We start from the raw sequence: 53,757 nt of genomic DNA on the forward strand, positions 1-53,757 counted from the left end.
AGCGCGACGCCGCACAGCAGGGCGCGCGCGCCGAAGCGCGTGTTTGAAAGAACCATGATGACATCCCCTGATCTTGGACGGCGCCAAGCCGTCTCAGTGGATGATCTACGCCATCCCTGTGACACGGATGTGAACTATTGTGGCATTTTGTGTTTTTATGTGGTTTTTGACGGCGAAGGGCGTCACATGCCACATAGTATGCATTGCAGGGGGACGCCTTGAACCAGACGGCCAGGCTCGACGCCATTCTTTCAGCCCTGTCGGATCAGGGATCGTGCACGATCGCCGACCTCGCGGCGGCCTTCGCCGTCTCGGAAGAAACCGTGCGTCGCGACATTCGGCGCCTGGAGCAGAACGGTGCGGTGCGAAAGGTGCATGGCGGCGTCCGCCTGCGCGACCGGCGGGCCGAGGCGCCCTGGCGTCAGCGGCTCAATGTCAATGCGGAGGCCAAGAAGCGGATCGCCGCCTGCGCGGCGGACTTGATCGAGCCCGGCATGATCCTGTTGCTGGATTCCAGCACGACGGCCTTCTGGATGGCGCGCGAGATCGCGTCGGTGACAAACCTGACCGTGATCACCAACAGTCTGGAAACCGCCGGCGAATTGTCAGCGACGTCGGATGCACGACTGTTCCTGGCGGGCGGCGCCGTCAATACGACCTATCGCGCGGCCTTTGGCGCCGAGGCGGCGGCCTACGCCAACCGGTTCGTGCCCGATCTCGCCGTCTTCTCCATTGTCGCCATAGACGCCGCGCGGGGTTTTCTGGACCACGAGCCGGAAGAGGCCGAATATGCCAGGGCGGTCCTGCCGAACGCCCGCAAGACGATCTGCCTGGCCGATGCTTCCAAGTTCGAAGCGCCCGGCCGGATCATTGCGGCGGAATGGTCGCAGGTCGATCTGATCGTCACCGACCGCACGCCCTCTCCCGACATCGCAACCGCCGCGCGGGAAAGCCGCACCGACATCCTGGTCGCGGACTGACCCGACGCGCGCTGGGTCAGGATTTCAGCGCTTCGCCGGACTAAGGCTCGGTCGCCGGACGCCTAGCCCACCCCCGATCGCAAGATCGGGGGCGGGCCGGCGCTTCGTCTTCAGATCAGTAGGAGTAGGCCAGGCGGACCAGGAAGTTCCGACCGGGCTCCATATAGTCCTTCTGGTACGAGGGGCTCTCGCCCTTGGTGGTGTAGTAGCGATGGCCGTCCAGGATGTTCTGGACGTCGAAGTCCATCGTCAGACCGGGGCGGAAGTTGTAGCGCGAGTGGAAGTCCAGGCTCTTGTTCGGCTGGACCCATTTATCCACGGCGTTATCGCGCAGGTCTTCGATATAGGCGCCCTGGTACTGGTATGACAGGCGGGCTTCGAAGCCGTATTTCTGATAGGTCAGAGAGGCGTTGTAGATCAGATCCGGCGCCTGGATGAAGGAGATCGACCGACCCTTGCGATAGTCTAGGCCGGTCTCCGCCTCGCTGACCTGACGGGTCAGGTTGGCCTCGACGCCGAAGCCGTCGAAGGGCGCGCCCATGCCCTCGAACGACTTGATCAGGTTCAGTTCGACGCCGGTGATCTTGGCCGTCTCGCCGTTCTTGGGTTGGCTAATGGTGATTGTGCCTTCCTGGGTGTCGGCGTCGACCGCGCTGCCGTTGGTGAAGATGAAATGGTCGATCTTCTTGTGGAAGAGGCCGATGGAGACCAAGCTGGAACGGTCCGGGTAATATTCAGCCGAAACGTCCAGGTTTAGGGCCTCGGCCGGTTTCAGATCGGGATTGCCGCGGCTGATCGAGACGATGTCGCCCAGGGTTTGGCCCGGACGGGGCTGAGCCCGGCCGACGCTGACGCCCCGCGAGATATTGCTGAACTCGGGCCGGGAGAAGCTGGTCCAGATCGCGCCGCGATAGACGAAGTTGTCCGACGGGCGATAGACCGCCGTCACGCTGGGCAGGACGTTCGTGTAGTTGCTGTCGGTGTCGCCGAAGCCGGTCTGGGCCTCGTCCTCGATCCAGTTGGTGTTGCTGACCTCGGTGTGCTCGACCCGCACCCCGGCGACCACGTCCAGATCGTTGAACTGGAAGCTGGCCAGGCCGTAGCCGGCGTAGATGGTCTCTTCGCCGCGCTTGTCGCTCGAATTCAGATCGGCGTAGGAATAGTCGACCGGATTGGCCTTCTGGGCGGCTTCGATGGCGGCGATCACCTTGTCCCGGTTCAGGATGGCGCCGTAGTAGTAGCGACCGTTCAGAACGGAGCCGACCTCGCGGTCGATCAGGCCCGACTGACCCAGGCTCTTGCCCTCCAGGGGCGTGTTGTCGAACGAACCGCCCCAGATCGGGGTGGCGTCGTATTCGCGCTCGGACCGCAGGACCTTCACGCCCGCCTTCAGATGACGAACCACGCCTTCCATCTCATAGACGGCGTCGAACTTGAACGCCGTGCGCGCGTCGGTCTGCTTGTCGCGGCTGCGCCCGCCCCCGTCATAGGGCAGCAGATTGGGATCGTTCTGCGCGTTCTGGGCGAAGGCCGGCAGCTGCGGCATGGGGAAGCGGGGGTCGTAGGACGACCACAGCAGACCCGTCTGATTGAACGGCGCCGAACAGGCGTCGCAGTTGTAGCCGATCGAGAAGCTGTCCGGTCCCCCCTTCTCACCCGCGCTGTAGCTGAGGTCGTAATCAAGGGTCAGGCGGTTCAGACGGCTCTGGCCGCCCAGGTTGATCGTGCCCAGGGTCGAGACCTGGTCCAGGGTCTGGAAGGTGCGGGCGAACTGGAAGGTCTCGGGGCTCCACACGCCCGAGCGTCCGAACAGCGACCAGTAGGACGAACTGCTCTTGCGGTCAGCGTCGGTGATCACGCCGTCGGCGTCGAAGTCCTTCATCTGGGCGACGGTGTAACTGTAGATACGGCCTTTGGCGCCGAAGCCGACGACGGCGTTGTCGGGCTGGATCAGGCTCGAGTTTTCCAGATCAACCTGCTGCAGGCGCTTGGTCTTACGGCTGCGGAAGTCGGTGTAGTCGTTGGTGCCGGTTCGTTCCAGGCGGCTGTACTGGCCGCGCAGATAGAAGTCGTTCGCCTGACCTTGATAATCCAGCGAGAAGTTGCCGCCGAAACGCTCCTGTTCGATACGACGGTAGTCGAGGTCGATGCCCGGCAGATACATCGAGCGTTCGTCGATCGCCTCTTCGCTGTCCTTGCGCCAGCGATAGGGCTCCCACTCGCCGTCGTTTTCGGTTTCTTCGTTCAGGCTGTTGCTCTTGCCGTAGTTGAACGAGACGAAGGCGCCGAAACGGCTGTCGGACGACAGGCGGCTGGCGAAGTCCATTTGGATCTGGCCAGAACCGTCTTCTTCGCCCTGTTCCTGGGCGCGGTCATTGACGCCGTAGCTGAGGAAGGCGCGCGCAACCGGCTTGGTGAAGTCGAAGGCCGTCGGGGTCTGGAAGTTGACCGAGCCGCCGATGGCGTCCCCGTCCATGTCCGGCGTCAGGGTCTTGGAGACGGTGATGCTCTTCAGGCCGTTGGGCGGCAGGACCGTCATCGACATCTTGCGGCTGTCGGGGTCGGTCAGGGCGACGCGGACGCCGTTGATCGAATAGGCGTTGAAGGTGCCGGCCAGCCCCCGGACCGAGACATATTCGCCCTCGCCCGTTTCCTGGTTCACCACCACATTGATGCCGGGCGCGCGCGCCAGGGCGTCGGCGACGTTGGCGTCGGGCAGTTTGCCCAGGTCGTCAGACGAGATCACGCTCGAGACCACGCCCGACCGGCGTTGGGCCTCGATGGCGTTGGCGGTGCTGAGACGCTGACCCGTGACGACGACCTCGTCCACCTCGGCCGCTGCCGGGGCCTGAACTGTCTGAGCGTGGGCGGACGAGGCCGCCAGAGCGGCGGAACCCGCCAGAAGGACCGTGCGCAGATCGGCGCCGGCGAAGATTTGACGATGAACGGCCCGCGCACGGGCGATGACATGACGCGACATGACTGTCTCCATTGATCCTGATGTGATTTCGGTTCGACCGATCAGGGTCGGCGCAAGGCAGCCGTCAGCGATCAGCGACGCGCGTGCGCGCCCTGTCGGTGTCGATCACCCTGTTGGCCCCCCGGCCGATCGGTTCGGCTGTAGCGACGCCGCTTCAGGCGACGTCGGTCATTCTCTCGCTGGCCCGGCTATCCGGACCGGCGACGATGGAAACGCTCACTCATTCAACAACCCCCATAGTTGAAATGAAAACTAGGCTTCCGCCCTGCGGTTGATCAGGTCGCAGAGAAGCTCGCGATAGGCCTCGAAGCCGTCGACCTCGACGCCCTGGGCCTTGCCCAGTTCGTCGTAGCGCCGCAGCCGCAGCGCGGCCTCGGCCGCCGGCAGGGCCATGAATTCCTCGGCCTCGGCCGGGCTCATCGGCCCGCCCTGCAGGGCCAGGCTCTGAAGCGAGGCCGCGCTGAGCCGATCCACATAGCCGGGCGCGGTGGCGGCCAGACAGCGTTTGGCTGCGACGTGCAGCCGGACCGGCTCGGTCACCTCCGGGCCAAAGGCGCGCGACAGGTAGCCGGCGCTGATATGTTCGTGGCGGGTGTCGATGCCGCGGTCGGCGGCGTCCTCGCCCGCCTTCTGCATCATATGGCCGACGTCGTGCAGCAGGGCCGCCGCCACCAGGGCCGGCGGCGCCCCATCGACGCGCGCGTGATGCGCGGTCTGCAGCGCATGCTCCAGTTGGCTGACGTCTTCGCCGTAATGCAGTGCACCCAGTCGGCTGAACAGGTCCGACAGTTCGGTGAAGAAGGCGTCGGCATCCACGGGAGAAGTCATCGAAAGTCCGTCTGTAAGCTGGGTCGAAATCGGGTGGGCGGGCGTGGCGTCGGTCACAGGCGCATGCGTCCGATGGCCGGGTCGGTGCGGCTGGGACGACCGGTCTCCACATGGCCGGCCAGGCGCTGGATGAAGGTCGGATCGCCCGCCAAGGTCACGGTCAGATCGTACCAATGGTCGCTGCCGCGCAGATCCCAGACCGAATGCGCCGCCGTTCCGGGACGAAGGGTCAAGCGGCGGCGCGCCTCCCCTTCGGACAGGGGATAGGCGGCGTCCATGTCCAGCACCGCCTGCGCCGTCCCCTCCTGCGCACCGGTCAACTCGACGGTCAGAAGACCCTTGGCGTCGGTGGAGATCGTCACCTGGGGTTGGGGCCGCGTGGCGTCGCCGGCGAACCGACGATAGAAGCCGTTGGGACCGTGAACCGTCAGATCATAGACGCCGGGCCGGCCGTCGTTCCAATGTCCGGCCGCATAGGTCTCCCCGGATCCCAGGGTGAAGCGCCACGGTCCCGCGCGGTCGGTGTTGTCGAACACCTGGAAGACCGCGCCCGTCCGCCCGCTGTTGACCAGATCGATCAGGACCGCCCCATCCGCGACGCGGGCCGCGGCGGCCAGGTCATAGGGCAAGGGACGTGCGCCGCGCTGGGGGCCGTCCTGGAAGGCCGGCGTCTGGCGCTCCGGAATCCGCAGACTGGGCGCGGCCTTGGAACGGGCGACACGCTGCATGTAGTCGACCGTGGCCGGCAGGGACAGGGCCGACCAGTCCTGGTTCGGGCGCGCGAAGTCGAAGGCCGAGGTCAAGTCGCCGCAGACGGTCCGACGCCAGTCGCTGATGTTCTCTTCCCTGACGCCGAAGCGTTTTTCCAGGAACTGAAGCGTGGAGGTGTGATCGAACACCTCCGAACAGACAAAGCCGCCGCGGCTCCAGGGCGAAACCACGATGGCCGGCACCCGGATGCCGAGGCCCAGCGGATGGGCGCCGTGGTGGGGCCGTTCCGCATCCTGCCCATAGTCCTTGGCCTCGCCGGCGACGGACACGGTGCTGTACCCCTGGTCGGGCGTCAGCGGCGGCATGGGCGGCTGGACATGGTCGTAGAAGCCGCCGGCCTCGTCGTAGTTGACGATGAAGACCGTCTTGGAAAACACCTCGGGATGATCGACCAGGGCCTCGATCAACTTGGCGCAGACATGCTCGCCCTTCGACGGCTCGGCCGATGGATGTTCGGACAGATCCGCCGCCGTGACGATCCACGACACCTGGGGCAACCGCCCGCCGGCGATGTCCGCGCGGAAGGCCTCCACCAGCTGTTCGCCGTCCGAGCGGGTGCGATCCGCGCCGGTCTTGTCTTCCGACACCCAGGCGCGGCCGCGCTGATACAGGGGCGAGTCCTTCGGGCAGGGTCGGAACGGCTTGAACACCGACAGGATGTTGTCGCCGAAATTGTCGTATTCCTGATAGACCTTCCAACTGACGCCCGCCGCCTGGAGCCGTTCGGCGTAGGTGGTCCATTCGTGCGGACCGCGGGCCATCGGCCTGTCCTCGGCCATGTCGGCGCTGGGCGTCTCGTCCTCGCCGTAGTTGCTCATCTCGGGATCGCCGCCGACCTTTCCGCCGCCGTTGCAGCCGGTCCAGAGGTGCAGGCGGTTCGGATAGGTCTGGGTCAGGGTCGAGCAGTGGTAGGCGTCGCAGACGGTGAAGGCGCCGGCCAGGGCGTAGTAGAAGGGCAGGTCGGAGGCCTTGTAATAGGCCATCCGCTTGTGCAGCTCGCGCGAATGGCCCCACTGGTCATAGCGGCCGCCGTTGACGATGGTGATCGCCGCCGTATGGCCCTGATCCGCGCCATCGACCGTATAGGCGTTGGTGGTGCGGGAATCGCCGTGGAAGGGGGCGACGAAGCCGTCCGGATGCTCGGCGCTGGGCTGGCGCCAGACAGAGGCTCCGCCCGGCAGGCGCTGCGGCCGGGGATCGCCGAAGCCGCGCACCCCGTTCAGGGCCCCGAGATAATGATCGAAGGCGCGGTTCTCCTGCATGAAGATGACCACATGCTCGACATCCATGATCGTGCCCGTGGCGTTGTTGGCGGGAATGGCCATCGCCTTGCGCACCGTCGCCGGCAAAAGGTTCAACGCCGCTCCAGCCGCCACGCCGCCCAGAGCGCCCCGCAGGAAAGACCGCCGATCATTTGACATGGATCAAATCCCCCTCTTCAATTTTGGTATAGACCAGATGGAGGGAGATTTTCGGCGAAGTTTTCGTGAAGCTTGAGCGGCGAATGTCTGAACCGTCAGGGGGCTGATCCGGTTCACTTGACCCCACAGACACGACTTCTCATCCTCCGGTGGGGCGGGAATCGACCGTCGATCGAGCGATCCCATGACTCAGCCGGACAGCCTTCACTATCTCGGGGTGCGCGACGCCATCGCCACACGGATCGCGGGAGGAGAGTTGAAGCCCGGCGAACGCCTGCCCTCCGAACGTCAGTTGCAAGTGGGCGGCGGGGTGGCGCGCGGCACGATCCGGGAGGCCCTGTTCCAGCTGGAGGCCGAGGGGATCATCTATCGCAAGGACCGCAGCGGCTGGTACGTCTCGCCCCCGCCGGTGGTCTATGATCCGACCCGGTGGGAAGGCTTCATGTCCTATGTCGAGGCCCAGGGCCGCCGCCCGGAGACCGAGACCCTCAGCAAGACGGAAATCGCCTGCACCCCCGCCCTGGCCCCCATCTTCGGCCGCCCGGTCGGCGCGCCGATGTATCGCATTCGCCGACGGCGTTCAGTCGATGGCCGCGCCGTACTGGTGGAGACCATCGTCGTCGACGCGGCCCTGGCCCCGGACCTGCTCAGCCACCCGCTGGACGGTTCGCTGACCAGCGTCCTGAAGTCCGCCTATAATATCGCCGTGGCCCGCAACCGGGTGGACATGCAGCCGTGCGCCCTGACCCGCGGCGAGGCCGAGGCGCTTCAGGTCAAGTCGGGACTGCCGGGGCTGAATGTGGTCCGCACCAGTTATGACGCCCAGGGTCGCGTGGTCGAGTTCGACCGCGAATACTGGCGCCACGACGCCCTGAAGATCAGCGTCGATATCCGGGTGCGTTAGGAAAGGCCGGCGCGTCGGGCCGCCTCGGCCTCCAGGGCGGGGATCAGGTCGGCAACAGTGCCGATGACCAGATCGGCGCCGGCGTCACGCAGCCGGTCGGCGGCGGCCTTCAACAGAACGGCGCGTTCATCGCCGTCCAGATCGGCCAGGGCCTGGGCGGTCAGACCGACCATATTGCCTGAGGCGGCCACGCCGATGGTGAAACAGCCGGCATTGCGCCCCTCGGCGACGCCCACCTCCGCATCGTCCACCTTGACCACGCGCGACAGGGGCCAGACGCCCAGATCGGCGCAGGCCTTGTAGATCATCAGCGGCGAGGGTCGCCCCTCCGGGGTCTCGTGGGCGCAGACCACCAGGTCGGGCGCATAGGCCTGGGCGGCGGCGCGCGGCAGGATCGCCTGCATCATCTCGCGCGTATAACCGGTGCAGGAGGCGATCTTCAGACCCTGGCCGCGCAGATGCGCCACGGCGTCCGCGGCGCCCGGGATCAGATCCGCCGTCTCCTCGGCCAGACGGATCATCGGGGCCTGGAGTTCGGCCATGACCTGATCGACAGCCTGCTGGTCCGGCGCCGCGGCGTGGACCGCCTGCCAGGCCTGGTTGATCCGGGGCTGTTCGAACAGGGCGCGGACGTGGTCGGCCTTGGCCCGGCCCATGTCGCGGCGGGCCTCCTCTTCACTGACGGGCGCGCCGAGGACGGCGAAGGCCTCCATCAGGGCCAGCACCGGGGCGCGGCTGCCGAAATCGACCATGGTGCCGGCCCAGTCGAAAACGACCATGTCGAAGCTGTCGCGGATGGAGGTCATGGTTCGAACGTCTCCTGAAACAGGTCTGCGATCACCTCTTCGCCAAAGGCGAAGGCGGTGGAGGCGCCGTTGCCGGCGGTGATGAGGGCGAGGCGAACGCAGGGGTGCGGCGCGGCGACCAGGTCGGCGTGCGGACCGCGGGCATAGGTCCCCGTCCAGCGTTGCAGGACGGGCGGCGCGGGCCGGCCGGTGGCGGCGCGCCATTCATCCAGGATCAGTTGATCGACCGTCTCGTCGGCGAACGGATCGGGCGTGGCGGCGTCGTGATGGCTGTCGCCCACGACCAGGGCGCCGTCGGCGTCCTGCACCGCGATCAGGTGGACCCCCTCGGCCAGGGCCCGGCCCTGCTCCGCCTCCAGCCGCGTGCGCAGGGCGGCGGCCTCCGGCAAGTCGGCGTAGCCGCCGTAGCGAACCAGACCCAGGTCGGACATGACCGGCGCCGGCAAGTCGAAGCCGGGCGACGCCAGCCGCATCATCTGCAACTTGCAGCGCGCCAGGCCGGCGTCAGCCAGGCAATCCGGGAACAGGCTGACCAGATCGTCTCCGGGACAGACCACCACCCGCGCGGCCTCCACGACGCCCCGGCCCGTGACGACGCGCGGCGGCTCGACCGCCTGGACGACGGTCTGACGCAGAAACTCGACCCCGAAACGCCCCTCCAGCCACGCCGCCAGTCGCGGGATGGCCGTGCGGGAGTCCACACGCAATTCATGAGGGCTCCAGAGGGCGGCGACCGTGTCAGGTCCGGTCGTTTCCGGCGATCGGGCCCGCGCCTCGTCCGGCGTCATCAGCCGACAGCCTTCGCCCATCTCGGTGGCCATGAAGGCTTCCAGCACGGCTGCGGCCTCGGGCCTGCGCACGGGCAGCCAGAGGCCGTGTTGCAGGATCGGCACGCCCGCCTCGCCCGCGACCTCGTCCCAGACGGCGCGGCTGCGATGCGCGCGGCGCCACACCCGGCCGCGCGGCTGGCCGGTGACGGTGACGAACCCGAAGTTCCGGATCGAGGCGCCGTTCGCCTGGGCGTCACGGTCGATCACCACCACCGAAAGGCCGCGCCGTGCAGCGGCCAGGGCGCAGGCCAGGCCGACGATTCCCGCCCCCACCACGGCGACGTCGTACCGTCCCATCATCCCATCATCCTCGTCATTCAAGCGTCGCAGCAGTGGTCTAGACCACGCGGGTGCAACAGGATGATGTCAAACGATGAACCGGATGCGGCTCTGGCTGGCGAAGGCCAACCCCGTTGTCTTTGTGGCGTTCGCGGGCCTGGCGGGATTTTGCGCCTATTTCTCCATGTACGCCTTCCGCAAACCCTTCACGGCCGCGACCTTCGATGTCGTGGCCGGTTGGGACTTCGCCCTGGACTACAAGATCGCCCTCGTGATCGCGCAGGTGGCCGGCTACGCCCTGTCCAAGCTGATCGGGATCAAGGTGATCGCGGAGATGCGGCCCGAACGCCGAGCGGCCGCGATCATCCTGCTGATCGGCGTCTCCTGGATCGCTTTGGTCCTGTTCGCGGTCGTGCCTGCGCCATGGAATGTCGCGGCCCTGTTCCTCAACGGCCTGCCGCTCGGTCTGATCTGGGGCCTCGTGTTCGGTTTCATGGAGGGGCGACGCACCAGCGAGGTGCTGGGGGCGATCCTGTGCGCCAGCTTCATTCTGTCTTCCGGCGTCGTGAAATCGGTCGGCAAGGCCTTGATGGAGAACTGGCAGGTCAGCGAGTTCTGGATGCCGGCGGCCGTCGGGGTGGTCTTCATGCCTCTGCTGGCCATTTCGGTGCTGGCCCTCGCCACCCTGCCCGCGCCCAGTCCCGCTGACGAAGCCGAGCGCGTGGCGCGTCGGCCGATGATGGCCAGAGAGCGCGCCGCCTTCCTGGCCGCGCACTGGCCGGTGCTGCTTCTGCTGGTCGCCGCCTATGTGATGCTGACGGCCTTCCGCGACCTGCGTGACAACTTCGCCGCCGAAATCTGGCAGGCGCTGGGCTACGGCGACGCCGCCTCGGTCTTCACCGCCAGCGAAGGGCCGGTGGCGGCCCTGTCGCTGGTGGCGATGGGCGTGTTGATCGCGGTGAAGAACAACGGCCGGGCCCTGCTGTTCATGCACGGCGTCATTCTGGCCGGGTTCGCCATCCTGGGCGCCTCGACCCTCGCCTTTCAGCAGGGCCTGCTGTCGCCGATCGTCTGGATGATCGCCGGCGGCGCGGGCCTGTACCTCGCCTATACCCCCTTCAACGCCATGCTGTTCGACCGGATGATCGCCTATTCGGGCACGGTCGCGACTGCCGGTTTCCTGATCTATGTGGCCGACTCCACCGGCTATCTGGGCAGCGTGGCGCTGCTGCTGTTCAAGAATTTCGGCGCTGTGGACCTGCCTTGGCTGCCCTTTTTCGTGGGCGCCGCCTACGCCACCAGCCTGGCCGGCCTCATATTGGTCGGAGGCGCCGCAATCCTGTTCCTGCGAGGACGTGGAGATGGATCTCCCTCTCCCAAGGGCTCGGAGGGCCAAGAGCGCCCCTGAGGGCGACGGCGGTTAGACTAGTCGTGGTCTTCATCCACCGGCTGGTGGGTGAAGCCTTTGACGCCGCTCAGCGGTTTGGCGTCGCGGCCGATCTCGACGTCGCTTTCGGCATAGGCGACCAGAAGGCGCGCCAGGTCCGTTAATGCGCTTTCGTGGATGCGTTCATAACCGTGGCTGGCGTCGATGCCGAAGGTGACCAGGGCCGTCCGGATGTCGGCGCCCGATTCCAGCGCCGAGGCCGAGTCCGAGCGGTAGTATCGAAAGACGTCCTTCTGGTGCGGGATGTCATGCTCGCGCGCCAGCTGAACCAGTTTGCGCGACAGGTGCCAGTCGAACGGGCCCGTCTGGTCGGCCATGGCGATGGTGACGCCGAACTCGGACGAGTTCTGGCCCGGCGCGGTCGTGCCGTTGTCGACGGTGACCATGGCCGCCACGTCCGGGATCAGCACGGACGAAGCGCCCAGCCCCACCTCCTCCGCGATGGTGAACAGCCACCAGGTGTCGACCGTCGGGGTGCGCTCCTCGCGGATCATGCATTCCAGGGCGGCCAGCAGGGTGGCGACCCCCGCCTTGTCGTCCAGATGGCGCGAGACGATGAAGCCGGTGTCCATGAACTCGGGCTGGGGGTCGATGGCGACGATGTCGCCGACGTCGATACCCAGGGCCAGGGTGTCGTCGCGCCCGTGGGTCACGGCGTCGATGCGCAGCTCGATCTGGCGCCAGCTGACCGGCTGGGTGTCCACCTCCTCGTTGAAGGTGTGGCCCGAGGCCTTCAGCGGCAGGATGGTGCCGCGCCAGGTGCCGCCCTCGGAGAAGATCGTGGCCCGCGCGCCCTCGGCGAAACGGGACGACCAGTGACCGATGGCCACCAGCTCAAGCCGGCCGTTGTCCTTCACCTGTTTGACCTGGGCGCCCAGGGTGTCGACGTGGGCGACGATGGCGCGGGCGGGCTTGGCGGTTCGGCCCGGCAGCCGGGCCCGGATGGCGCCGCGCCGGGTCAGCTCATAGTCGAGCCCGAGCCGCTCCAGCTCGCGGCACAACTGCCACACCGCCTCGTCCGTATAGCCGGTGGGGCTGGGCGTGTTCAGCAGGTCGGCGAGGCGGGACTTGAGATAATCGAGATCGATCGCAGGACGGGCCAAGGGGCCTCCTTCAGACGTCGGCCCGGACCACGGCGCGCGCCGAGGTCGGGGCGGACAGGGGAAACAGCAGGTCGATGAAACGCTCGGCCGTCGGCTGGGGTTCGTGATTGGCCAGGCCGGGGCGTTCGTTGGCCTCGATGAAGGCGTAGTCGGCCTCGCGCGGCGACTTCACCATCAGATCGACGCCGGTGACGGGGATGTCGATGGCGCGGGCGGCGGCGACGGCGGCGCGGATCAGGGTCGGGTGCACCTCCTCCGTCACATCATGGATGGTGCCGCCCAGATGCAGATTGGCCGCCTTGCGCACCAGCACCTCCGCCCCCTCCGGCGCGACGTCGTCCAGCCGATAGCCGGCCTCGGCCAGCGTCCGCTCGGTCTCGCCGTCGATGGGAATGGTCGATTCCCCGCCTGTGGCGGCGGCGCGGCGACGGCTCTGGTGCTCAATCAGGGCGCGCAGGGTTGAGCGACCGTCGCCGATGACGCGCGGCGGGCGACGCAGGGCGCAGGCCACGACCTTGTAGTCGATCACCACCAGGCGCAGGTCCTCGCCCTGGACCTGTTCCTCGATCAGCACCTCCGAACAGATGCGACGCGCGCGGACCAGGGCCGTCTGGACCTCGTTCATCGTCGTCAGGCCGACGGCGACCCCCTGGCCCTGCTCGCCCCGCGCGGGCTTGACCACCAGGGCGCCGAACCTGGCCAGGGCGGTGTCGATGGCGGACGGGTCGCCGGGGTCGATCCGCTCGGGCACGCGCACCCCGGCCGCCTCGACTATGCGCCGCGTCATCCGCTTGTCGTCGCAGATGCTGAGCGCCACGGCCGAGGTCAGCTCCGACAGGCTCTCGCGGCACCGCACCGACCGGCCGCCCCAGTTCAGGCGGAACAGCCCGCCCTCGGCGTCGATGATCTCGGTATGGATGCCGCGCCGCCGCGCCTCGTTGACGATGATCCGGGCATAGGGGTTCAGGTCGTGATCGTCGGTCGGTCCGACGAACAGGGCCTCGTTGATCGGGTTCTTGCGCTTGACCCCGAAGAAGGACACGCGGCGAAACCCCAGCTTCTCGTACAGGGCGATGGCCTGATCATTGTCGTGCATGACCGACAGGTCCATGTGGGCCAGGCCCTGGGTCTTGAAATGCTCGGCCAGACGCCGGACCAGGGCCTCCCCGACACCCGGCTGGGTCGCCTGGGGATCGACGGCGAGACACCACAGGGACGAACCGCATTCGGGATCGTCGAAGGCGCGGACATGATTGACGCCTGTCACGGTGCCGATCACCGCTCCGGTGGTCGTATCCTCGGCGACGAAATAGGTCAGGGTCCGGTCGTCGCGATGCGACCAGAAGAAGTCGGGCGGCACCGGCACCATCTTGCGCTTGGCGTAGATGTCGTTGACCGCCTGGGCGTCCATCTCGGACGTCAGGCGCCGGACGGTGAACCCCCTCGGCTGGCGACGGCTGGCGCGATAGGTGGCCAGGTCCAGCCGATAGGTGTGCGACGGATCCAGAAACAGCTCCTGCGGCGCCTGGGCCAGCAAGACATGCGGATTGCGGACATAGAAGGCGATGTCGCGGCGATCCGGCCCCTCGGCGCGCAGGGCGTCGACCAGCGGCTCGGCCGTGTCAAAGGTCTGGGCGAACAGCAGCCGGCCCCAGCCGCAGTCCAGCACGGCGTTGGGGCTGGGCCCCTCCCCCGTCCGCACCGGCGGCTTCAGCCCCTCATGACGCAGCCGCTTGAGCCGGTGCGCCTTGGACCGTTCAGGTCGGACGTCAGACGCCATGCTGTTGCATCCACATCTCGAGCACGGCGACCTGCCACAGCTCCGACCCGCGCAGCGGCGTGATATGTTCGGTCGGATTGGCGAACAGGGTGTCCAGATAGGCCTTGTCGAACAGGCCCCGGTCTCGCGCCGCCGAATTGGTCAGGGCTTCGCGCACCATCTCCAGATAGGGGCCCTGGATGTATTTCAGCGCGGGGACGGGGAAATAGCCCTTCTTGCGGTCGATCACCTCGGACGGGATCACCAGACGCGCCGCCTCCTTCAGCACCCCCTTGCCGCCCTGGGCCAGCTTGTGTTCGGGCGGGATCCGGCCGGCCAGCTCGACCAGCTCGTGGTCGAGGAAGGGCACCCGCGCCTCCAGACCCCAGGCCATGGTCATATTGTCGACCCGCTTCACCGGGTCGTCGACCAGCATCACCTGGCTGTCCAGACGCAGGGCCTGGTCCACCGGCGTCGCCGCCCGCCCTTGCGCGAAATGGGCCTCGACCAGGGCGCGGCTGACGTCGGTGTCGGCCATGTATGCGCCGTTCAGCTGGGTCTTCAGCGTCGCATGGCTGCGGTCGAAGAAGGCCTTGGCGTAGGTCTCGACCGGGTCGGTCGTCTCCAGCATCGGCGGGTACCAGTGATAGCCGGCGAACACCTCGTCTGCCCCCTGCCCCGACTGCACCACCTTGATATGTTTGGAGACTTCCTGGCTCAACAGGTAGAAGCCGACATTGTCGTAGGAGACCATCGGCTCCGACATGGCCCCGATGGTGCCCGGCAGGGCCTCCATCAGCCGCCGGTGCGGCACGAAGATCTGGTGGTGTTTGGTGCCATAGTGTTTGGCGATCAGGTCGGAATAGACGAACTCGTCGCCCTTCTCGCCATTGGCCTCTTCGAAGCCGACCGAGAAGGTCATCAGGTCCTTCTGACCCAGTTCGGCCAGCAGGCCGACGATCAGGCTGGAGTCGACCCCGCCCGACAGCAGCACCCCGACCGGCACATCCGCGACCATGCGGCGCTTCACCGCCTCGCGCAGACTGTCCAGCACCCGGTCGCGCCAGTCCTCGGCCGTCAGGGCCGCGTCCTCGGCATGGCGGGTCATGTCGGGCTGCCAATACAGCCGGTCCTTGGCCGTCCCGTCCGCCTCGATCACCCGGATCGTCGCCGGCGGAAACTTCTTCACGCCCTTCAGGATGGTGTGCGGCGGCGGCACCACGGCGTGGAAGGTCATGTAGTGGTGCAGACCGACCGGATCGATGGTCTTGTCCACGTCCCCCGCCGCCAGCAGGGCCGGCAGGGTCGAGGCGAACCGCAGCCGCTGGCCGCTCTCGGCCAGATACAGCGGCTTGATGCCGAACCGGTCGCGGGCGATCACGGTGCGGCCGGTATCCCGCTCATGCAGGACGAAGGCGAACATGCCCTTGAATCGCTCGACGCAGGCCTCGCCCCAGGCCTTCCAGGCCTTGATGATGACCTCGGTGTCGCCGTGCGAGAAGAAGCGGAACCCCATCCCCTGCAACTCTTCGCGCAGTTCGGGATAATTGTAGATGCAGCCGTTGAACGCCAGGGTCACGCCCAGGTCGGCGTCGACCATCGGCTGCTGCGCCGCCTCGGACAGGTCGATGATCTTCAGCCGGCGGTGCCCCAGCCCCACCGGGCCGCGCATCACTATGCCGGACCCGTCCGGTCCACGGGGCGAGAGCGCATCGGTCATGCGTTGGACAGCGCCGGCGTCGGCCGGCCGTCCATCGAAATTGATCTCGCCGCTAAGACCGCACATGGGTCCTCCTTGAATTGTGGAAGCAGCGTGTACAAATGGTTCGTGCACGAAAGAGTTCAACCGGATGAGCGATATTTCTCCCGACGCGGCCGAAGACCTGTCCACGTCCCTGCTCCGCTCGGTGCGGCGGATCGCCCAAGCGATCGACGTCCGGTCGCGCGAGATCGCCCGGCTGACAGGCCTGACCCTGCCGCAACTTCTTGTGCTGCAATCGATCCGCGCGATGGGCGAGGTGAGCACCAGCGCCATTTCACGCGACGTCTCCATGTCGGCGCCCACCGTGGTGGCCGTTCTCGACAAGCTGGAGGCCAAGGGGATGGTCATCCGCTATCGGTCCAGCATCGACCGACGTGTGGTTCACGCGCGCCTGACCGAGTCCGGCCGCCAGGCTTTGGCGGCGTCGCCGGGCCTGATGGGCCAGGACTTCACGACCCGGTTTGACGGCCTTTCGCGAGCGGATCGAGAGACCATGACCGCCGCAGCGGATCGCCTCGCCACGATGATGTCCGTCCGTAGCGCCGCCGCCGAGGATTAATTCCCGCCCTGCCCTATGGCCGGACAATTGCGGGCCCGGCCTTAGCCAGGCCGCCACTCGCTGAGCCCCTGGCCTTCGGCGTCCTCAAAGGCGACCCGGTCAAGCTGAACCGCGCCGATACAGACCGGGCGCTGATCAGGGCCATCGGCGCGACAACGAATGGCGCGACCGTCGGCGAATGCCGCCATACGCCCCTCCAGCACCAGCCGATACCCGTTCGTCGGCGCGACCGGGGCCTGATCGCCTTCGGCGCGGACGGTGAACTCATAGGCCCGACCGTTGCGGCGGCCGAGGCGCGAGCCGTCTTCCTCGAATACGGCCGCCAGACCGACGGTCTGGGGCGAGGCCGCCGTCGCGCCGTCCGTCTCCGGATTGCTCAGAACCCCCGGACAGCCGTCGGCGCGCAACCACGGGCGAGGCAGCCAGAACCCCTCGGCCGCTTCCCAGCTGTCGGCGCCGCCCGCGAGCATAGGCGACCCCGTCCAATCGGCCGGCGCCAATGTCAGTCTCAGGCTCTTGCCCTTGTCGATCCGGGACCAGGCGGCCAGCCCGTCGCCAGCCGGCGCTCCGACCGACGACTGAACCGCCGGCGACGCCCCAGCGCAGCCGAAGGCCTGACGGATGACGAAGCGGCGACCGGCCAGGGTGGCCCCGCCCGGATCTTTCCCGGCGGCGTAGGCCGAGGCCGCGACATCCATGGCCTGCAAGAGCCCGGTCCGGTCCAGCACCGGCGCGGGACCGATGGCGACGACCGGCGGCGCGCTGACGGCCGGGACCGGCGGCGGAGCGGGGGCGGCCTCCTCGCGCTGGCAGGCGGCGAGGAAAACAAGGGACGCCGCAAGCGCGACGACCGACGGGCGAGGCGACACGGTCGGTTCCAGCATGAAACCACCCTAGCATGGGTTCGCGCTTTCGGGGGCCATCGTGCGAAAAAGGTTGACGAAAGCTACGGAGACCGGTCTGCACAGGGTCATGACCTTCGATCAGATCGCCGCCCTGGCGGTGCTCATCGGCGTGGTCGGCGTGCTGATCCACGGCAAGCTTCGCGCCGATGTCGTCGCCCTGACTGGAGCCGCCGTCCTGCTGCTGCTGGGGGTGGTGCGGCCGGTCGAGGTGCAGAGCGCCTTCGCCAGCCCCGCTGTCATCGCCCTGGCCGGCCTGTTCGTCATCGCCTACGCCATCGAACTGTCGGGCCTGTTGGGCCTGCTGATCCGCCAGGCCACCCGACTGGCGGCCCGGATCGGGGCCATGGGCATCTGGATCGTCATCGGCCTGTGCGGCGCCGTCGGCGGTTTCCTGAACAATACGCCGGTGGTGGTGCTGGCGGCGCCGGTGATCCGCGACGTGGCCCAGTCCCTGCAGCTGTCGCCCAAGCGGTTCCTGATGCCGCTCAGCCATGTGACGGTGATGGGCGGCCTGCTGACCCTGATCGGCACCTCGACCAATCTGCTGGTCAACGACATGGCGCGCAATGCGGGCCAGCCGGTGTTCGGCCTGTTCGAGATCACGCCCGTGGGTCTGTTCATCGCGGTGATCGGCGGCCTGTGGCTCTATTTCGTCGGCGCGCGACAGCTGGGCCGGTCGGTGGCCAAGGACGAGGCCCAGGCCGCCCGTCTGGCCGAGATGGAAGGCGCGCGCCGCCGCGCCGAGGCGGAGGCGGCCGGGCGACGCCGTCGCGCCCTGCCCTTCGGCCTGCCGCGCCTGGGAGAATCGCGCAACCAGTCGGACGGCTCGGGCGACGCCCATCTGGGCGACGTCGCCCTGTTCGGCGCGGCGGATCGCCCCTTCCGGCTTCGGCCCGCGCTGATCTCCCTGGCGATCTTCGCTCTGGTGATCGCCTCTGCCGCGCTCGGCTGGGCCCCGATCGCGGCCTCGGCCTTCGCCGGGGCGGTGGCGCTGATCCTGCTCAGGGTCATCACCCCCGAAGAGGCCTATGCCGGGCTTCGCCCCGAGATCCTGCTTCTGATCGCGGGCATGGTGGTGGTCGGCACCGCCATCGAAGTGACGGGCCTGGCTTCCGCCGGGGCGGACCGGCTGATCGACGTGATCCGGCCGATGGGGCCCCTCGGCGCGCTGATCGTGCTGTACGGCGTGACCCTGTTTGCGACGGAGCTCCTGTCCAACGCCACCGTCGCCGTGTTGATCACCCCCATCGCCGTGGCCCTGGCCGAAAGCCTGGGCGTCGATCCCCGCCCGTTCCTGGTGGGCGTGATGATGGCCGCCTCAGCCGCTTTCGCGACCCCGTTCGGCTATCAGACCAATGTGCTGGTCTTCAACATGGGCGGCTACAGCTACATGGACTTCGTCCGTGTCGGCCTGCCGTTGAACCTGGTCACCTGGGTCGCCGCGATGATCGCCATCCCGGTCTTCTTTCCGTTCTGACCCGACCAACGCGCTTCGGCGCCGGTCTGGCGGGCACGACGCATGGATCCTTCAAGATCTGGTGCGGGCGGCCGGGGTCGAACCGGCAAGGGCTTGCGCCCGGCAGATTTTAAGTCTGCTGCGTCTACCAGTTTCGCCACGCCCGCGAGCCGGTCCGGCTCTATAGCCAGAACCGGACCATGTGGCCAAGCGACCTAGTGTGCGGCCGGCGTCGCTGTCGTCGTCGCCGGTCGCATGGCGCGGAAATCGACGTCGGAATCAGCGATCAGCCAGAGCAGGCCCGCCCAGGCGGCGACGTTCTGGCTCAACTGCGCCGGGTCGATCTTGTCCAGGGTGTCGTTGGCGGTGTGGTGCAGGTCGAAATAGCGGGTCCCGTCCTGCGCCAGACCGAAGAAGGGCACGCCCAGCGGCCCCATGGGACCGACATCGACCCCGCCGTCGGTCTCGACCTGGGCCGACGCCAGGACGCCGAGCGGATAGAGGACGCGGGTCGCCGCCTTCTGGAAGTCCGAGCCCTGGGCGCCGGCGGGCAGGCGCAGCGCATAGACCCGGTCCGCGCCGAAGTCGCTTTCGCCGGCGATCACGTGTTTCTCCAGGGCCGCGCCCTGGTTGCGGGCGTAGACGCCGCCGCCGTTGCCGGTCTGGGGCGTGGGCTGGGCCACTTCCTCGGAGCCGTAGAAGATCACCCGGATCGTGCGGGCGGGACGCCGCCCGCTGTCGGCCACGGCCTTGGCCGCCGCGACGGTGATGGCGCCGCCCGCCCCGTCGTCGATGGCGCCGGTGCCCAGGTCCCAGCTGTCCATGTGCGAGCCCAGCACGATGATCTCCTCCGGCCGGGTCGCGCCGGGCAGGTCGCCGATGACGTTCTGGCTGTGGGTCTCATAGGTGCGGGCGGTCGAGGTCAGGCGCATCCGCACCGGCTCGCCCAGGGCGATCAACCGGCTGACCTGGTCGGCGTCCGGCGCGGACAGGGCGAAGGATGGGATGGTGGGCTTGCCGTCCACATAGCGGGTGGTGCCGGTGTGGGGCATGCGGTCCTCGTCCGATCCGACCGAACGCATGATGAAGGCCCCCGCCCCCTTGGCCGCCGCCACGCCGGGACCGGCGCCGCGCACCCGGGTCTGGGGTCCGTATCCCGAGCCGTCCTGCATCGGGTGCATCTGACCCAGATCGACATAGACGATCTTGCCGCGAACGGTCGCCGGATCGGCCGCCTGCAGGTCTTCAAAACTGGAGAATCGCACCACGTCCGCCTCGACCCCGCCGCGCGGCGTGGCGGGCGAATGGCCCAGGGCGGCGGCGACCAGCGACTGGGCGTTCCTGCCGACGATGGCGGCCGAGCCTTCGCCCCGCTCCCAGCCGACCAGCGGGAATTCTTCGATGCGGACGTTCTGGAAGCCGTGGGCGCGCAGATAGTCGGCGGCCCAGGCGGCGGCGTCCTGCTCGGACTTCGACCCGGCCGGCCGCGCGCCGAAGCGGGTGGTCAGCTGGGTGACATAGTCCAGGGCGATGTTCGACGTCAGCGCCGCGTCACGAACGGCGATGGCGCGCTCCACCGTAACTGCGTCCTGGGCCCTGGCCAGCGGAGCAACGGCGGCGACGAGGCCGAGCGCGAGCGCGCTGACGGTCAGCAGACGGAAGGACATCGGCAGGCTCCAGACTCGGGGAAGAGCCGCAGCCTAGAAAGACTCAGCCGTTCTGGAAATAGGGTTCGACCAAGCCCTGCAGTTTGACCGTCAGGGCCTTGCCCTTGCGGTCCACCCGATTGCCCAGCGCCAGCCGCACCCAGCCCTCCGAGACGCAATATTCCTCGACATTGGTCTTTTCCTCGCCCTTGAAGCGAATGCCGACGCCGCGTTGCAGCACGTCCGCATCATGGAAGGGGCTGGAGGGATCGACGGAGAGGCGGTCGGGGGGCGTGTCGGACATGATCGTTCGGCGGCTCGGATATCGGGAAGGCGCGGTGATAGCCGCGCCCGGCCCTCATGCCAACCGAAACCGGCCGATCAGAAGCTCAGACTTCGCTGCACCATCAGGGCCAAGACCGCCAGCGGCGTGACGATCACGCCCAGGATCAGGACGCGCCGAAGACGATGCGCGATATAAAGAAGTTCGCCGACCACGGCGTATCATCCTCTGTGCCTCGCTCCTTGATGGAGCGTGAGGCGATGATGCGCCGGAATGGTTATTATATTGGCCTGTCGCCGCTACGGAGGAATCCGAATGCGCCTACTGCACCGTCTGGCGCGGCGGGGCGTCTGTAGCGGCGGGCTTGTAAGGCTGCGGGCCGGCGGCGGCGGGCGCGGCCGCCGGGCTCGCCGCAGGTCGGCTGGCAGGGCGGCTGGCGGGCCGACGGGCCGGCTGGCGGGCGGCGGGACGAGGCGTGGGCCGCGCCTGGGGCGCTGTCGCGACAGCGGGCGTGGGCGAAGGCGTTGCGGCGGCCGGCTGGGCCGCAGGCTGTGCGGCCGGGGTCGCGGCGGGCGGCGGCGTCGCGGCTTCGGCGGCGGCGGCGCGGGCGGCCATCTGCTGGGCCTGGAACCGGGCGGCCAGTTTCTCGGTCAGTTCCTTGGCCTGGGGCGCCGTCATCTGGGCCATGATGGCGGCCAGGGTGCGCGGACGCATGGCGGCGGCGACCGGCAGGCGGACCCGATCCTCCAGGCTGGCCATGACCGGGGCGGCCTCCTTGGGGCGCATGGCGGAATAGACCTGGACCAGCCGATCGATCTCGGCCTTCTCGCGCTCGTCGACCTGGCCCAGCATCTGTTTCATCTCGGCCTTCAGCGCCGCCAGGGCCTGAACCTTGGCGTCCAGTTTCTGCTCGGCGGCGACCATCAGCGGCAGGGTGGTCGCGAAATCCTGGTCGCGCGCGTCCAGTTCGGTGCGGCGCTGCGACAGCGACTGGATGATCTTCAACTCGGCTGGCGAAATGCCCGCCTGCTGGGCCAGTTGTTCGGGCGATAGGGCGCAGGTGCCGGGCAGGGCCGGCTTGGCCGGGGCGCCGGCGGCGGCCGGCGCCTCTTCCGCCCAGGCCTTGGCGCCCTCGAACAGGCCGGGCGCGACGCCGACGGCGCGCACCGCGACAACCCCGCCAATGGCGACGGCGATCAGGGGCAGAAGGCGGGGTATGCGAGCCATGAAATGGGGTTCCGAACTCAGGCGGCGAACAGATCGTCGTCGAGATTACGACGCGCGGCGTTGAGGCTTTGTTTGGCGGAATGGTTAGCGGAGCCGACGGAGGTCAGGGCCTGGACGATGGCGGCGACGTTGTCGCGACCCGCCGGCGCCCCGGCTCGCGACGTCGCGGCGGGGCCGGACATGCCCTGAATGCGCTGGGCCAGGGCGGCCATGCGCCGGGCGCGTTCGTCATCATCATTGACCACGGCGGCGGGCGAAGGCGCGGACGCGACCGGCCGAACGATTTCGGGGCGCGGGGCCGTCTCTTCCTGTTGCAGCCGCAGCGGCGCCGCGACGGGGGCGCGGGCGCGGGCGATCAGGGCTTCCAGCTGTTGCTTCACCTCGCGCGCCTTGATGATGCGGTCGTGCAGCAGGTCCGTCTCCTGGCCCGAGGCGCGCAGGGTCGCCAGGGCGGCCTCGGCGCGACCGGCGGCGGCGTTCAGTTCCGTCACCGCCTGGGCGAAGGCGACCTGGCCGGTGCGCAGGGCCGACAGCTTGCGTTCCAGCTTGATCCCGTAGCCCACCGCCGCGACGAGCAGCAGCATCAGCACCGCATCCATGATCATGCCGGTCATCAGCGGGGTCCTCTTATGCGGGCGGCGATTTCCGGGTTCACCGGGCCTTCGATGCGGACGGCGATATGCTGCCCCTTGCGGCCCATTCGCCCCGTCGTCAGGGGGATGGCGCCGGCGCGGATCGAGACTTCCGAATCCGGCGTGGCGTTCAGCATCATCGTATCGCCGACCTTGAGGTTCAGCACGGTGGACAGGGGCATCATCTGCTCGTCCAGAACGGCGCGCACCTCGGTCTCGGTCGTCCAGAGTTCGGTGGCCAAGTGGCCTTCCCAGATGTTGTCGCGGCCGAACTTCTCGCCCATGAACTGCTGCAGCAGCATTTTCCGGATCGGTTCCAGCGTCGCATAGGGCAGAAGAAGCTCGATTCGCCCGCCGCGGTCTTCCATGTCGATGCGAAGCTTGATCAGGATGGCGGCGTTGGCCGGCCGGGCGATGGCGGCGAAGCGCGGATTGGTCTCCAGCCGGTCCAGGTTGAAGGTGACGGGCGTCAGGGGTTCGAAGGCCAGGCGGGCGTCGTTCAGCACCACCTCCACCATCCGCTGCACCAGCACCCGTTCGATCGTGGTGTAGGGGCGCCCCTCGATCCGCAGGGCCGCCGTGCCGCGACGCCCGCCCAGCAGCACGTCGACGATCGAATAGATCAGATTGGAATCGACCGTCAGCAGACCATAGTTGTCCAGTTCCTCGGCCCGGAAGACCGCCAGGATCGCCGGCAGCGGGATCGAGTTCAGATAGTCGCCGAAGCGGATCGACGAAATATTGTCCAGCGACACCTCGACATTGTCCGAAGTGAAGTTCCGCAGCGAGGTCGTCATCAACCGCACCAGGCGGTCGAACACGATCTCCAGCATCGGCAGGCGTTCGTAGGAGACGAGCGCCGAATTGATGATGGCGCGTATGCCGGACTTTTCCGAACCGTCGTCGTCGCCCAGGTCGAAGCCCAGCAGGCTGTCGATCTCGTCCTGGTTCAGGACGCGTTCGGACAGGGCGTCCGCCGGATCGCCCATGCCGCCGAAGGAATCGAGCGCCGTATCGGTCATGCCTACTGCACCAGCATTTCTTCGATCAGGACCGCGTCCACCTTGCCGGGCGCCGCGACCAGATTGACGCGGCGCAGGATTTCCGCCCGAAGCTGGTAGGTGCCGGCCGAGCCGCTCAGATCCTCGGGACGCAGTTCGCGCACGAAGCCGGTGAACATGTCCTGCAGGCGCGGCATCTCGGACTGAAGATGCGTCGCCACCTCGGCGTCGTGCATCTCCAGCGTCAGCTTCAGCTTCAGGAAGGTCGGCCGGCCGTCGGCCGACTGGATGTTCATGACCATGTCCGGCAGGGTGTAGAAGGTGACGCCGTCAGGCCCTTCGCTGATCTTGCCCAGAGCCGGATCGGCTTCGCCGCCTTCGGCGGGCGCGCCATGTCCGCCGCCTTCGGCCTTCTTCTCTTCCTTGCCGTGACCGCCCTTTTCCTCAGCCTTTTCCTCGCCGTGACCTGCGGCGGCGGCTTCCTCGCCATGGGCCTCGGCCGGCTTGGGCTTCATCAGGAAGAAGGCCGCCGCGCCGCCGCCGCCCAGTACCAGCAGGGCCACGGGCGCGATGATGAACAGGATCGGCAGCTTCTTTTTCTTGGGCGCGCCCTCTTCGCCCTCGGCCGCGTCCGCATCGACCGACTTGTCGGCGGGCGCATCGGCGTTCGGGTCGCCCTTCTTCTTGCCAAACTTGAACATGCGCTCGCCCCGGAGAATCTCATGGGGAGGATCAGCCCGGCTTGGTTAACGCGACGTTTACAAACGGCAGTTTTTGCCGGGCGTCACCGGCCTCCCGCCCCCTCAAACCGCCATTCCTGCTGGATTAACCCTGTTGGCACGGTCGTTGCGAGGGAGAAATCGAAGGAGCACGCCACTCGTGGAAAACGCCGCCTATATCGGATTGTCCCGTCAGATGACGCTGCGTCGCGAACTCGACATCGTGGCCAACAACGTCGCCAACGCCGACACCACCGGATTCAAGGTCGAACAGCTGATGCTCGGGACGGAAGTGGGCCAGCGCGCCCGCAACGACTCCATCCGCCCCTCGGCCAGCTTCGTGCTGGACAACGGCGTGGGCCGCGACTTCGGCCAGGGCTCGATGTCCGAGACCGGCCGCCCCCTCGACTTCGCCATCGCCGGCGAGGGCGCCTTCTTCACCGTTCGAGACGGCGCGGCCGGCGAGGCCTACACCCGCGACGGCGCCTTCACCATGGATCCGGAAGGCCGGCTGACCACCAAACAGGGTCAGGCCGTGCTGGGCGGCGGGGGGGAGATCGTGCTGGACCCCGCCCTCGGCGCCCCCTCCGTCGGCGCAGACGGCACCATCACCCAGAGCGGCCAGATCACCGGGCGCCTGTCGGTCGTCCGCTTCGATACGCTCGGCGTGCTCGAAAAGGGCGGTGACGGCCTCTATCGCAACGGCTCGAACGTCCAGCCGGTCGAGGCCAACGACGTCCAGATCCATCAGGGGTCTCTGGAGGCGTCGAACGTCAATTCGCTGACCGAAATCACCAATCTCATCGAGATCAGCCGGGCCTACGAAAGCATCACCCGAATGATCGAGAACACCAATGACCTGAGCCGTCGCGCCGTCGAGCGCCTCGGCAAGGCCGCTTAAGGGAGAGCCGGATAATGCGCGCGCTCAGAACCGCAGCCTCGGGCATGGCCGCCCAACAGCTGAACGTGGAGGTCATCTCCAACAACATCGCCAACATGAACACGGTGGGCTTCAAGAAGCAGCGCGCCGAGTTCCAGGACCTGCTGTACCAGAACGTCGAACGGATGGGCGCGCAGTCGTCCAGCCAGGGCACCGTCGTTCCGACCGGCATCCAGATCGGCGCGGGCGTCAAGGCGGGCGCCGTCTATCGCGTCACCGAACAGGGCACGCCCCAACAGACCGGCAACGACTATGACATGGCCATCGACGGAAAGGGCTATTTCCAGATCACCCTGCCCTCGGGCGAGATCGGCTACACTCGCGCCGGCAACCTGCAGGTCAACCAGGAAGGCCAGATCGTCACCGATGACGGCTATGCGCTGGAGCCGGCCGTCACCATCCCGCAGGACGCCACCGACGTCACTATCTCCAAATCGGGCCTGGTCCAGGTGACCCAGGCCGGTCAGGCCGCGCCGACGACGGTCGGCCAGATCGAACTGGCGACCTTCTTCAACGAAGCCGGTCTCGAGGCCATCGGCGACAACCTGCTGCTGGAAACGGCCGCTTCGGGCGCCGCCAACGTCGGCACGCCGGGCAGCCCCGGCTTCGGGCAAATCATGCAAGGCTACACCGAGGCCTCCAACGTCGACTCCGTGGCCGAGATCAGCGCCCTGATCATCGCGCAACGGGCCTACGAGATGAACTCCAAGGTCATCTCCACCGCAGACCAAATGCTGTCGGTGACCGCTCAGGTGAAGGGCTGAATCATGACCCGTATCCGTCGCGCCCTGGTTCTCGCCGCCGCACTCGCCGCCGTTTCCAGCCCCGCATGGGCCGGACCGGTTTCGCTGAAGTCCAACCCCGTCGATGACGACGGTCGAGTCACCCTGGGCGATATCTTCGACGGCGCCGGCGCCGCCGCCGAAGTGGTCGTGGCCCAGCGGGTCGGCCCGTCGGTGGTGATCGAGGCCGGCCAGCTTCAGGCCCAGGCCCGTCAGGCCGGTCTGGACTGGACCAATCCCAATGGTCTGCGGCGCGTCGCCGTCCGCCGATCGACCGGTCCGGTTTCAGCCGCCGCCGCCCAAACAGACCTGCAGGCCTCTGCGCCCCAGAACCGTCCCGTCTACCGTCCGGTCGGCGGCGGACAGCAGGTCATCGCCCGCAACGACATGGTGCGCGTCACCTATCAGGTCGGCGGCGTGAACCTGAGCATCATGGGCAAGGCCATGCGCAACGCCGCGCTGGGCGAGCCCGTCGCCGTCCTCAACACCGCCTCCAACCGTGTCATCGACGCCGTCGCGTCCGGTCCGGGCCAGGCTGTCGCCGGCCCCGCCGCCGACATGGTCCGCGCCAATCCTCAACAGTTCGCCGCCCGCTAGGGGAATCCATCATGCGCAAGATCCTGATCGTCGCCGCCGTCTCCGCCGCCGCCTCGCTCGGCGCCTGCTCCACCGCCATCGAGGCCGTGCGTGGCCCGGAACTGGCCCCCATCGGCTATCCGGCCGCGCTTGTGCCGGCGCAACAGGCCTATATGGCCGGCCCCGGCCTGCGTCAGGAAGCGACCCCCGCCAGCGCCAACAGCCTGTGGCGCGTCGGCGCCCGCACCTTCTTCGGCGATCAGCGCGCGCGTCACATCGGCGACATCCTGACGGTCAGGATCGATATCGACGACCGGGCCCAGACCCAGAACTCGACCCAAAGGGCGCGGTCGAACGACTCCTCGACCGGAGTCTCCAACTTCTTCGGCCTGGAGAGCAGCCTGGGCCGCGTCTTCCCCGGCGGCTTCGACCCGGCCAACATGGTCGGACTGGAGGGAAAGACCAACGCCGCCGGTTCTGGTTCGGTCAACCGCTCGGAAAAGGTCTCCCTGACCGTCGCCGCCGTGGTCACCGACGTCCTGGCCAATGGCAACATGGTGATCCAGGGTCGGCAGGAAGTGCGCACCAATCGCGAAGTCCGCGAACTGACCGTCGCCGGCATCGTGCGACCCGAGGACATCTCGTCGGCCAATTCGATCAATCACACCCAGATCGCCGAGGCCCGCATCTCCTACGGCGGTCGTGGCGACATCAGCCGGATGCAGGCGACGCCTGCCGCCCAGAGCCTGGTCGAGCGGTTCAGCCCGTTCTGATCCACTGATGCCGCTTGGCCACAGGACGACGGCGGCTCAAGCGGAGCCGTGAACCCTTGATGCGTAACCGCGTTTGTTCGTCAGACGCGAGTATTCACATGTTCAAGGTTCTGATCCCCGCCGCCGCCGCTGTCGTCCTGGTCGCCTTCGCCGCCAGGACGCAACCGCTCGACGCCTTTCCACCCGTCGAGACGCCGACGATGAGCTGGCATCTCAGCCATGAAGGCGCGATGGCCAAGCTGGCCTACGGGGTCGAGAACTCGGACCAACTGGCCCTGATGGTCACCTGTTCCCCCGGCGACGCCGCCGCCGTGGTCTATGGCGACGTCCAGCCGGATACGCCGCGTCTGATCGCGGCCTCTCACGGCCCTGCGCCCCTGGATCCCATGAGCGGCGGAGACGCGACGGAAGCCCGCCTCTCCCTGCAGGACGCCAGCCTGACGGGGCTGGCTTCGCACGGCGCGATGCGCGTGCAGGGCGATTCCGGGCGGTTCGTCCTGAAGGCCGGCCCGGATGAGCGCCGGATGATCGCCGGCTTCCTTTCCTATTGCGGATCGTCGCGCGCTTGACGAAATGGGTGAAGACGCCATTTCGCGTCGCCATCAGCGGGGGCTGATCCATGAACCTTGTTCTCGCGGTCGCTCTGGCGGCGGGCCTGCAGGCGGCCGCCCAGCCGCCTTCACCCCCCTTGGCCTGGACCTGGACCCTTTACGAGAGCGAAGGCCCTGTCGTCCTGGCCAATGAGGTGACCGACACCCCGGCGCTCAGGGCCACGCTGCAGTGTGCGCCCCGATCCAACGTCGCGACCGTCACTCTCTACGACACCGACGCCAGGTCCGCGCCGGAGACCCAGCCCGGCTTCGCCCGACTGACGTCCGGCGCGGCTTCGACCACCAGCGCGGCGCGAATCGGGCGCGGCGGAAGGCTGGAGGTCACGCTACGCACCGATCATCCCCTGTTCGCGGCCTTTGTCGGCTCCGGCGACATGGCGATCATGACGGGCGACCGGACCGGGGCGGTCAAGGTCGAACGCCCCCATCTTGCCAAGCTTCGCCGCTTCGCGGATCGTTGCGCCGGATAGGAACACCGATCATGCGTCTGCTGAAGCCCTTGTCGTCCCTGCTCGCCCTGTCGGCCCTGGCCGCCTGCGCCACGCCGGCGCCGGTCTCGACCTCCATGGCGGACGCCGGCGCCCCGGCGCCGGCGCCGAACTATGACTGGTTCCTCAACCAGGAGGCCCGGGAAAACACCCTGGCCTACGGCGTCGCCAACAGCGACGAGGTGAAGCTGAAACTGTTCTGCGGCTCCGGCTCCGGCGCGCTGGAGCTGGCCGCCGTCCTGGAGAAGCCGTCGCGGCAGCTTCATCTGGAATCCGGCGGCGACACCGAAAACTATCCGGCCACTTCCGAAGACGCCGGCGTCACCGACGGCCACTACGCCGAGGCCAAGGCCCGCACGCGCGATCCGGTCTTCCAGCGCTTTCGCCGCCTGGGCTGGATCGCGGTCTGGGACGGCGACCGGCGGCGGACCTACGCCGCCCATCCCCAGACACGCGCCGACATCGAACGCTTCTTCGTCGCCTGCGACTGATCCCGACGGCTTGACGCGCCCTGCCGGCTCGGCTTGCCTGTACGGGCTGTTCTGGAGGGCGTCATGAAGATCTCTTACCTGGCCGTCGCGGCCCTGCTCGCCGCGGCGTCGCCGGCGGCGGCCATGGCGCAAGCCTCGGCGACGCCTGCCCCCGCCGCCCTCGCCCCCAGTCCGGCTGACGCCGCCCTCGACGCCCTGATCGTCGATTACGAGGCCTATCTGAAGTCGATCGACCCCTTCGCCGCCAGCAGCGAGGGCGACGTCGAGGCCATGGGCCGGGTTCCCGACCTGTCGCGCAGCTTCGAACTGGCCCAGCGCGCGCCGCTAGAGGCCTTCGTCGACCGGCTCCGGGCCATCGACCCGGCAAGTCTTTCCCACGCCGGCGGCGTCAACCACGCCTTCCTGCTCTACACCCTGAACCGCAGCCTCGAGGGGCTTGATTACGACACCTCGCGCCTGGCCTTCGACAGCGAGGGCGGCCCTGGAACCTGGGCCCTCTATATCGGCGGAAGCACCCGCCTGAATTCCGTCGCCGAGGCCGAGGCCTATATCCGCCGCATCCGGGGCTTCGGACACATCTACGCCCAGACCACCGACAACGCCCGGCGCGGCCTGGCCACCGGCCTGGTCCAGGCCCGTTCCGTGACCGAGAGCGCCCTGGCCGGGGCGCGCAACGACGTGGCGATCACGCCCGACGCCGAGCCCCTGCTGAAACCCTTGTCCACCCTGCCCCCGACCGTGTCCCAGGCGGCCAGGGATCGTCTGACGGCCCAGGCGGCGGCGGCCGTGGCCCAGGCTATCGTCCCGGCTCGCCAGGCCTGGCTGAGCTTCCTCGAGACCGAATACCTGCCCAAGGCCCCGGTCGAACCGGGTCTGGGAAACCGCCCCGGCGGCAAGGCAATGTACGCCTATCTGGTGCGGGTCCACACCACCACGGACCTGACGCCGGACCAGATCCACCAGATCGGCCTGTCAGAGGTCGCCCGCATCCGCGCCCGCATGGATGTGGAGATGAAGGCGTCCGGCTGGACCGGCGACTTCGCCGGCTTCCTGGCCTTCCTGCGCACCGATCCCCAGTTCTACGCCCCGACGCGCGAGGCCCTGATCGAGAAGGCGTCGGAGATGGCCAAGCGCGCGGACGGCGGCCTGCCGGCCCTGTTCGCCACCCTGCCCCGCCTGCCCTACGACGTGCAGCCGGTCCCGCCGCAGATCGAGGAAAACTACACCACCGGCCGCTACAACGGCGGCTCGATGCAGAACGGCGTCGCCGGCCATTATGTGGTCAATACGTCGAAGCTGAACCAGCGCCCCCTGTACGAACTGCCGGCCCTGACCCTGCACGAGGCGGTCCCCGGCCACCATATCCAGATCGCCCTGCAACAGGAGGCGGAGGGCCAGCCCTATTTCCGTCGTCAGGCCAATGTCAGCGCCTTCACCGAGGGCTGGGGCCTCTACGCTGAATATCTGGGCGAGGAGATGGGCTTCTACCGCACGCCCTATGAACGGTTCGGCCGTCTGTCCTACGAGATGTGGCGCGCCTGTCGTCTGGTCGCGGACACCGGCCTGCACTGGATGGGCTGGTCAGAAGAGCAAGCCCGCGCCTGTTTCCGCGACAACTCGGCCCTGGCGCCCCACAATATCGAGACCGAGCTTCAGCGCTATATCGGCTGGCCGGGCCAGGCCACGGCCTACAAGATCGGCGAAATCCGCCTGCGCGAAATCCGGGCGCGGGCCGAGCACGAACTGGGCCCGAAGTTCAACATCCGCACCTTCCACGACGCCCTGCTGACGGAGGGCCCGCTGCCGCTCGCCCTGCTGGACCAGCGGATGGATGCCTGGATCGCGGAGGAGAAATAGCGGTCACCTCCCCGTTCGCCTTCGCGAACGGGGTGGTGAGCCCTAAACCCACCCCGGAACCGGCAGGCCCTTCGACGTCAGGAATTCCGGGTTGAACAGCTTCGACGCATAGCGCGAGCCCGGATCGCACAGGCAGGTGACGATGGTCTTGCCCGGCCCGATCTCGCGGGCCAGCCGCACGGCGCCGGCGATATTGACCCCGGCCGATCCGCCCAGGGACAGGCCTTCGTACTTCACCAGATCGAACAGGATCGGCAGGAACTCGGCGTCTTCGATCCGATAGGCGTGGTCGGGCTTGAAGCCTTCCAGATTGCCGGTGATCCGCGCCACCCCGATCCCCTCGGTGATCGACGAGCCCTCGCCCGTCATCTCGCCCAAGGTGTACCAGTTGAACAGGGCCGCGCCGGCGGGGTCGGCCAGGGCGATGGTCACCTCGGGCTTCTTCTCCCGCAGATAGGCGGCGACGCCCGAGATGGTGCCGCCCGACCCCACGGCCGAGACGAAGGCGTCGATCTTGCCGCCCGTCTGCTCCCAGATCTCCGGCGCGGTCGTCGTATAATGGGCGTCGCGGTTGGCGGTGTTGTCGAACTGGTTCGCCCAGATCGCCCCGGCCGCCTCGCTCTCGTTCAGTTCGGACGCCAGACGCCCCGAATAATGGACGAAATGGTTCGGGCTGGAGAAGGGGGCGGCGTCCACTTCGACCAGGCGCGCGCCCAGCGAACGGATGGCCGACTTCTTCTCCTCCGACTGGGTGCGGGGCATGACGATGACCACCGGATGGCCCAGGGCGGCGCCGACCAGGGCCAGGCCGATGCCGGTATTGCCCGCCGTGCCCTCGACGATGGTCCCGCCGGGCTTCAGCGCGCCCGACGCCCGCGCGGTCTGGACGATAGACAGGGCGGCGCGGTCCTTGATCGACCCGCCGGGGTTCATGAACTCGGCCTTGCCCAGGATTTCGCAGCCCGTCTCGTCGGACAGGCGGTTCAGGCGGACCAGCGGCGTATGACCGATCAGGTCGATGACAGACGGTGTGACGGACACGTTTCAGCTTTCAGGCGAGGTCGAACGGGAGGGGATCAGGCGGCGACCTGACGCTTGCCTAGGTGGATGCCGCACTCGACCTTGTCCATCCCCGACCAGCGTCCGGCGCGCGCCTCTTCGTCGTCTTCGACGGCGCGGGTGCAGGGCCAGCAGCCGATAGAGCGGTAGCCCTGCTCGACCAGAGGATGACGCGGCAGGTCGTGCGCCTCCAGCCAGGCCTCGACGTCCTCGGCGTCCCAGTCCGCCAGCGGATTGATCCGCAGCACCCCGTCCAGCACCTCGAACGGCTTCAGCTCGGCGCGCGTCGCGGCCTGATAGCGTTTGCGCCCGGTGATGACGGCGTTGAAACCCACCGTGGCGCGGGCCAGCGGCCGCACCTTCCTCAGATCGCAGCAGGCGTCGGCGTCGGTCCGCCAAAGGTCGTCGCGGGCGTCCAGGCTCGCCTTCTCGTCCGCATCCGGCGTCACCAGCCGCACGTCGGTCAGCCCCAGTGCCTTGGTCAACTGGGTGCGATAGGACAGGGTCTGGAGGAAATGCTGGCCCGTCTCCAGGAAGACCACCGGCACGTCCCGGTCCGTCTCGGCCACGATGTGCAGCAGGGCCGCCGATTCCGCCCCGAACGAAGATATGGCGCCGACGCGCAGCCCCAGGGCTGGATCCAGCGCCGCCTTCAGGATCTCGGACGCATCCCTGCCCTCGGTCTCGCGGTTCAGCCGGTCGGCCAGCGCTTGCAGATCCGGGTCGTTCGACGCCGCCCGCCGCCTTTGCCAGATGGTCGGCGCCGGATCGACGGCCGGCTGATACGACCCGCTGAACGCCTGATCCATCCGCGCCCAGGCCGCCGTGTCCGCGCCCGGCGCCAGTTCGACCGCGTCAAAACCCGAGCGCCGCAGATGCCGCGCCTGGTCCGGCAGGACCTTGCCCGCCGCGATCAGCCGCCCGGCATAGCCCCGCTCGCGCAGCACCGCCGCCAGCGAGAAGCCGCGCCCGTCGCGAAAGGCGTCGAACTCCAGCACCAGGACGTCGGTCGCGGCGGCGGCGGCCTCGACCTCTTCCAGCGGCGTGGTGACCGACAGCCGCGGCCCGTTCTGGACCCCTTCAAGCGTTTGCAGCATCGAGCGTCTCATAGATGGCGTCGCGGAAGGGATCGGGACCGACGCGGCGCACCGTGTCGATGAACCGCTCGCCCTCGGCGCGGATTTGCAGATAGCGGTCCAGGGTCCGCTGGATCGCCGGCGCGACCTCGTCCGCCGGCAGGCTCTTACCGACGATGTCGCCCAGGGCCGCCTGTTCGTCAGGCGAACCACCGACAGTGATCTGGTAGTATTCCTCGCCCTTGCGATCCACGCCCAGCACGCCGATGTGGCCGACGTGGTGGTGGCCGCAGGCGTTGATGCACCCGCTCATATTGATCCGGACCGGCCCCAGCCGCTCCTGATAGTCCATGTCGGCCAGCCGCTTCGACAGGGCCTGGGCCACCGGGATCGACCGGGCGTTGGCCAGGCTGCAATAATCCAGCCCTGGGCAGGCGATGACGTCCGTCGCCAGATCGGCGTTGGCCGTCGCCAGCCCCACCTCCAGCAGCGCCCGCCACAGCGTCGGCACATCGTCCAGCTTCACATGGGGCAGGACCAGATTCTGCTCATAGGCGGCGCGCAGTTCGTCGAAGGCGTAGCGCTCGGCCAGATCCGCCACCGCGTCCATCTGGTCCGCCGTGATGTCGCCCGGCACCCCGCCGACCGGCTTCAACGACACCACCACCGAGGCGTAGCCCGCCTGGCGATGACGCCGCACATTGTTCCTCGCAAACCGGGCGAAGTCCGGATCGGCCAGCAGGGCGCGGTCGAACGGCGCGCTGGCCTTGGGCAGATCCTCGAACGGCGGCGGGGCGAAATAGGCCTTGATCCGCTCGGCCTCGTCCTCAGGGATCCGCAGGTCTTCCAGGCGCAGGGTGGCGTAGTGCTTGTCCACCTCCTCGCGGAAGGCCTCCAGCCCGACCGAGGCGACCAGGATCTTGATCCGCGCCTTATGGATATTGTCGCGCCGCCCCAGCAGGTTCCACGCCCGCAGTATGGCGGTCAGATAGGCCAGCAGGTCCGCCGCCGGCACGGCCGATGCGATCTCCTGGCCAATATGGGGCAGACGCCCCTGCCCCCCGCCGACGAAGACGCGGAAGGCGGTCCCGCCATCCGCGCCGCGCACGATCTGAAGGCCCACATCATGGGTCCGGATCGCCGCCCGGTCCTTCTCGGCCCCGATCACCGCGATCTTGAACTTGCGCGGCAGGAAGCTGAACTCCGGGTGGATGGTCGACCATTGGCGGATGATCTCGCACCAGGGGCGCGGATCCTCGATCTCGTCGTCGGCGGCGCCGGCGAAGACGTCGGTCGTGGTGTTGCGGATGCAGTTGCCCGAGGTCTGGATGGCGTGCATCTCGACCTCGGCCAGATCGCTCAGGATCGCGGGCAGGTCGGTCAGGGCCGGCCAGTTGTACTGGATGTTCGTCCGCGTGGTGAAATGGCCGTAGCCCTTGTCATAGGTGCGGGCGATATGGGCCAGTTGGCGCATCTGCCGACTGTTGAACGTCCCATAGGGAATGGCGACCCGCAGCATATAGGCGTGGAGCTGCAGATAGACGCCGTTCATAAGCCGCAACGGCTTGAACTCGTCCTCGGTCAGGGCGCCGGACGCCCGGCGCGCCACCTGGTCGGAAAACTCCTCGACCCGTTCACGCACCAGGGCGTGGTCGAACTCGTCATAGCGATACATCAGCCCACGCCTCCTGCGACGCTGTGGCCGACGGTCGGTCCGGCGGAACGAATCCGCTCCTTCAGCCGGTCACGGCCCGAGGGCGTGCGGTCCTGAACCTCGACCAGATAGGGATTGACGAAGATGTCCGGTCGCCCGGCGACCTCGGCCAACACGATCTCGGCCGTGGCGTCGTCCAGGGTCGAGGCCTGGTCGAGGCCCTCCACCGGCTGATTGTCCACGCCCGCATAGATGACCCGGCCGTCCGACAGGCGGTTTGCAGTGACGATCTTCACGCCGCCACCTCCGCCCGCACATCCAGCTGGGCCGCCGAAAACGCCGCCGTCTCGCCGACGAACAACAGGGCCGGCCCGCTCAGGTCGGCGCCCCGCACCAGGGCGCCCAGCCCGTCCAGCCGGCCGGTCAGCACCCGTTCGTCCGGCCGGCTGCCGTTCTCGACGATGGCCACCGGCGTCGAACCCAGACGCCCCGCCGCCATCAGCTTGCCCGCCGTCTCCTCGGCCCGGTCCACGCCCATATAGATGGCCAGCGTATGATTGGGCGCGGCCAGCCGGGCCCAGTCGGCGTCGCCCCCGCCGGGCTTGGCCTGGGCCGTCACGAAGGTCACCGCCTGGGCGTGCTCGCGGTGGGTCAGCGGAATCCCCGCCGAGGCCGCGCAGGCCAGGGCCGCCGTCACCCCCGGCACCACAAAGACCGCCACGCCCGCCGCCCGCATCGCCTCCAGCTCCTCGCCGCCGCGCCCGAAGACGAAGGGATCGCCGCCCTTCAGCCGCACGACCCGATGGCCCGCCTTGGCCTCCTCGATCATCAGGGCCTCGATCTGGTCCTGGGGCACCGAATGTTCGCCACGCGCCTTGCCGACATACAGGCGTTTGGCGTCGCGACGCGCCCGCTCCAGCACCGCCTCGGGCACCAGCCGGTCGTGGATGATGACGTCGGCGTCCTGCAACACCCGCAGCGCCTTCAGCGTCAGCAGCTCCGGATCGCCCGGCCCCGCCCCGACGATATGGACCACGCCCTGTTCCGGCGCGGCCGAATTCAGCAGCCGCAGCATCTCGCGCCGCGCCTCGGCCGTGCGGCCTGCCGCCGCCAGATCGGCCGCCGGTCCCCGGAAGGCCTTCTCCCAGAACCGACGCCGGGCCATGAAGTCGGGCACATTGGCCTTGACCGTGTCGCGCAGCTCGCGCGCCAGCCGGGCCACATTGGCCAGACCGGCCGGCAGCACGCCCTCGATCCGCGAGCGCACGTCGCGCGCCAGTATGGGGGCCGATCCGCCGGTGGCGACCCCGATCACCACCTCATCGCGGTCGATCAGGGCCGGGGTCTGGAAGTCGCTCAGATGGGGCTTGTCCACCACATTGACCTGAGCCCCCGCCGCCCGGGCAAGCGCGCCCAGGCGCGTCAGCTCATCCGCATCATCCAGCGCCATGAACACCAGTCGCGCGCCCGCCAGGTCCCCGGCGTCCGGCGACCGCAGCAGCGGCGTCGGCGCGGTCAGCGGCGTCTCCATCCGGGGCGGCGCGCCGTCCGGCGTGAACCACAACAGTTCGGCGGGAGTGTTCAGAAACAGTCGCAGCTTCGCCAGCGCCGGTTCCCCGCCGCCGATGATCACGATCTTTGCGGCCTCCAGCGGGATGGCGGCGAGAAATACACGCATGGGTCTTGCTTTCAGGGTCGCCGGGAGAGGAAACAGGGACGACGTCAGGATGCCGACCTTCGGCTTCTGCACCCAGACCCGCAAACCAGATTGCCTTTGGCGCGCTGATAGGATTTCTAACGGCGATGGCCCGTTCCCTGCTCCCGCTCAACGCCCTCCGCGCCTTCGAGGCCGCCGCGCGTCACCTGAACTTCTCGCGCGCCGCCGACGAACTGGCCGTGACGCCGGGCGCCGTCAGCCAGCAGATCCGCCTGCTCGAGGACATCGTCGGCGGGCCCCTGTTCGTGCGCGAGGCGCGCGGCCTACAACTGACCGACCTGGGCCGATCCTCGGTGCCCCTGCTGCGCGAAGGGTTCGAACGGCTGATGGACGCCTCGGCCCTGCTGCGCGAACCGCCGCGCCGCCGTCAGGTGTCGATCAGCGTCGCCCCCGGCTTCGCCTCCAAATGGCTGATGCCGCGCATGGACGACTTCCACACCGCCCATCCCGAGATCGAACTGTGGATCTCGGCCGACATGGAGCCGGCCGACCTGACCGAGGGCAAGGTCGATCTCGCCGTCCGCTACGGCCCCGGCGACTATCCCGGCCTGACCGTGGACCGACTGATGACCGAGACGGTCCTGCCCGTCTGCGCCCCGTCGCTGATGGACGGCGAACACCCGATCCGCAAACCCGCCGACCTGGTGCGCCACATCCTGCTGCACGACATGTCCAACGACGGCGACCCCAGCCGCCCCGACTGGGCCATGTGGCTGAAGGCGCGCGGCGTGCGCCACCCCGACCCGCGCCGCGGTTCGCGCTTCAACCAGTCCAGCCTGCTGATCGAGGCCGCCGTCTCCGGCCGCGGCGTCGCCCTGGCCAAACGCACCCTGGCCCAGGCGGACCTAGCCTCGGGCCGTCTGGTCGCCCCCTTCCCGGACGGCTCGGAAGCGGTCGGCTTCGCCTATTCCGTCGTCCAGCCCCGCGACCGACCACCCTCGCCCAGCGCCACCGCCTTCGTCGCCTGGCTGAAACGGCAGGCGGTCGATCACGACAATACGATGGGGCAGCTTTAGGTCGCCGCAAACCTTGACTCCGGCGGCGGCCGGACCGACACGACCGCCCCATGATCACCCGCTATTCCCGCCCCGCCGCCGCCGCCATCTGGTCGCAAGAGACCAAGTACAAGATCTGGTTCGAGATCGAGGCCCACGCGGCGACCAAGATGGCCGAACTGGGCGTCATCCCCCAGGACGCGGCGGACGCCATCTGGGCCAAGGGCAAGGACGCGACCTTCGACGCCGACCGCATCGACGAGATCGAACGCACCACCAAGCACGACGTCATCGCCTTCCTGACCCATGTGGCCGAGATCGTCGGCGACGAGGCCCGCTTCCTGCACCAGGGCATGACCTCGTCGGACGTGCTGGACACCTGTTTCGCGGTCCAGCTGGCCCGCTCGTCGGACCTGCTGATCGACGGCGTGGACCGGGTTCTGGCCGCGCTGGAGACCCGCGCCAAGGAGCATAAATACACCCCGACCGTCGGCCGCAGCCACGGCATCCACGCCGAGCCCGTGACCTTCGGCCTGAAGCTGGCCGGCTATCACGCCGAGTTCCAGCGCGCCAAACGCCGCCTGATCACGGCCAAGGAAGAGATCGCCACCTGCGCCATCTCCGGCGCCGTCGGCACCTTCGCCAATGTCGATCCGGCCGTCGAACAGTACGTCGCCGACAAGATGGGGCTTCAGGTCGAGCCGGTCTCCACCCAGGTCATCCCGCGCGACCGCCACGCCGCCTTCTTCGCGGCCCTGGGCGTCGTCGCCAGCTCGGTCGAACGCCTCGCCATCGAGATCCGCCACCTGCAGCGCACCGAGGTGCTGGAAGCGGAAGAATTCTTCGACAAGGGCCAGAAGGGCTCGTCGGCCATGCCGCACAAGCGCAACCCCATCCTGACCGAGAACCTGACCGGCCTGGCCCGTCTGGTCCGCTCGGCCGTGACCCCGGCGATGGAAAACGTCGCCCTGTGGCATGAGCGGGACATCAGCCACTCGTCGGTCGAGCGCGGCATCGGCCCCGACGCCACCATCCACCTGGACTTCGCCCTGCAGCGTCTGGCCAATGTGGTCGAGCGTCTGAACGTCTATCCCGAGAACATGCAGGCCAACATCGACCGCCTGGGCGGTCTGGTGCATTCGCAACGCGTCATGCTGGCCCTGACCCAGGCCGGCGTCTCGCGCGAGGCCGCCTATGCCGCCGTCCAGGAGAACGCCATGAAGGTCTGGCGCGGCGAAGGCGCCTTCCTGGACTTCCTCAAGGCCGACGAACGCGTCACCCTGCCCGCCGAACAGCTCGAAGCCCTGTTCGACCTCGGCTATCACACCAAGAATGTGGACGTGGTGTTCAAGCGGGTGTTCGGCGAGGGGTGATCTTCAGTATTGAAAATCGCACCGATTTTCGTACTCTATCCCCATGCAACGGGTCGAAGCCTCTGTCGCGGTCAGCGTCTCTGACCTGAAGAAGAGCCCCAGCGCCGTCATGGACGACGCAGCGGGCCAGACCGTGGCCGTGCTGAACCACAATCGGGTCATGGCCTATATGGTCCCCGCCGCCGCCTACGAGGCGATGGTCGAACGACTGGACGACCTGACGCTGATCGAGACCATCCGCCAGCGGCAGGACGAGGCGCCGGTGCGCGTCTCGCTCGATGCCCTTTGATCTTCAGTTTCTCCCCTCCGCGCTGAAGGAGTGGGAGAAACTGGGCGCGCCCGTCCGCAACCAGTTCAAGAAGAAGCTGGCCGAACGACTGGAGAGTCCGCGTGTTCCGAAGGATGCGCTTCACGGGATGCGCGATCACTACAAGATCAAGCTGCGCGACGCCGGATATCGGCTGGTCTATCGGATCGAGGATGCGATCGTCACGGTGACTGTCGTCGCCGTGGGCAGGCGCGACCGCAGCCAGGTCTATCGGGACGCGGCGCGTCGGGAATGACCAAGAGCCAGTTCCCCCCCGTCGTCGACGCCGCCACCCGCCTGCTGATTCTCGGCAGCCTGCCCGGCGACGCCTCGCTGAAGGCGGCCCAATATTACGCCCATCCCCGCAACGGCTTCTGGCCGTTGATCGGCGGCGTGCTGGACGAGCCCCTGACCGCCCTGCCCTACCCCGACCGCCTGGACCGGTTGAAGGCGCGCGGCGTCGGCCTGTGGGACGTGATCGCCTCGGCCCAACGATCCGGCAGTCTGGACGCGGCGATCAAGTCGCCCGAGGCCGCCGACCTGCGCGGGCTGATCGAAAGCCTGCCCGAACTCCGCGCCGTGGCCTTCAACGGCGGCCTGGCGGCCAAGCTGGGAAGACGGATCCTTTCCGACCTCAACGGCGTGACCCTGATCGATCTGCCGTCCTCCAGCCCCGCCCATGCAATATCCTTGTCGGCAAAGGCGGCGGGCTGGGCCATACTGGGCGACTTTCTCCCGGATAAGCCTGCCGCCTGATGATCCTGACCCTTTCCTGCCCCGACCGCCACGGCATCGTCGCGGCCGTGTCCGCCTTCCTGCTGGAGCGGGACGCCAATATCTCGGACGCCCAACAGTTCGGCGACGCCTCCAGCGCCACCTTCTTCATGCGGGTGGTGTTCGAACCGGCCGACGGCGACGCCCTGGCCGCCATCCACGCCGCCTTCACGCCGCTTGCCGACCGTTTCGCCATGGACTGGACCCTGCGAGGGCCGGAGCCGCGCAAGGTGATGATCCTGACGTCCAAATTCGATCACTGTCTGGCGGACCTGCTGTACCGCTGGCGGATCGACGAACTGCCGATGGAGGTGACGGCCGTCGTCTCCAACCACCCCCGCGAAATGATCGGCCATGTCGATCTGGGCGACCTGCCCTTCCACCATCTGCCGGTCAGCGCCGCCGACAAGCCGGCGCAGGAGGCGGAACTGCTGCGCCTGATCGAATCCACCGGCACGGAACTGGTCGTCCTGGCGCGCTACATGCAGATCCTGTCCGACGATCTCAGCCGCCGGCTGGAGGGACGCTGCATCAATATCCACCACTCCTTCCTGCCCGGCTTCAAGGGCGCCCGCCCCTATCACCAGGCCCATGCGCGCGGGGTGAAGGTGATCGGCGCCACCGCCCACTATGTCACGCCCGACCTGGACGAAGGCCCTATCATCGAACAGGATGTAGAGCGGATCAGCCACCGCGACACCCCGGAAGATTTGATCCGTAAAGGTCGTGATATCGAACGTCGAGTTCTGGCCCGCGCGGTTCGACGCCATCTAGAAGATCGCGTTTTGCTGCACGGCACAAAGACGGTCGTGTTCGAAGACTGAACGGTCAAGCTGCGCTATCTTGTCGCGCGACACGCATCCTTTAGGTCATGCCGAACGTAACCTTGTCGTGACCGCGACAACGCGGGCCAATAGGGAACGAAACTCCATGACCAATATTCGCACGCTCATGCTCGTCGCCGTATCCGGCGGGGCGCTGATGGCGCTCGGCGCCTGCAACAACAACGAAACCACCACGCCCGCAGACTCCACCGCCATGGCCCCGGCCGAAGGCGCGGCCATGGCCCCGATGGCGGCCGATCCCATGGTGGGCGGCGCGGCCATGAGCCCGAACGAGACCATCGTCGCCAATGCGTCCAAGGCCTCGAACCTGTCCACCCTGGTCGCCGCCGTTCAGGCCGCCGGCCTGGTCGAGACGCTTCAGGGTCCAGGCCCCTTCACCGTCTTCGCCCCCGACAACGCCGCCTTTGACAAGATTCCCGAGGCCACCCGCACCGCCCTGATGCAGCCGGCCATGAAGGCCGATCTGACCAAGATCCTGACCTATCACGTGGTCGCCGGCCGTCTGACCGCCGCCGACATCGCCAGCCAGGCCCAGGCCAACGGCGGGACCGCGACCCTGGAGACGGTTCAGGGCGAGGAACTGAAGGTCGCGGCCGGTCCGAACGACACCTGGGTCATCACCGACGCCAAGGGCGGCAAGTCCACCATCACCCAGGCCGACGTGGCCCAGTCGAACGGCGTGGTCCACGTCGTCGATGCGGTTCTGATGCCGTAAAAATAATTACAGTCCGGTCGGAACGGGCTGAAACCAAATCTCGCGCGCCGTGTTCTTCAGGGGCGCGAGACGCACAGTACGCCGGGTGAGACATCCCCCAACGTCCCCGGCAAAAAGAAAGGGCCGCACTTTCCCCCGGGTGCGGCCCTTTCGAATTCTCAAACCCGCCCTTAGGCCGGACGTCTACTCCCCGGCGCGAATCTGCTCGCGCGCGATGGAGGCCAGTTCGTCGATCTTGGAGCGAATCTCGCCTTCCGACACCGACAGGCCCGAGGCCTTGAAGTCGCCGGCGACCTTGCGGAACACGTCCTCGTCGCCGGGCTGCTCCATGTCGGCGCGCACGATGGCCGCAGCGTACTGGTCGCTGCTTTCAGCCGACAGGCCCATCTTCTCGGCCGCCCACAGGCCCAACATCTTGTTGCGCCGGGCGATGGCCTTGAATTCCTGCTCCTGATCGAGGGCGAACTTGGCCTCGTAGCCTTTTTCCCGATCGTCGAAGGTCGTCATGTCGCTCAGCATAGCTCCGAACGCCCCGCTAACCTCGGGGCAAGCGCCGTCTATAGCCCGACCGCGCCTGAACGCAACATGACTTCCGTCGCATCCCGTCCTCCTCCCTCCCGCATTCCGGTTTCGCCTCATTTGTATCGGAGGCCGCGTTCGGCTAAGGAGTCGCCGAACGAGATTGACTGCCCGAACGATTCAGAAACGCGCCGCCAGGACCGGGTCTTCCCCTTTCCATCATGGCCGCGCGATTTTTGTTTTTGGAGGGCGCCCGTAGGCCGGGACCGGAATATGAACAGCAAGCGCAAGAAGATTTACGAAGGCAAGGCCAAGATCCTGTACGAAGGACCCGAGCCCGGCACCCTGATCCAGTACTTCAAGGACGACGCCACCGCGTTCAACGCGCAGAAGAAGGCGGTCCTCGAAGGCAAGGGCGTGGTCAACAACCAGATCAGCGAATTCATCATGTCGCGCCTGAACGGCATCGGCGTGACCAACCACTTCATCAAGCGCCTGAACCTGCGCGAGCAGTTGATCCGCGAAGTCGAGATCATCCCGCTGGAAGTCGTCTGCCGCAACATCGTCGCCGGCTCGATGAGCCAGCGTCTGGGCATCGAGGAAGGCACGCCCCTGCCCCGCTCGATCATCGAATTCTACTACAAGAAGGACGAGCTCAACGACCCGATGGTCACCGAAGAGCATATCACGGCCTTCAACTGGGCCTCGACCCAGGAACTGGACGACATCCTGGCCATGACGGTTCGGGTCAACGACTATCTGTCAGGCATGTTCGGCGCCGTCGGCATCACCCTGGTCGACTTCAAGATCGAGTTCGGCCGCATCTGGGAAAACGACTTCAGCCGCGTCATCCTGGCCGACGAAATCAGCCCGGACAGCTGCCGCCTGTGGGACGCCACGACCGGCGAGAAGATGGACAAGGACCGCTTCCGCCGCGATCTGGGCAATGTCATCGAAAGCTACACCGAAGTCGCGCGTCGCCTCGGCATCATGAAGGGCATGCCGACGGTGATTCAGGGAGGGCTGCACTAGTGGCTAAGGTCAAGGTTCACGTCTTCCTCAAGCCCGGCGTCCTGGACGTCCAGGGCAAGGCCGTCGAAGGCGCCCTGCAGGGTCTGGGCTGGACCGGCGTGTCGAACGCCCGCGTCGGCAAGCTGATCGAGTTCGACCTCGACGGCGTTGCAGACCCCCAGGCCGAGGCCAAGAAGATGTGCGAGCAACTGCTCGCCAACACGGTGATCGAAGGCTACCGCATCGAGGCGGCCTGACGCATCACGCCTCTTCCTCACAATGATGGGGAAGAGGCGGTTGCATCCCTTCTGCGGCCCCCCAGTTAAGCTAACGGCTTGATTGACGGAGCGCCCATGACCTTCACCCTCACCTCCACCGACATTCAGGACGGCGGCGTCCTTCCCGACGCCCAGGTCCACGCCAAGGGAAACACCTCGCCCCACCTCGCCTGGTCCGGCGCGCCTGAAGGCACGAAGAGCTACGCCGTCACCTGCTATGATCCCGACGCCCCGACGGGTTCAGGCTTCTGGCACTGGACCGTCGCCAACATCCTCGCCGACGTGACCGAGCTGGCGACCGGCGCCGGTTCGCCCGGCGGCGACCTGCCCTCCGGCGCGGTCCAGGGGCGCACCGATTTCGGCCAGGCCGGCTTCGGCGGCGCCGCCCCGCCCCCCGGCCACGGCCCGCACCGCTACATCTTCACCGTCTTCGCCGTGGACGTGGAGCGGCTGGACGTCACCGCCGACGATTCCGGCGCCGTCTTCGGTTTCAACCTGCATTTCCACACCCTGGCCAAGACCTCGATCACGGCGACCTACGAAAACCGCGGCTGAGGCGTTGATCCAAGGAGGAGGCTCCTTATGTTGCATCGCAACATCCCCCTCCCCCTTTACGGATAGCTTTCATGGCCGCTGGCGGCGCCGTCGTCGATTCCGACGTCACCAACGAACCCATGACCGCCGGACGGGTGGCCCTGGTGCTGATCGCCCTGGCCATGGGCGGTTTCGCCATCGGCGTGACCGAGTTCGCGGCCATGAGCATCCTACCCGACTTCGCCGCCGGCCTGAGCGTCGACGCCCCGGCCGCCGGCCATGTCATCAGCGCCTACGCCGCCGGCGTCGTTGTGGGAGCGCCGATCCTGGCGGTGCTGGGCGCACGCAGCCCGCGCTGGCTGCTGCTGATCGGCTTCATGGCCCTGTTCGCCATCGGCAACGGCCTGTCGGCCCTGGCGCCGACCTATGAATGGATGCTGGTCTTCCGCTTCCTCAGCGGCGTGCCGCACGGCGCCTATTTCGGCGTGGCGGCCCTGGTCGCAGCGTCGGTCGTGCCGCTGCATCTCCGCACCCGGGCCGTCTCGACCGTCCTGATGGGTCTGACGGTCGCCACGGTCATCGGCGTGCCCTTCGCCAATATGATCAGCCACGCTTTCGGCTGGCGCTGGACCTTCGCCATCGTCAGCGTCCTGGCGGTGACCACCATGGGTCTGGTCGCCCTGTTCGCCCCGCGCGACCCGGCCCATCCGGACGCCAGTCCCGTGCGCGAACTGGCCGCCCTGAAGCGGAGCCAGGTCTGGCTGACCCTGGGCGTCGGCGCCGTCGGCTTCGGGGGCATGTTCGCCGTCTACGCCTATCTGGCCTCGACCCTTCAGGCCGTGACCGGCGTGGGGCCGGAAATCATGCCCTGGGTCTTCGCCGTCTTCGGCGTCGGCATGTTCCTGGGCAATATCCTGGGGGCCTGGGCCGCCGACCGGGTCGGCTTCCCGGCGGCGGGCGGCCTTCTGCTGTGGAGCGCCGCGGCCCTGGCCCTCTATCCGTTCGCCGCGCCTCACCTGTGGGCCGTCATGATCGTCGTCTTCCTGATCGGCGGCGGCGGCGGCCTGGGCTCGGTGCTGCAGACCCGGCTGATGGACGTCGCCGGCGACGCCCAGACCCTGGCCGCCGCCCTGAACCACTCGGCCTTTAATACCGCCAACGCCATCGGCCCCCTGCTGGGCGGCATGGCCATCGCGGCCGGCTACGGCTGGACCTCGACCGGCTGGGTCGGCGTCGGGCTGTCGCTGGGCGGCTTCGCGATCTTCGTGGCGGCGTGGGCGGAGGGACGGAGACGCGCCGCGTCCAAGCGTTTGGCGTAACCACAGTTTATGGTAGTATGAACTCATGGCCGACGTCACCAACGACCTCATCTACGAAGTGCTGAAGTCCATGCAGACACGCCTGGACCGGATCGACGGCAATGTCGCCGGCGTGAGAGGCGAACTTCAGGCCATGCGCCTCCACCTCAACGGCCTGAACCAGGACGTCTCCAACCTGTATCAGATTGTCGATCGTCAGGACGCCCGCCTCGGCCGGATCGAGACCCGCCTCGGACTTCTTGAACCCGCGCACTGACATTTCCTGAAAACGATGCTAGAGGCCCGCGCCATGAGCGCAGCCGTCATCGTCTTCCCCGGTTCCAACTGTGATCGCGACTGCAAGGTCGCCGTCGAACGCTCCACTGGCGAGCCCGTCTCCATGGTCTGGCACGCCGAGACCGAACTGCCCTCGGGCCTGGACCTGATCGTCATTCCCGGCGGCTTCTCCTACGGCGACTATCTGCGCTGCGGCGCCATGGCGGCCCAGTCGCCGGTGATGCAGGCGGTCAAGAAGGCCGCAGACGACGGCGTCGCCGTGGTCGGCATCTGCAACGGCTTCCAGATCCTGTGCGAGGCCGGCATGCTGCCCGGCGCCCTGCTGCGCAACAAGGGGCTGAAATACGTCTGTAAGCCCATCGCCTTGACTGTCTCCAACGGCCAGACCCGCTTCACAGCCGGCTACCAGGGCCAGCGCGAGGTGGTCATGACCCAGGGCAACGGCGACGGAAACTTCTTCGCAGACGCCGAGACCCTGGCCCGGATCGAGGGCGAGGGCCAGGTGGTCTTCCGCTACGTCGACAACCCGAACGGCTCGGTCAACGACATCGCCGGCATCCAGAATGCGCGCGGCAATGTGCTCGGCATGATGCCCCACCCCGACCGCGCCTTCGAGGCCGAACTGGGCTCCGCCGACGGCGCCGTGCTGTTCCAGAGCATCTACGCGGCGGCTTGACGGCAATCTGTCGTTGAGGCGAAGTAGCGCAATGCTTCGCTCCATCTCCGCCGTCCTGTTCCTTTGCCTGTCATCCTCTGCAGCCTGGGCTCAAGAGGCCTCGCAGCCCCCCGCGCCGGTTGATTCCGCACGGGAGGATTGGACCCTGGCGCGTCTTCCCGAGCACGACGCCGTAGTGGCTACCATTGGTTTTACGTCCGGCCTCAACCTCATCGCGAGGTGTCAGGGCGGCGTGTACGATCTGATGATCAGCGGCTTGCCGGAAGCGCCCAAGAATCAGCCGACACGAGAGCTGGGGATTCAGGTCGGCGATGAAGGCGAATCAAAAACGACAGTCTGGACGGTAGGATCGCAGCGAACGATGGCGTTCAGTCGCATCCCCGCCCTGGTCGCGCGGGACCTGGCTGAAGGCGGAAAGCTGCAGGTCGTGATTCCGGCTGACCGCCCGGGTGGTCCGCGCACCCGCTACGTCATGGATGTAGAGCCCTCCAGCCAGGCCATCGCCGAAACCCTGACGGCCTGCGGCCGCCCTGTCATCGACCCGCGCGAGGAGCGTGCAGATCAGATCGAAGGCAACGGCCAGGACGGGCTGCCCGCCGCCGTGATGTGGCGGACCATGCCTCGCCCCACCTTTCCGGAATCGGTCAGGGGCCGAAGCCCCCGCATGGGCTATGTCGTGCTTTCGTGCGTCGCCGAGGACGACGGCGGCCTGACCGAGTGCGTGACGGAGAGCGAGCAACCGCCCGGCTACCATCTGGGCTTGGCGGTTCAAAGATCTCTTCCGCGCGCGCGCCTGAAGCTGACGGACGAAGCCGCGGCCAGCGGGCGGCCTTTGGCAGGCCGCCTGATCGTGTTCAGCGTGAACTTCAGAATGGAAAACTGACGGATCTTCGGCCCGGTCAGGTCCCCAGCTTCGGCGTCGCCCCGCCCCCAGCGTCGATGGCGTCGAACAGGGCGCGGATCAGCCCTCGCTCTTCCTCGGTGATCTCGGGCTTCCAGACGTCGAAGATCAATATCGTCCGGTCTTGGTCGCTGTCGTTCCAGGCCTCATGCTCGATCGTGTCATCGAACGCCCAGGCCTTGCCTTCCTCCCACTGACGCAGGTCCGACCCCACCCGGAACCAGGACCCCGGCGGCGCCACCAGCGGCAGGTGGCAGATCAGGCGGGTGTTGATCAGGCCGTGATGCGGCGGAATCCGCGCGCCCGCCGCCAGTTTCGAAAAGAGGATCGACGGCGACCGCCCGGGAATGATGCTCAGCGGCGCGGCCTCCAGCGCCTTCAGGGTCTGCGGGCACCGCGCGGCGATCTCGGGCGCGACCACGCCGTCCTTCCACAGGAAGACCGCGCTCCAGGCCGGATTTTCCAGCATCCCCGCCTGTCCGCTGCGCGGTCGGTTCGAACGGTCCTCGACATAGGGAGCGAACAGGGCGGGTTCCGCCAGAACCGCCTCCAGTTCGGCGCGGATGGCGGGCGCCGCCGCCTCGATCTCCGCCAGCCAGGGCGTGTCGGCGCGGGGCTGGAACTGGACCTGCGGCAGGCCCGGAAACAGATAGAATTTCGGCTGCTGGTGATACAGTTGCTTGCGCCCGGTCAGCAGGTCGAGCGACAGGGCGAACCGCGCGCTGGACTGGGCTTCGTCAAATCCGCGCGCCTTGATCCCGGCCAGAAGCTCCTCCTCGAACCGGCGCCTCATGTCCGCCAGCGCCTGTTGCACCCGCCGCAACTCGCCCTTCAGTTCGGGATCTGCGCCGCGCTGTTGCGCACTCGCCAAGGCCGCGCCGTAAAAGCTCGAGGCGGACCGCGCATCGCCCCGGGCGGCCAGGGCGTCGCCCTTGAGAATGGCCCCCAGGACATTGCGTCCATCGACACCCAGCACCCGCTCCGCCGCGGCGAGCGCCGCGTCGGAATCTCCGCCCGCTCTAGCGGACAGGGCGTGCTGAAGAAGCGTCTCCAGAGCGACGGCGGCGTCTGCGTTCATGCGCGGCATGAACGACGATCATCGAACCTCCGTCAAGCAAACAGGGGCGCGTTCACTCCGGACGCGCCGCCTGTCCGTTCTCCAGGTCTTCGTCCTCGTCGGCCGTGACCACGCCGCCCGGATCGCGTTGGGCGGCCAGTTCGCGGGCGCCGACGCCCTGACCGTGTTCGATGGCGAGGTTGGCTTCGACCTCGTTGGTTTCGAAGACGGGTGTTTCGTCGTCGCGGTCAGCCATGGTCATCTCCAGTTCGTGTGGGCTTGAACAACCGACCACACGACAGCCGGTTCCTCTAACGCCCCAGGAAGGGGTCCAGACTGGCGCGCGACAAGGGACGAAAGACCAGGAACCGCCCATCGACCGTCAGGGTCACCTCGTGCGCCTGCGGCCGCTGCAGCAGCGCCGGATCGTCCAGCGACACGGCGCGACCCGAAGCAATATGTCGCGCGTCCAGGGCGGGCGTGATCGGCCTGCCGTTCGCCGCGGCCAGGGCCGACAGAAAGCGGCGCACCTCCAACGCCTGCTGCTCGGGCGTCAGCGCCTGGCGAACACGCGCCCAGGCGTCCTGCGACGGCTGGGTGAGAACGACGGTCGCTCCACTTGTCTGGGCGTGGCCCACGCCTGCGACGGCCGATGCGGCCATGGCGGTCAGGCAGAAAATCCAGCGTCCGGCGGCGTTCGTCATGCCCGATGACAAGCAGCACAGAGGGCGTGGCGCAGGCAAGCTTCACTTTTCACGTTGCAACGGTGAACCTTACCGCCGTCCGGCGCGTACATTCCACCTGAACACCGTCGTATCGGAATCCGCATGTCCTCGATCCTTCGTCCCACGCCCGCCCAGCGGACCCGCCGACTGGTGGTGCTGGCTGCCGCCGTCTTCGCCATCGTGGTCCCGCTGGTCCAGAACCTGGCGGGCCTGGGCCTGACCCAGGCCGAGTTCGCTGCCGATGGAAACAGCACCCTGCGCGTCGCCGGCTACGCCTTCTCGATCTGGGGCCTGATCTATCTGGGCCTGCTGGCCTACGCCGTCCGTCAGGTGCTGCCCCAGACGGGCGAGAGCCCCCTGATCAACCGGATGGGCTGGCCGTCGGCCGTCGCCTTCTTCGGCATCGGCATGTGGATCGTCGTCGCCGCCCTGAACCTGAAGGCGGCCAGCGTCATCGTCATCTTCGCCTCCCTGATCGCCCTGCTCGCGCCGCTGGTGGCCTATTCCGGCTCCATCCGGGCGCTCAGCCGAACGGATCGCGACCGACTGCTACTGGTCTGGCCCCTGGCGGCGCTCGCGGGCTGGCTGACAGTGGCCGCGCCGCTGAACCTGATCACCACCCTGACCGCCTTTGAGGCCCTGCCGGCCCCCCTGTCGCCCGAGGCCTGGGCCATTCTGGCCATCATCGCAACAACCGGCGTCGCCCTGGCGGTGACCGCCAGCCTGCGGACCCTCGCCTATCCCCTGCCCACCGCCTGGGGCCTGCTGGGCGCCTTCGTCGCCGAACAGACCGACAAGCCCGCCGTCGCCTTCACCGCCCTGGCCGGCGCCATCGTCCTGCTGGTCGGCGGGGTGCTGCTGGCCTTCCGGCTGAAGCCGGGGGTCGAGCGTTAGGGCTTCTTGCCGGGCGTCACGGGCGTATCGATCGCCGCATCTTCCCCGGCGCCGACGTCAAAGGCGCCGGCCTCCTGAAAGCCGACGCTGCCGATCCCGGTCGCCTGTCCGGTGAGCCGCTGCCGCCGGCTGATCATCGCCTGCTCGGGCGCAGCCTCGTCCATCTCGCGCGTCGTGGCGGGATCATTGGACCGATCCATCTGCTGGCCGGTGGCCGGCGTGACCTTCGTCGAGGGGGTGGAGCGCATCAGATGCCCTCCCCCTCGTCTTTGACTTCGGCTTCGTTCTGGGCCTGCTCGGCCATGGCCGAGGCGCCGGCGTCGTCGGCCGCAATCTCGGGCAGGTCTTCATCTTCAGGGGTCGCGGCGGGGTCGATGGGGGTGTCGGTCATGGTGAACTCCGTGTTGCTACACACGAAATGACGCCCAGCCTCTGGACGTTCCCCCCTACTCAGATCGTGATCGCCACGTCCGTCTTCGAAAAGACTTCGCCCTTGAACAGCAGGGGCTCGCTGCTGCTCAGGCTCAGCGCATAGGCGAAACAGTCGCCATAGTTCAGCCGCGCCGGACGCCGCCCCTTGCCGAACCGCACCATGGCCTCGCAGGCGATCCGCATCTGCGCCTGATCGACCGGGACCAGATCCAGCCGGTACTCCTGTTCAAGACGATCCAGCACGGGCCGGGCGTCCACGCCGAGCCGGGACGTCAGCACCGCCGCCAGTTCCACCCAGGTCGCGACACTGACCCGGCGCGTCGTCGCCGAACGGATCCGTTCGTCGAACGCGGCCGCTTCCGGCTCTCTCAGAACAATGGCGACGAAGGCCGAGGTGTCGACGACCATCAGCGCGGAAGACCGTGCTCGTCGTACATTTCGTCGTCAATTTCCTGAAGAGAGCGGCCATCGCCGGGCGGCAGGGTCCGCAGATAGGCGAACAGCGCCTCGCGCTTGCTCGCCCGCTCCGCCGCCGCCTCCTCGGCGGTCAGTTCCTTCCAGATCTTGTCCAGGGCGATGTCGATGGCCTCGGTCAGGCTGAGCCCCAGCCGCTCGGCGACGGCGCGCGCCTTGCGCTCCGTCTCGGCGCGCTTGATGCTGAGGCCCATTCTAGAACTCCCAAAATACTGTCTAGAATATAGCCTATCGGCCCTTCACCCGCTAGAAGCGCCGCCCATGACCGCTCCTCAAAAGACCATGGCCGATCTGGCCACCGAATACGGCCTGGCCCCGAACGAATATCAGGTCGTCCTCGACCGGCTGGGCCGCGAGCCCAACCATGTCGAACTGGGCGTCTTCTCGGTCATGTGGTCCGAGCACTGCTCGTACAAATCCTCCAAGATCCATCTGGGCAAGTTCCCCACCACCGGCGACCGCGTCATCTGCGGCCCGGGCGAGAACGCGGGCGTGATCGACATCGACGACGGCGACGCCTGCATCTTCAAGATGGAGAGCCACAACCACCCCTCCTACATCGAACCCTATCAGGGCGCGGCGACGGGCGTGGGCGGCATCATGCGCGACGTCTTCACCATGGGCGCCCGCCCGGTGGCCCTGCTCAACGCCCTGCGCTTCGGCGATCCGTCGCACGAGAAGACCAAACGCCTAGTCAAGGGCGTCGTCTCCGGCATCGGCGGCTACGGCAACTGCGTCGGCGTTCCGACCGTGGCGGGCGAGACCAATTTCCACGCCGGCTACAACGGCAACATCCTGGTCAACGCCATGTGCGTCGGCCTGGCCAAGGCCGACAGCATCTTCTATTCGGCCGCCCCCTCGGCGGGACTGTCGGTCGTCTATTTCGGCTCCAAGACCGGCCGCGACGGTATCCACGGCGCGACCATGTCCTCGGCCGAGTTCGACGATGAGTCGGAATCGAAACGCCCCACCGTCCAGGTCGGCGACCCCTTCGCCGAAAAGCTGCTGATCGAAGCCACCCTCGAACTGATGGCCTCGGGCGCCGTCGCCGCCATCCAGGACATGGGCGCGGCCGGCCTGACCTCCTCCTCGGTCGAAATGGCCGGCAAGGGCGGCGTCGGCATCGAGCTGAACATGGACGCCGTGCCACAGCGCGAAGAAGGCATGACCGCCTATGAGATGATGCTGTCGGAAAGCCAGGAGCGGATGCTGGCGGTCCTGAAGCCGGGCCGCGAGGCCGACGGCGAACGCATCTTCAAGAAATGGGGCCTGGACGCCGCCACTATCGGCGTCACCACCGACACCGGCCGTCTGGTGCTGAAGCATCACGGCGAGACGGTCTGCGACGTGCCGCTGGCGCCCCTGTTCGACGACGCCCCCCTGTACGACCGCCCCTGGGTCCAGCCTGAGCTCCAGCCCAAGCTGAACCCCGCCGACGTCCCTGCCCCCGCCAACTGGGCCGATGCGGTGATGAAGGTCGTCGCCTGCCCCGACATGGCCTCCAAGCGCTGGATCTGGGAACAGTACGACCGCCACGTCATGGCCGACACGCTGCAGGACTCGGCCACCGGCGCCGACGCCGGCGTGGTCCGCGTCCACGGCACGGACAAGGGGCTGGCCGTGACCAGCGACTGCACCCCCCGCTACGTCCAGAACGACCCCTATGAGGGCGGGAAACAGGCCGTGGCCGAGGCCTGGCGCAACCTGACCGCCGTCGGCTCGCGCCCCATCGCCATCACCGACAATCTGAACTTCGGCAATCCGCAGCGCCCCGAGATCATGGGCCAGATCGTCCGCGCCATCGACGGCATGGCCGAGGCCTGCCGCGAGCTGTCCTTCCCCGTCGTCTCGGGCAATGTCAGCCTGTATAACGAGACCAACGGCGTCGCCATTCCGCCCACCCCGACCGTCGGCGCCGTGGGCCTGCTGCCCAACTATGACGTCGTGACCAACTTCTCGACCATGGCGGCCGGGGATACGCTGGTCCTGATCGGCCAGACCGTCGGCGAACTGGGCGCCTCCATCTATCTGCGCGAGGTCCTGGGCCGCGAGGACGGCGCCCCGCCCCCCGTCGACCTGAAGCTGGAAAAGAAGACTGGCGACTTCGTGCGCGACCTGATCGAGGCCGGCGACCTGACCGTGGTCCACGACCTCAGCGACGGCGGCCTGATCGGCGCCGCCGCCGACCTGGTCCTGGCCTCCGACGTCGGCGTGACCCTGGACGCCTCCAGCGCCGCCCACGCCCATATCTTCCTGTTCGGAGAGGATCAGGCCCGCTACCTGGTCGCCGTGCCCGACGCCGACGCCCTGATCGCCAAGGCCCAGGCCGCCGGCCTGCACGCCTCGGTCGTCGGTCAGGCCGGCGGCGACGCCTTCGCCTCCAAGGGCGACAAGGGCGAGCTGTTCAGCATCCCCGTCGCCCACCTGCGCGAATGGCACGAAGGCTGGATGCCGGGCTGGCTCGGCGACGCCGCATGATCCGCACCGCCCCGCCGATCGCGCTGCTCCTCGTGCTAGGGGCCTGCGACGGCGGCGGCGATCCGGTGCAGCAGGCGCTGCGTGAAGCGTCGGCCGCCAACCAGGCGGCGGCCACCCGCACGACAGCGGAAATACAGGCTGCGTCTCAGACCGCGGATCAGGCCTATGTCGCCAAGATGATCGCCCATCACGAAAGCGCCGTCGCCACGGCCCAGGTCGCCCTGCGCAACAGTAGCGATCCGGAAATCCGGCGCATGGCCCAGAGCGTCGTGGATGCCCAGACGCGCGAGATCGCCGAGCTGAAGGCCTGGGCGCCGACCGTCGCTCCGGCGAACTGAGCGTGGCTAAGGGATCCTATCTCGGCGGCGGAAAACGGGCGGGTTCCCCCAAGGCCAAAGCGACGCCGACTGGACGCTCTCGGGAGCGGACGCCGGCGCGGCCTGTCGGACGCGCGCCGTCCAAGCCCTCCCAGATCACGAGGGACGAACTGAAGCATTTCGCCTTTCGCGACCGCTCCAAAGAGGCGTTCCTGGATGAGCTCGACCCTCTGCTCCGTGCCTGTTTCAAGAGCGGCTTCACCAGGCCCAACGAGGTCGCCGGCCTGCTGAACAAGGCGGGAAAGAACACCGCCTGCGGCCAACCGTGGACGCCTCACCTTGTCTGGGGGCTTCAACGCTTTCTATTCGAGCGGCGCGAAAAGAAGAGGGCGTCTCAAACGGCTCCAGCGGCGCCGTCGGCCCCTGTTTCGAAGCCCGCGCCCTCAAGCCAACGCGCGAAGGATCTGGCCGCTGAAGACATGGCGCGACTGCTCGGCGCCATCGGCAGGACGTCGCCTTCTCGTTGACGTCGTGC

The 53,757-nt window shown here is 67.7% G+C and carries 60 protein-coding genes and 1 tRNA gene (1 of these 61 cut by a window edge); 31 read left to right on the forward strand and 30 right to left on the reverse strand.

The window, feature by feature from the left end:
* Positions 1-56, reverse strand: partial view of a TonB-dependent receptor gene (locus AC07NC_RS08665; protein WP_494569272.1) — the 5' portion only. Its footprint begins 2,608 nt before the window's first position; 56 of the gene's 2,664 nt are visible here — the first part of the coding sequence; the start codon lies at positions 54-56; its stop codon lies off the left edge, out of view.
* A 162-nt stretch (positions 57-218) separates the two neighbouring features.
* Between AC07NC_RS08665 and AC07NC_RS08670 the strand changes: the two genes are divergently transcribed.
* Positions 219-980: a DeoR/GlpR family DNA-binding transcription regulator gene (locus AC07NC_RS08670; protein ID WP_494569273.1), complete on the forward strand. Its 762-nt coding sequence runs from the start codon at positions 219-221 to the stop codon at positions 978-980.
* 115 nt (positions 981-1,095) lie between these two features.
* Here AC07NC_RS08670 and AC07NC_RS08675 read toward each other — a convergent pair whose 3' ends face one another.
* The 3 genes from AC07NC_RS08675 to AC07NC_RS08685 form a co-directional block, all read right to left on the reverse strand.
* Complete coding sequence (locus tag AC07NC_RS08675; RefSeq protein ID WP_494569274.1) at positions 1,096-3,960, reverse strand: TonB-dependent receptor; 2,865 nt, start codon at positions 3,958-3,960, stop codon at positions 1,096-1,098.
* A gap of 252 nt (positions 3,961-4,212) precedes the next feature.
* On the reverse strand, positions 4,213-4,788 hold the full coding sequence (locus tag AC07NC_RS08680) for an HD domain-containing protein (RefSeq protein WP_292149185.1): 576 nt from the start codon (positions 4,786-4,788) through the stop codon (positions 4,213-4,215).
* Between the two features lie 53 nt (positions 4,789-4,841).
* Complete coding sequence (locus AC07NC_RS08685) at positions 4,842-6,980, reverse strand: phosphocholine-specific phospholipase C (RefSeq protein ID WP_494569275.1); 2,139 nt, start codon at positions 6,978-6,980, stop codon at positions 4,842-4,844.
* A 184-nt stretch (positions 6,981-7,164) separates the two neighbouring features.
* On the opposite strand from AC07NC_RS08685, the gene AC07NC_RS08690 reads away from it, so the two are divergent.
* Positions 7,165-7,884 carry a UTRA domain-containing protein gene (locus AC07NC_RS08690; protein WP_008264036.1) on the forward strand — a complete coding sequence of 240 codons (720 nt, stop codon included), beginning with the start codon at positions 7,165-7,167 and terminating at the stop codon, positions 7,882-7,884.
* Here the strand turns inward: AC07NC_RS08690 and phnX are convergent.
* Both phnX and AC07NC_RS08700 read right to left on the reverse strand, forming a co-directional pair.
* A complete protein-coding gene (gene phnX / locus AC07NC_RS08695) occupies positions 7,881-8,690 on the reverse strand; it encodes a phosphonoacetaldehyde hydrolase (RefSeq protein ID WP_494569276.1) in 810 nt (269 codons plus the stop codon). The genes AC07NC_RS08690 and phnX overlap by 4 nt on opposite strands.
* On the reverse strand, positions 8,687-9,820 hold the full coding sequence (locus tag AC07NC_RS08700; RefSeq protein WP_494569277.1) for a TIGR03364 family FAD-dependent oxidoreductase: 1,134 nt from the start codon (positions 9,818-9,820) through the stop codon (positions 8,687-8,689). Before AC07NC_RS08700 ends, phnX begins: the two co-directional genes overlap by 4 nt.
* 73 nt (positions 9,821-9,893) lie before the next feature.
* Here AC07NC_RS08700 and AC07NC_RS08705 point away from each other — a divergent pair, with 73 nt between their 5' ends.
* Entirely contained in the window at positions 9,894-11,207 is a 1,314-nt protein-coding gene (locus AC07NC_RS08705) for a DUF5690 family protein (protein WP_494569278.1), read from the forward strand.
* A 17-nt stretch (positions 11,208-11,224) separates the two neighbouring features.
* Here the strand turns inward: AC07NC_RS08705 and AC07NC_RS08710 are convergent, their stop codons facing one another.
* Genes AC07NC_RS08710 through AC07NC_RS08720 form a run of 3 tightly spaced genes read right to left on the reverse strand, consistent with a single transcriptional unit; the run spans position 11,225 to position 15,894 of the window.
* Positions 11,225-12,349 carry an osmoprotectant NAGGN system M42 family peptidase gene (locus AC07NC_RS08710; protein ID WP_494569279.1) on the reverse strand — a complete coding sequence of 375 codons (1,125 nt, stop codon included), beginning with the start codon at positions 12,347-12,349 and terminating at the stop codon, positions 11,225-11,227.
* Between the two features lie 10 nt (positions 12,350-12,359).
* A complete protein-coding gene (ngg, locus tag AC07NC_RS08715) occupies positions 12,360-14,129 on the reverse strand; it encodes an N-acetylglutaminylglutamine synthetase (protein ID WP_494569280.1) in 1,770 nt (589 codons plus the stop codon).
* On the reverse strand, positions 14,119-15,894 hold the full coding sequence (locus AC07NC_RS08720; protein WP_494569281.1) for an N-acetylglutaminylglutamine amidotransferase: 1,776 nt from the start codon (positions 15,892-15,894) through the stop codon (positions 14,119-14,121). The genes ngg and AC07NC_RS08720 overlap by 11 nt, the downstream gene beginning before the upstream one ends.
* Before the next feature lie 64 nt (positions 15,895-15,958).
* On the opposite strand from AC07NC_RS08720, the gene AC07NC_RS08725 reads away from it, so the two are divergent.
* Entirely contained in the window at positions 15,959-16,429 is a 471-nt protein-coding gene (locus tag AC07NC_RS08725) for a MarR family winged helix-turn-helix transcriptional regulator (RefSeq protein ID WP_494569282.1), read from the forward strand.
* 41 nt (positions 16,430-16,470) lie between these two features.
* On the opposite strand, the gene AC07NC_RS08730 is transcribed toward AC07NC_RS08725, so the two are convergent.
* Entirely contained in the window at positions 16,471-17,313 is an 843-nt protein-coding gene (locus AC07NC_RS08730) for a hypothetical protein (protein WP_494569283.1), read from the reverse strand.
* Positions 17,314-17,401: 88 nt separating this feature from the next.
* On the opposite strand from AC07NC_RS08730, the gene AC07NC_RS08735 reads away from it, so the two are divergent.
* A complete protein-coding gene (locus tag AC07NC_RS08735) occupies positions 17,402-18,811 on the forward strand; it encodes an SLC13 family permease (protein WP_292149204.1) in 1,410 nt (469 codons plus the stop codon).
* A gap of 59 nt (positions 18,812-18,870) precedes the next feature.
* On the opposite strand, the gene AC07NC_RS08740 is transcribed toward AC07NC_RS08735, so the two are convergent.
* From AC07NC_RS08740 to AC07NC_RS08770, 7 genes are all read right to left on the reverse strand, one after another.
* A tRNA-Leu gene (locus AC07NC_RS08740) sits at positions 18,871-18,957 on the reverse strand.
* Between the two features lie 48 nt (positions 18,958-19,005).
* Positions 19,006-20,457 (reverse strand): M20/M25/M40 family metallo-hydrolase, encoded by a 1,452-nt coding sequence (locus AC07NC_RS08745; RefSeq protein ID WP_494569284.1) that lies wholly within the window; start codon positions 20,455-20,457, stop codon positions 19,006-19,008.
* Between the two features lie 43 nt (positions 20,458-20,500).
* Complete coding sequence (locus AC07NC_RS08750) at positions 20,501-20,740, reverse strand: DUF3297 family protein (RefSeq protein WP_008263719.1); 240 nt, start codon at positions 20,738-20,740, stop codon at positions 20,501-20,503.
* 300 nt (positions 20,741-21,040) lie between these two features.
* Complete coding sequence (locus AC07NC_RS08755) at positions 21,041-21,946, reverse strand: MotE family protein (RefSeq protein WP_154726117.1); 906 nt, start codon at positions 21,944-21,946, stop codon at positions 21,041-21,043.
* 17 nt (positions 21,947-21,963) lie between these two features.
* Positions 21,964-22,560, reverse strand: coding sequence for a DUF6468 domain-containing protein (locus AC07NC_RS08760; protein WP_494569285.1), 597 nt, complete (start codon positions 22,558-22,560; stop codon positions 21,964-21,966).
* Positions 22,560-23,600 (reverse strand): flagellar motor switch protein FliM, encoded by a 1,041-nt coding sequence (fliM, locus tag AC07NC_RS08765; RefSeq protein ID WP_008260695.1) that lies wholly within the window; start codon positions 23,598-23,600, stop codon positions 22,560-22,562. Before fliM ends, AC07NC_RS08760 begins: the two co-directional genes overlap by 1 nt.
* 2 nt (positions 23,601-23,602) lie before the next feature.
* Positions 23,603-24,280 (reverse strand): flagellar basal body-associated FliL family protein, encoded by a 678-nt coding sequence (locus AC07NC_RS08770; protein ID WP_035309203.1) that lies wholly within the window; start codon positions 24,278-24,280, stop codon positions 23,603-23,605.
* Positions 24,281-24,458: 178 nt separating this feature from the next.
* Here AC07NC_RS08770 and flgF point away from each other — a divergent pair, with 178 nt between their 5' ends.
* The 8 genes from flgF to AC07NC_RS08810 all read left to right on the forward strand — a co-directional run bounded on the left by flgF (position 24,459) and on the right by AC07NC_RS08810 (position 30,816).
* Positions 24,459-25,199: a flagellar basal-body rod protein FlgF gene (gene flgF, locus AC07NC_RS08775; protein WP_494569286.1), complete on the forward strand. Its 741-nt coding sequence runs from the start codon at positions 24,459-24,461 to the stop codon at positions 25,197-25,199.
* A 14-nt stretch (positions 25,200-25,213) separates the two neighbouring features.
* Positions 25,214-26,002: a flagellar basal-body rod protein FlgG gene (gene flgG, locus AC07NC_RS08780; protein WP_494569287.1), complete on the forward strand. Its 789-nt coding sequence runs from the start codon at positions 25,214-25,216 to the stop codon at positions 26,000-26,002.
* Between the two features lie 3 nt (positions 26,003-26,005).
* Positions 26,006-26,617, forward strand: a complete 612-nt coding sequence (locus AC07NC_RS08785; RefSeq protein WP_494569288.1) for a flagella basal body P-ring formation protein FlgA — start codon at positions 26,006-26,008, stop codon at positions 26,615-26,617.
* 11 nt (positions 26,618-26,628) lie between these two features.
* Positions 26,629-27,369: a flagellar basal body L-ring protein FlgH gene (flgH, locus tag AC07NC_RS08790; protein ID WP_494569289.1), complete on the forward strand. Its 741-nt coding sequence runs from the start codon at positions 26,629-26,631 to the stop codon at positions 27,367-27,369.
* A gap of 98 nt (positions 27,370-27,467) precedes the next feature.
* The gene (locus AC07NC_RS08795) at positions 27,468-27,938 is read left to right on the forward strand and encodes a hypothetical protein (RefSeq protein WP_494569290.1); all 471 of its coding nucleotides are present in this window, start codon (positions 27,468-27,470) and stop codon (positions 27,936-27,938) included.
* Between the two features lie 50 nt (positions 27,939-27,988).
* Entirely contained in the window at positions 27,989-28,450 is a 462-nt protein-coding gene (locus AC07NC_RS08800) for a hypothetical protein (RefSeq protein WP_008261582.1), read from the forward strand.
* 11 nt (positions 28,451-28,461) lie between these two features.
* The gene (locus AC07NC_RS08805; RefSeq protein WP_494569291.1) at positions 28,462-28,959 is read left to right on the forward strand and encodes a hypothetical protein; all 498 of its coding nucleotides are present in this window, start codon (positions 28,462-28,464) and stop codon (positions 28,957-28,959) included.
* Between the two features lie 63 nt (positions 28,960-29,022).
* Positions 29,023-30,816 (forward strand): DUF885 domain-containing protein, encoded by a 1,794-nt coding sequence (locus AC07NC_RS08810; RefSeq protein ID WP_494569292.1) that lies wholly within the window; start codon positions 29,023-29,025, stop codon positions 30,814-30,816.
* Between the two features lie 42 nt (positions 30,817-30,858).
* Here the strand turns inward: AC07NC_RS08810 and AC07NC_RS08815 are convergent, their stop codons facing one another.
* From AC07NC_RS08815 to cysG, 5 genes are read right to left on the reverse strand one after another with little or no spacing between them, the layout of a single operon-like run.
* Positions 30,859-31,857: a cysteine synthase A gene (locus AC07NC_RS08815; RefSeq protein ID WP_494569293.1), complete on the reverse strand. Its 999-nt coding sequence runs from the start codon at positions 31,855-31,857 to the stop codon at positions 30,859-30,861.
* Between the two features lie 35 nt (positions 31,858-31,892).
* Positions 31,893-32,972 carry a phosphoadenylyl-sulfate reductase gene (locus tag AC07NC_RS08820; RefSeq protein ID WP_494569294.1) on the reverse strand — a complete coding sequence of 360 codons (1,080 nt, stop codon included), beginning with the start codon at positions 32,970-32,972 and terminating at the stop codon, positions 31,893-31,895.
* Complete coding sequence (locus tag AC07NC_RS08825; protein ID WP_494569295.1) at positions 32,956-34,626, reverse strand: nitrite/sulfite reductase; 1,671 nt, start codon at positions 34,624-34,626, stop codon at positions 32,956-32,958. The genes AC07NC_RS08820 and AC07NC_RS08825 overlap by 17 nt, the downstream gene beginning before the upstream one ends.
* Complete coding sequence (locus AC07NC_RS08830; RefSeq protein WP_035309183.1) at positions 34,626-34,901, reverse strand: DUF2849 domain-containing protein; 276 nt, start codon at positions 34,899-34,901, stop codon at positions 34,626-34,628. Before AC07NC_RS08830 ends, AC07NC_RS08825 begins: the two co-directional genes overlap by 1 nt.
* The gene (gene cysG / locus AC07NC_RS08835; RefSeq protein ID WP_494569296.1) at positions 34,898-36,283 is read right to left on the reverse strand and encodes a siroheme synthase CysG; all 1,386 of its coding nucleotides are present in this window, start codon (positions 36,281-36,283) and stop codon (positions 34,898-34,900) included. The genes AC07NC_RS08830 and cysG overlap by 4 nt, the downstream gene beginning before the upstream one ends.
* Before the next feature lie 125 nt (positions 36,284-36,408).
* On the opposite strand from cysG, the gene gcvA reads away from it, so the two are divergent.
* The 7 genes from gcvA to AC07NC_RS08870 all read left to right on the forward strand — a co-directional run bounded on the left by gcvA (position 36,409) and on the right by AC07NC_RS08870 (position 41,331).
* On the forward strand, positions 36,409-37,338 hold the full coding sequence (gene gcvA / locus AC07NC_RS08840; RefSeq protein WP_494569297.1) for a transcriptional regulator GcvA: 930 nt from the start codon (positions 36,409-36,411) through the stop codon (positions 37,336-37,338).
* Between the two features lie 50 nt (positions 37,339-37,388).
* The gene (purB, locus tag AC07NC_RS08845) at positions 37,389-38,690 is read left to right on the forward strand and encodes an adenylosuccinate lyase (RefSeq protein ID WP_494569298.1); all 1,302 of its coding nucleotides are present in this window, start codon (positions 37,389-37,391) and stop codon (positions 38,688-38,690) included.
* A 43-nt stretch (positions 38,691-38,733) separates the two neighbouring features.
* Positions 38,734-38,979, forward strand: a complete 246-nt coding sequence (locus AC07NC_RS08850; RefSeq protein WP_035308397.1) for a type II toxin-antitoxin system Phd/YefM family antitoxin — start codon at positions 38,734-38,736, stop codon at positions 38,977-38,979.
* Positions 38,969-39,253: a type II toxin-antitoxin system RelE family toxin gene (locus AC07NC_RS08855; protein ID WP_494569299.1), complete on the forward strand. Its 285-nt coding sequence runs from the start codon at positions 38,969-38,971 to the stop codon at positions 39,251-39,253. Before AC07NC_RS08850 ends, AC07NC_RS08855 begins: the two co-directional genes overlap by 11 nt.
* A complete protein-coding gene (locus AC07NC_RS08860; RefSeq protein WP_494569300.1) occupies positions 39,250-39,753 on the forward strand; it encodes a DNA-deoxyinosine glycosylase in 504 nt (167 codons plus the stop codon). Before AC07NC_RS08855 ends, AC07NC_RS08860 begins: the two co-directional genes overlap by 4 nt.
* Positions 39,753-40,595 (forward strand): formyltetrahydrofolate deformylase, encoded by an 843-nt coding sequence (gene purU / locus AC07NC_RS08865; RefSeq protein ID WP_494569301.1) that lies wholly within the window; start codon positions 39,753-39,755, stop codon positions 40,593-40,595. The genes AC07NC_RS08860 and purU overlap by 1 nt, the downstream gene beginning before the upstream one ends.
* Positions 40,596-40,701: 106 nt before the next feature.
* A complete protein-coding gene (locus AC07NC_RS08870; protein ID WP_008261651.1) occupies positions 40,702-41,331 on the forward strand; it encodes a fasciclin domain-containing protein in 630 nt (209 codons plus the stop codon).
* Positions 41,332-41,514: 183 nt separating this feature from the next.
* On the opposite strand, the gene AC07NC_RS08875 is transcribed toward AC07NC_RS08870, so the two are convergent.
* Positions 41,515-41,838 (reverse strand): DUF1476 domain-containing protein, encoded by a 324-nt coding sequence (locus AC07NC_RS08875; RefSeq protein WP_196066380.1) that lies wholly within the window; start codon positions 41,836-41,838, stop codon positions 41,515-41,517.
* A gap of 285 nt (positions 41,839-42,123) precedes the next feature.
* On the opposite strand from AC07NC_RS08875, the gene purC reads away from it, so the two are divergent.
* The 7 genes from purC (at position 42,124) to AC07NC_RS08910 (ending at position 46,827) form a co-directional block, all read left to right on the forward strand.
* A complete protein-coding gene (gene purC, locus AC07NC_RS08880) occupies positions 42,124-42,882 on the forward strand; it encodes a phosphoribosylaminoimidazolesuccinocarboxamide synthase (RefSeq protein WP_008263270.1) in 759 nt (252 codons plus the stop codon).
* Positions 42,882-43,118 (forward strand): phosphoribosylformylglycinamidine synthase subunit PurS, encoded by a 237-nt coding sequence (purS, locus tag AC07NC_RS08885; RefSeq protein ID WP_008260221.1) that lies wholly within the window; start codon positions 42,882-42,884, stop codon positions 43,116-43,118. Before purC ends, purS begins: the two co-directional genes overlap by 1 nt.
* A 96-nt stretch (positions 43,119-43,214) precedes the next feature.
* Positions 43,215-43,694, forward strand: coding sequence for a YbhB/YbcL family Raf kinase inhibitor-like protein (locus AC07NC_RS08890; RefSeq protein ID WP_494569302.1), 480 nt, complete (start codon positions 43,215-43,217; stop codon positions 43,692-43,694).
* 71 nt (positions 43,695-43,765) lie between these two features.
* The gene (locus AC07NC_RS08895; RefSeq protein WP_494569303.1) at positions 43,766-44,992 is read left to right on the forward strand and encodes an MFS transporter; all 1,227 of its coding nucleotides are present in this window, start codon (positions 43,766-43,768) and stop codon (positions 44,990-44,992) included.
* A 25-nt stretch (positions 44,993-45,017) separates the two neighbouring features.
* On the forward strand, positions 45,018-45,248 hold the full coding sequence (locus tag AC07NC_RS08900; RefSeq protein WP_008262274.1) for a hypothetical protein: 231 nt from the start codon (positions 45,018-45,020) through the stop codon (positions 45,246-45,248).
* 33 nt (positions 45,249-45,281) lie between these two features.
* The gene (gene purQ / locus AC07NC_RS08905; RefSeq protein WP_292147840.1) at positions 45,282-45,944 is read left to right on the forward strand and encodes a phosphoribosylformylglycinamidine synthase subunit PurQ; all 663 of its coding nucleotides are present in this window, start codon (positions 45,282-45,284) and stop codon (positions 45,942-45,944) included.
* A gap of 31 nt (positions 45,945-45,975) precedes the next feature.
* On the forward strand, positions 45,976-46,827 hold the full coding sequence (locus AC07NC_RS08910) for a hypothetical protein (protein WP_494569304.1): 852 nt from the start codon (positions 45,976-45,978) through the stop codon (positions 46,825-46,827).
* 16 nt (positions 46,828-46,843) lie between these two features.
* Here the strand turns inward: AC07NC_RS08910 and AC07NC_RS08915 are convergent, their stop codons facing one another.
* The 3 genes from AC07NC_RS08915 to AC07NC_RS08925 are packed head-to-tail and all read right to left on the reverse strand — an operon-like array spanning position 46,844 to position 48,606.
* Positions 46,844-47,932 (reverse strand): aspartyl/asparaginyl beta-hydroxylase domain-containing protein, encoded by a 1,089-nt coding sequence (locus tag AC07NC_RS08915; RefSeq protein ID WP_494569305.1) that lies wholly within the window; start codon positions 47,930-47,932, stop codon positions 46,844-46,846.
* 43 nt (positions 47,933-47,975) lie between these two features.
* Positions 47,976-48,158, reverse strand: a complete 183-nt coding sequence (locus AC07NC_RS08920) for a hypothetical protein (RefSeq protein WP_492072955.1) — start codon at positions 48,156-48,158, stop codon at positions 47,976-47,978.
* Between the two features lie 55 nt (positions 48,159-48,213).
* Positions 48,214-48,606 carry a hypothetical protein gene (locus tag AC07NC_RS08925; protein WP_008263920.1) on the reverse strand — a complete coding sequence of 131 codons (393 nt, stop codon included), beginning with the start codon at positions 48,604-48,606 and terminating at the stop codon, positions 48,214-48,216.
* A 123-nt stretch (positions 48,607-48,729) separates the two neighbouring features.
* Here AC07NC_RS08925 and AC07NC_RS08930 point away from each other — a divergent pair, with 123 nt between their 5' ends.
* The gene (locus AC07NC_RS08930; RefSeq protein WP_426024914.1) at positions 48,730-49,521 is read left to right on the forward strand and encodes a TspO-related membrane protein; all 792 of its coding nucleotides are present in this window, start codon (positions 48,730-48,732) and stop codon (positions 49,519-49,521) included.
* On the opposite strand, the gene AC07NC_RS08935 is transcribed toward AC07NC_RS08930, so the two are convergent.
* Genes AC07NC_RS08935 through AC07NC_RS08950 form a run of 4 tightly spaced genes read right to left on the reverse strand, consistent with a single transcriptional unit; the run spans position 49,518 to position 50,621 of the window.
* Entirely contained in the window at positions 49,518-49,769 is a 252-nt protein-coding gene (locus AC07NC_RS08935) for a Tat pathway signal protein (protein ID WP_426024913.1), read from the reverse strand. The genes AC07NC_RS08930 and AC07NC_RS08935 overlap by 4 nt on opposite strands.
* A complete protein-coding gene (locus AC07NC_RS08940) occupies positions 49,769-49,912 on the reverse strand; it encodes a hypothetical protein (RefSeq protein ID WP_008260671.1) in 144 nt (47 codons plus the stop codon). Before AC07NC_RS08940 ends, AC07NC_RS08935 begins: the two co-directional genes overlap by 1 nt.
* 59 nt (positions 49,913-49,971) lie before the next feature.
* Positions 49,972-50,361 (reverse strand): type II toxin-antitoxin system VapC family toxin, encoded by a 390-nt coding sequence (locus AC07NC_RS08945; RefSeq protein ID WP_494569306.1) that lies wholly within the window; start codon positions 50,359-50,361, stop codon positions 49,972-49,974.
* A complete protein-coding gene (locus AC07NC_RS08950; protein ID WP_494569307.1) occupies positions 50,361-50,621 on the reverse strand; it encodes a type II toxin-antitoxin system VapB family antitoxin in 261 nt (86 codons plus the stop codon). Before AC07NC_RS08950 ends, AC07NC_RS08945 begins: the two co-directional genes overlap by 1 nt.
* 67 nt (positions 50,622-50,688) lie before the next feature.
* Between AC07NC_RS08950 and purL the strand changes: the two genes are divergently transcribed.
* The 3 genes from purL to AC07NC_RS08965 are packed head-to-tail and all read left to right on the forward strand — an operon-like array spanning position 50,689 to position 53,749.
* Complete coding sequence (purL, locus tag AC07NC_RS08955) at positions 50,689-52,905, forward strand: phosphoribosylformylglycinamidine synthase subunit PurL (RefSeq protein WP_494569308.1); 2,217 nt, start codon at positions 50,689-50,691, stop codon at positions 52,903-52,905.
* Complete coding sequence (locus AC07NC_RS08960; protein WP_494569309.1) at positions 52,902-53,243, forward strand: DUF305 domain-containing protein; 342 nt, start codon at positions 52,902-52,904, stop codon at positions 53,241-53,243. The genes purL and AC07NC_RS08960 overlap by 4 nt, the downstream gene beginning before the upstream one ends.
* 2 nt (positions 53,244-53,245) lie before the next feature.
* Positions 53,246-53,749 carry a hypothetical protein gene (locus AC07NC_RS08965; RefSeq protein ID WP_494569310.1) on the forward strand — a complete coding sequence of 168 codons (504 nt, stop codon included), beginning with the start codon at positions 53,246-53,248 and terminating at the stop codon, positions 53,747-53,749.
* The last annotated feature ends 8 nt before the right edge of the window (positions 53,750-53,757 follow it).

The sequence above is a fragment of the Brevundimonas sp. GW821-FHT10A07 genome (assembly GCF_059415785.1).

What these genes read in the sequence shown, in the direction of transcription:
- AC07NC_RS08675 (WP_494569274.1), bottom strand. Translation starts at nt 3,960, where the DNA reads ATGTCGCGTCATGTCATCGCCCGTGCGCGGGCCGTTCATCGTCAAATC.
- AC07NC_RS08680 (WP_292149185.1), bottom strand. Translation starts at nt 4,788, where the DNA reads ATGACTTCTCCCGTGGATGCCGACGCCTTCTTCACCGAACTGTCGGAC.
- AC07NC_RS08685 (WP_494569275.1), bottom strand. Translation starts at nt 6,980, where the DNA reads ATGTCAAATGATCGGCGGTCTTTCCTGCGGGGCGCTCTGGGCGGCGTG.
- AC07NC_RS08690 (WP_008264036.1), top strand. Translation starts at nt 7,165, where the DNA reads ATGACTCAGCCGGACAGCCTTCACTATCTCGGGGTGCGCGACGCCATC.
- phnX (WP_494569276.1), bottom strand. Translation starts at nt 8,690, where the DNA reads ATGACCTCCATCCGCGACAGCTTCGACATGGTCGTTTTCGACTGGGCC.
- AC07NC_RS08700 (WP_494569277.1), bottom strand. Translation starts at nt 9,820, where the DNA reads ATGATGGGACGGTACGACGTCGCCGTGGTGGGGGCGGGAATCGTCGGC.
- AC07NC_RS08705 (WP_494569278.1), top strand. Translation starts at nt 9,894, where the DNA reads ATGAACCGGATGCGGCTCTGGCTGGCGAAGGCCAACCCCGTTGTCTTT.
- ngg (WP_494569280.1), bottom strand. Translation starts at nt 14,129, where the DNA reads ATGGCGTCTGACGTCCGACCTGAACGGTCCAAGGCGCACCGGCTCAAG.
- AC07NC_RS08720 (WP_494569281.1), bottom strand. Translation starts at nt 15,894, where the DNA reads ATGTGCGGTCTTAGCGGCGAGATCAATTTCGATGGACGGCCGGCCGAC.
- AC07NC_RS08725 (WP_494569282.1), top strand. Translation starts at nt 15,959, where the DNA reads ATGAGCGATATTTCTCCCGACGCGGCCGAAGACCTGTCCACGTCCCTG.
- AC07NC_RS08730 (WP_494569283.1), bottom strand. Translation starts at nt 17,313, where the DNA reads ATGCTGGAACCGACCGTGTCGCCTCGCCCGTCGGTCGTCGCGCTTGCG.
- AC07NC_RS08735 (WP_292149204.1), top strand. Translation starts at nt 17,402, where the DNA reads ATGACCTTCGATCAGATCGCCGCCCTGGCGGTGCTCATCGGCGTGGTC.
- AC07NC_RS08745 (WP_494569284.1), bottom strand. Translation starts at nt 20,457, where the DNA reads ATGTCCTTCCGTCTGCTGACCGTCAGCGCGCTCGCGCTCGGCCTCGTC.
- AC07NC_RS08750 (WP_008263719.1), bottom strand. Translation starts at nt 20,740, where the DNA reads ATGTCCGACACGCCCCCCGACCGCCTCTCCGTCGATCCCTCCAGCCCC.
- AC07NC_RS08755 (WP_154726117.1), bottom strand. Translation starts at nt 21,946, where the DNA reads ATGGCTCGCATACCCCGCCTTCTGCCCCTGATCGCCGTCGCCATTGGC.
- AC07NC_RS08760 (WP_494569285.1), bottom strand. Translation starts at nt 22,560, where the DNA reads ATGACCGGCATGATCATGGATGCGGTGCTGATGCTGCTGCTCGTCGCG.
- fliM (WP_008260695.1), bottom strand. Translation starts at nt 23,600, where the DNA reads ATGACCGATACGGCGCTCGATTCCTTCGGCGGCATGGGCGATCCGGCG.
- AC07NC_RS08770 (WP_035309203.1), bottom strand. Translation starts at nt 24,280, where the DNA reads ATGTTCAAGTTTGGCAAGAAGAAGGGCGACCCGAACGCCGATGCGCCC.
- flgG (WP_494569287.1), top strand. Translation starts at nt 25,214, where the DNA reads ATGCGCGCGCTCAGAACCGCAGCCTCGGGCATGGCCGCCCAACAGCTG.
- AC07NC_RS08785 (WP_494569288.1), top strand. Translation starts at nt 26,006, where the DNA reads ATGACCCGTATCCGTCGCGCCCTGGTTCTCGCCGCCGCACTCGCCGCC.
- flgH (WP_494569289.1), top strand. Translation starts at nt 26,629, where the DNA reads ATGCGCAAGATCCTGATCGTCGCCGCCGTCTCCGCCGCCGCCTCGCTC.
- AC07NC_RS08795 (WP_494569290.1), top strand. Translation starts at nt 27,468, where the DNA reads ATGTTCAAGGTTCTGATCCCCGCCGCCGCCGCTGTCGTCCTGGTCGCC.
- AC07NC_RS08800 (WP_008261582.1), top strand. Translation starts at nt 27,989, where the DNA reads ATGAACCTTGTTCTCGCGGTCGCTCTGGCGGCGGGCCTGCAGGCGGCC.
- AC07NC_RS08805 (WP_494569291.1), top strand. Translation starts at nt 28,462, where the DNA reads ATGCGTCTGCTGAAGCCCTTGTCGTCCCTGCTCGCCCTGTCGGCCCTG.
- AC07NC_RS08810 (WP_494569292.1), top strand. Translation starts at nt 29,023, where the DNA reads ATGAAGATCTCTTACCTGGCCGTCGCGGCCCTGCTCGCCGCGGCGTCG.
- AC07NC_RS08820 (WP_494569294.1), bottom strand. Translation starts at nt 32,972, where the DNA reads ATGCTGCAAACGCTTGAAGGGGTCCAGAACGGGCCGCGGCTGTCGGTC.
- AC07NC_RS08825 (WP_494569295.1), bottom strand. Translation starts at nt 34,626, where the DNA reads ATGTATCGCTATGACGAGTTCGACCACGCCCTGGTGCGTGAACGGGTC.
- cysG (WP_494569296.1), bottom strand. Translation starts at nt 36,283, where the DNA reads ATGCGTGTATTTCTCGCCGCCATCCCGCTGGAGGCCGCAAAGATCGTG.
- gcvA (WP_494569297.1), top strand. Translation starts at nt 36,409, where the DNA reads ATGGCCCGTTCCCTGCTCCCGCTCAACGCCCTCCGCGCCTTCGAGGCC.
- purB (WP_494569298.1), top strand. Translation starts at nt 37,389, where the DNA reads ATGATCACCCGCTATTCCCGCCCCGCCGCCGCCGCCATCTGGTCGCAA.
- AC07NC_RS08850 (WP_035308397.1), top strand. Translation starts at nt 38,734, where the DNA reads ATGCAACGGGTCGAAGCCTCTGTCGCGGTCAGCGTCTCTGACCTGAAG.
- AC07NC_RS08855 (WP_494569299.1), top strand. Translation starts at nt 38,969, where the DNA reads ATGCCCTTTGATCTTCAGTTTCTCCCCTCCGCGCTGAAGGAGTGGGAG.
- AC07NC_RS08860 (WP_494569300.1), top strand. Translation starts at nt 39,250, where the DNA reads ATGACCAAGAGCCAGTTCCCCCCCGTCGTCGACGCCGCCACCCGCCTG.
- purU (WP_494569301.1), top strand. Translation starts at nt 39,753, where the DNA reads ATGATCCTGACCCTTTCCTGCCCCGACCGCCACGGCATCGTCGCGGCC.
- AC07NC_RS08870 (WP_008261651.1), top strand. Translation starts at nt 40,702, where the DNA reads ATGACCAATATTCGCACGCTCATGCTCGTCGCCGTATCCGGCGGGGCG.
- AC07NC_RS08875 (WP_196066380.1), bottom strand. Translation starts at nt 41,838, where the DNA reads ATGACGACCTTCGACGATCGGGAAAAAGGCTACGAGGCCAAGTTCGCC.
- purC (WP_008263270.1), top strand. Translation starts at nt 42,124, where the DNA reads ATGAACAGCAAGCGCAAGAAGATTTACGAAGGCAAGGCCAAGATCCTG.
- AC07NC_RS08890 (WP_494569302.1), top strand. Translation starts at nt 43,215, where the DNA reads ATGACCTTCACCCTCACCTCCACCGACATTCAGGACGGCGGCGTCCTT.
- AC07NC_RS08895 (WP_494569303.1), top strand. Translation starts at nt 43,766, where the DNA reads ATGGCCGCTGGCGGCGCCGTCGTCGATTCCGACGTCACCAACGAACCC.
- AC07NC_RS08900 (WP_008262274.1), top strand. Translation starts at nt 45,018, where the DNA reads ATGGCCGACGTCACCAACGACCTCATCTACGAAGTGCTGAAGTCCATG.
- purQ (WP_292147840.1), top strand. Translation starts at nt 45,282, where the DNA reads ATGAGCGCAGCCGTCATCGTCTTCCCCGGTTCCAACTGTGATCGCGAC.
- AC07NC_RS08910 (WP_494569304.1), top strand. Translation starts at nt 45,976, where the DNA reads ATGCTTCGCTCCATCTCCGCCGTCCTGTTCCTTTGCCTGTCATCCTCT.
- AC07NC_RS08915 (WP_494569305.1), bottom strand. Translation starts at nt 47,932, where the DNA reads ATGCCGCGCATGAACGCAGACGCCGCCGTCGCTCTGGAGACGCTTCTT.
- AC07NC_RS08920 (WP_492072955.1), bottom strand. Translation starts at nt 48,158, where the DNA reads ATGGCTGACCGCGACGACGAAACACCCGTCTTCGAAACCAACGAGGTC.
- AC07NC_RS08925 (WP_008263920.1), bottom strand. Translation starts at nt 48,606, where the DNA reads ATGACGAACGCCGCCGGACGCTGGATTTTCTGCCTGACCGCCATGGCC.
- AC07NC_RS08930 (WP_426024914.1), top strand. Translation starts at nt 48,730, where the DNA reads ATGTCCTCGATCCTTCGTCCCACGCCCGCCCAGCGGACCCGCCGACTG.
- AC07NC_RS08935 (WP_426024913.1), bottom strand. Translation starts at nt 49,769, where the DNA reads ATGCGCTCCACCCCCTCGACGAAGGTCACGCCGGCCACCGGCCAGCAG.
- AC07NC_RS08940 (WP_008260671.1), bottom strand. Translation starts at nt 49,912, where the DNA reads ATGACCGACACCCCCATCGACCCCGCCGCGACCCCTGAAGATGAAGAC.
- AC07NC_RS08945 (WP_494569306.1), bottom strand. Translation starts at nt 50,361, where the DNA reads ATGGTCGTCGACACCTCGGCCTTCGTCGCCATTGTTCTGAGAGAGCCG.
- AC07NC_RS08950 (WP_494569307.1), bottom strand. Translation starts at nt 50,621, where the DNA reads ATGGGCCTCAGCATCAAGCGCGCCGAGACGGAGCGCAAGGCGCGCGCC.
- purL (WP_494569308.1), top strand. Translation starts at nt 50,689, where the DNA reads ATGACCGCTCCTCAAAAGACCATGGCCGATCTGGCCACCGAATACGGC.
- AC07NC_RS08960 (WP_494569309.1), top strand. Translation starts at nt 52,902, where the DNA reads ATGATCCGCACCGCCCCGCCGATCGCGCTGCTCCTCGTGCTAGGGGCC.